Annotated in this window: 54 protein-coding genes, 2 tRNA genes and 1 pseudogene (2 of these 57 running past the window's edge); 19 read left to right on the top strand and 38 right to left on the bottom strand. The window is 67.0% G+C overall.

The genetic code is table 11. The annotated features are described in order from the left end of the window. From ACTJKY_RS07670 to ACTJKY_RS07660, 3 genes are all read right to left on the bottom strand, one after another. Window positions 1-1117: the 5' portion of a putative bifunctional diguanylate cyclase/phosphodiesterase gene (locus ACTJKY_RS07670; protein ID WP_440845150.1), read on the bottom strand. 647 nt of this gene lie to the left of the window's left edge; the window shows 1117 of its 1764 coding nt (coding positions 1-1117); its start codon is at window positions 1115-1117; its stop codon lies beyond the left edge, outside the window. 70 nt (window positions 1118-1187) lie between these two features. Continuing rightward, a complete protein-coding gene (locus ACTJKY_RS07665) occupies window positions 1188-2798 on the bottom strand; it encodes an NAD(P)/FAD-dependent oxidoreductase (RefSeq protein ID WP_440845149.1) in 1611 nt (536 codons plus the stop codon). A 91-nt stretch (window positions 2799-2889) separates the two neighbouring features. After that, on the bottom strand, window positions 2890-3321 hold the full coding sequence (locus ACTJKY_RS07660) for a MarR family winged helix-turn-helix transcriptional regulator (RefSeq protein WP_440845148.1): 432 nt from the start codon (window positions 3319-3321) through the stop codon (window positions 2890-2892). A 138-nt stretch (window positions 3322-3459) separates the two neighbouring features. On the opposite strand from ACTJKY_RS07660, the gene ACTJKY_RS07655 reads away from it, so the two are divergent. Next, on the top strand, window positions 3460-3885 hold the full coding sequence (locus ACTJKY_RS07655) for an organic hydroperoxide resistance protein (RefSeq protein ID WP_440845147.1): 426 nt from the start codon (window positions 3460-3462) through the stop codon (window positions 3883-3885). 100 nt (window positions 3886-3985) lie between these two features. Here the strand turns inward: ACTJKY_RS07655 and ACTJKY_RS07650 are convergent, their stop codons facing one another. The 4 genes from ACTJKY_RS07650 to ACTJKY_RS07635 form a co-directional block, all read right to left on the bottom strand. Then, window positions 3986-4402, bottom strand: a complete 417-nt coding sequence (locus ACTJKY_RS07650; protein ID WP_440845146.1) for a flagellar basal body rod protein FlgC — start codon at window positions 4400-4402, stop codon at window positions 3986-3988. 129 nt (window positions 4403-4531) lie between these two features. Beyond that, complete coding sequence (locus tag ACTJKY_RS07645) at window positions 4532-5362, bottom strand: alpha/beta fold hydrolase (protein ID WP_440845249.1); 831 nt, start codon at window positions 5360-5362, stop codon at window positions 4532-4534. A gap of 387 nt (window positions 5363-5749) precedes the next feature. Further along, window positions 5750-5825 (bottom strand) — tRNA-Ala (locus ACTJKY_RS07640). 82 nt (window positions 5826-5907) lie between these two features. Then, window positions 5908-6234 carry a TIGR02300 family protein gene (locus ACTJKY_RS07635; protein ID WP_313535569.1) on the bottom strand — a complete coding sequence of 109 codons (327 nt, stop codon included), beginning with the start codon at window positions 6232-6234 and terminating at the stop codon, window positions 5908-5910. A 104-nt stretch (window positions 6235-6338) separates the two neighbouring features. Here ACTJKY_RS07635 and aroA point away from each other — a divergent pair, with 104 nt between their 5' ends. The 5 genes from aroA to ACTJKY_RS07610 all read left to right on the top strand — a co-directional run bounded on the left by aroA (window position 6339) and on the right by ACTJKY_RS07610 (window position 10949). Next, a complete protein-coding gene (gene aroA / locus ACTJKY_RS07630) occupies window positions 6339-7667 on the top strand; it encodes a 3-phosphoshikimate 1-carboxyvinyltransferase (protein ID WP_440845144.1) in 1329 nt (442 codons plus the stop codon). 58 nt (window positions 7668-7725) lie between these two features. Continuing rightward, a complete protein-coding gene (locus ACTJKY_RS07625; RefSeq protein WP_440845143.1) occupies window positions 7726-8355 on the top strand; it encodes a (d)CMP kinase in 630 nt (209 codons plus the stop codon). Between the two features lie 283 nt (window positions 8356-8638). Beyond that, window positions 8639-10351 carry a 30S ribosomal protein S1 gene (gene rpsA, locus ACTJKY_RS07620; RefSeq protein WP_440845142.1) on the top strand — a complete coding sequence of 571 codons (1713 nt, stop codon included), beginning with the start codon at window positions 8639-8641 and terminating at the stop codon, window positions 10349-10351. 184 nt (window positions 10352-10535) lie between these two features. Then, window positions 10536-10814 carry an integration host factor subunit beta gene (locus ACTJKY_RS07615; RefSeq protein WP_141986357.1) on the top strand — a complete coding sequence of 93 codons (279 nt, stop codon included), beginning with the start codon at window positions 10536-10538 and terminating at the stop codon, window positions 10812-10814. A gap of 48 nt (window positions 10815-10862) precedes the next feature. Then, window positions 10863-10949 (top strand) — tRNA-Leu (locus tag ACTJKY_RS07610). A gap of 97 nt (window positions 10950-11046) precedes the next feature. Here the strand turns inward: ACTJKY_RS07610 and ACTJKY_RS07605 are convergent. Beyond that, on the bottom strand, window positions 11047-11550 hold the full coding sequence (locus tag ACTJKY_RS07605) for an NUDIX domain-containing protein (RefSeq protein ID WP_440845141.1): 504 nt from the start codon (window positions 11548-11550) through the stop codon (window positions 11047-11049). Between the two features lie 101 nt (window positions 11551-11651). Between ACTJKY_RS07605 and ACTJKY_RS07600 the strand changes: the two genes are divergently transcribed. Beyond that, window positions 11652-13112: an ABC transporter substrate-binding protein gene (locus tag ACTJKY_RS07600; RefSeq protein WP_440845139.1), complete on the top strand. Its 1461-nt coding sequence runs from the start codon at window positions 11652-11654 to the stop codon at window positions 13110-13112. A gap of 10 nt (window positions 13113-13122) precedes the next feature. Further along, a complete protein-coding gene (locus tag ACTJKY_RS07595) occupies window positions 13123-13548 on the top strand; it encodes a DUF4112 domain-containing protein (protein WP_440845137.1) in 426 nt (141 codons plus the stop codon). 103 nt (window positions 13549-13651) lie between these two features. Here the strand turns inward: ACTJKY_RS07595 and ACTJKY_RS07590 are convergent, their stop codons facing one another. The 3 genes from ACTJKY_RS07590 to ACTJKY_RS07580 are packed head-to-tail and all read right to left on the bottom strand — an operon-like array spanning window position 13652 to window position 16214. Continuing rightward, complete coding sequence (locus ACTJKY_RS07590; protein ID WP_440845136.1) at window positions 13652-14362, bottom strand: ribonuclease T2 family protein; 711 nt, start codon at window positions 14360-14362, stop codon at window positions 13652-13654. A gap of 11 nt (window positions 14363-14373) precedes the next feature. After that, window positions 14374-15219 (bottom strand): carboxylating nicotinate-nucleotide diphosphorylase, encoded by an 846-nt coding sequence (gene nadC, locus ACTJKY_RS07585; protein WP_440845134.1) that lies wholly within the window; start codon window positions 15217-15219, stop codon window positions 14374-14376. Between the two features lie 32 nt (window positions 15220-15251). Beyond that, on the bottom strand, window positions 15252-16214 hold the full coding sequence (locus ACTJKY_RS07580) for a helix-turn-helix domain-containing protein (RefSeq protein WP_440845133.1): 963 nt from the start codon (window positions 16212-16214) through the stop codon (window positions 15252-15254). Between the two features lie 145 nt (window positions 16215-16359). On the opposite strand from ACTJKY_RS07580, the pseudogene ACTJKY_RS07575 reads away from it, so the two are divergent. Beyond that, window positions 16360-16551, top strand: a pseudogene (locus ACTJKY_RS07575) (helix-turn-helix domain-containing protein); the annotation flags it as partial. A 215-nt stretch (window positions 16552-16766) separates the two neighbouring features. Here the strand turns inward: ACTJKY_RS07575 and nadA are convergent. The 14 genes from nadA to leuC all read right to left on the bottom strand — a co-directional run bounded on the left by nadA (window position 16767) and on the right by leuC (window position 27073). Next, complete coding sequence (gene nadA / locus ACTJKY_RS07570; RefSeq protein ID WP_440845132.1) at window positions 16767-17768, bottom strand: quinolinate synthase NadA; 1002 nt, start codon at window positions 17766-17768, stop codon at window positions 16767-16769. A gap of 50 nt (window positions 17769-17818) precedes the next feature. Then, window positions 17819-18577: a hypothetical protein gene (locus ACTJKY_RS07565; protein ID WP_440845131.1), complete on the bottom strand. Its 759-nt coding sequence runs from the start codon at window positions 18575-18577 to the stop codon at window positions 17819-17821. 87 nt (window positions 18578-18664) lie between these two features. Then, window positions 18665-19531: an MBL fold metallo-hydrolase gene (locus tag ACTJKY_RS07560; protein WP_440845130.1), complete on the bottom strand. Its 867-nt coding sequence runs from the start codon at window positions 19529-19531 to the stop codon at window positions 18665-18667. Between the two features lie 136 nt (window positions 19532-19667). Beyond that, window positions 19668-21323 carry a M56 family metallopeptidase gene (locus ACTJKY_RS07555; protein ID WP_440845129.1) on the bottom strand — a complete coding sequence of 552 codons (1656 nt, stop codon included), beginning with the start codon at window positions 21321-21323 and terminating at the stop codon, window positions 19668-19670. Further along, window positions 21320-21688, bottom strand: a complete 369-nt coding sequence (locus ACTJKY_RS07550) for a BlaI/MecI/CopY family transcriptional regulator (RefSeq protein ID WP_093293954.1) — start codon at window positions 21686-21688, stop codon at window positions 21320-21322. The genes ACTJKY_RS07555 and ACTJKY_RS07550 overlap by 4 nt, the downstream gene beginning before the upstream one ends. A 386-nt stretch (window positions 21689-22074) precedes the next feature. Then, complete coding sequence (gene grxD / locus ACTJKY_RS07545) at window positions 22075-22407, bottom strand: Grx4 family monothiol glutaredoxin (RefSeq protein WP_084582175.1); 333 nt, start codon at window positions 22405-22407, stop codon at window positions 22075-22077. Window positions 22408-22410: 3 nt separating this feature from the next. Beyond that, window positions 22411-22650 carry a BolA family protein gene (locus ACTJKY_RS07540; RefSeq protein WP_064313164.1) on the bottom strand — a complete coding sequence of 80 codons (240 nt, stop codon included), beginning with the start codon at window positions 22648-22650 and terminating at the stop codon, window positions 22411-22413. 1 nt (window position 22651) lies between these two features. After that, complete coding sequence (locus tag ACTJKY_RS07535; RefSeq protein ID WP_440845128.1) at window positions 22652-22975, bottom strand: DUF1476 domain-containing protein; 324 nt, start codon at window positions 22973-22975, stop codon at window positions 22652-22654. 323 nt (window positions 22976-23298) lie between these two features. Next, a complete protein-coding gene (locus ACTJKY_RS07530; RefSeq protein WP_440845127.1) occupies window positions 23299-23451 on the bottom strand; it encodes a hypothetical protein in 153 nt (50 codons plus the stop codon). Between the two features lie 46 nt (window positions 23452-23497). Continuing rightward, complete coding sequence (locus ACTJKY_RS07525; RefSeq protein WP_440845126.1) at window positions 23498-23710, bottom strand: hypothetical protein; 213 nt, start codon at window positions 23708-23710, stop codon at window positions 23498-23500. A gap of 66 nt (window positions 23711-23776) precedes the next feature. Continuing rightward, window positions 23777-24778, bottom strand: a complete 1002-nt coding sequence (locus tag ACTJKY_RS07520) for an NADPH:quinone oxidoreductase family protein (protein ID WP_440845125.1) — start codon at window positions 24776-24778, stop codon at window positions 23777-23779. Then, entirely contained in the window at window positions 24741-25370 is a 630-nt protein-coding gene (gene leuD, locus ACTJKY_RS07515; protein WP_440845123.1) for a 3-isopropylmalate dehydratase small subunit, read from the bottom strand. Before leuD ends, ACTJKY_RS07520 begins: the two co-directional genes overlap by 38 nt. Window positions 25371-25469: 99 nt before the next feature. Next, window positions 25470-25610, bottom strand: a complete 141-nt coding sequence (locus ACTJKY_RS07510; RefSeq protein WP_157105662.1) for a hypothetical protein — start codon at window positions 25608-25610, stop codon at window positions 25470-25472. Window positions 25611-25630: 20 nt separating this feature from the next. Next, entirely contained in the window at window positions 25631-27073 is a 1443-nt protein-coding gene (gene leuC / locus ACTJKY_RS07505; protein WP_440845122.1) for a 3-isopropylmalate dehydratase large subunit, read from the bottom strand. Window positions 27074-27537: 464 nt separating this feature from the next. Between leuC and ACTJKY_RS07500 the strand changes: the two genes are divergently transcribed. Beyond that, window positions 27538-28392, top strand: coding sequence for a flagellin (locus ACTJKY_RS07500; protein WP_440845120.1), 855 nt, complete (start codon window positions 27538-27540; stop codon window positions 28390-28392). 106 nt (window positions 28393-28498) lie between these two features. On the opposite strand, the gene ACTJKY_RS07495 is transcribed toward ACTJKY_RS07500, so the two are convergent. The 8 genes from ACTJKY_RS07495 to ACTJKY_RS07460 form a co-directional block, all read right to left on the bottom strand. Continuing rightward, window positions 28499-31453 carry a TonB-dependent receptor plug domain-containing protein gene (locus ACTJKY_RS07495; RefSeq protein ID WP_440845119.1) on the bottom strand — a complete coding sequence of 985 codons (2955 nt, stop codon included), beginning with the start codon at window positions 31451-31453 and terminating at the stop codon, window positions 28499-28501. Between the two features lie 362 nt (window positions 31454-31815). Next, complete coding sequence (locus ACTJKY_RS07490) at window positions 31816-32772, bottom strand: NAD-dependent epimerase/dehydratase family protein (protein WP_440845248.1); 957 nt, start codon at window positions 32770-32772, stop codon at window positions 31816-31818. Continuing rightward, window positions 32772-33734 carry a bile acid:sodium symporter family protein gene (locus ACTJKY_RS07485; protein ID WP_440845118.1) on the bottom strand — a complete coding sequence of 321 codons (963 nt, stop codon included), beginning with the start codon at window positions 33732-33734 and terminating at the stop codon, window positions 32772-32774. Before ACTJKY_RS07485 ends, ACTJKY_RS07490 begins: the two co-directional genes overlap by 1 nt. Window positions 33735-33798: 64 nt before the next feature. Beyond that, complete coding sequence (locus tag ACTJKY_RS07480; protein WP_440845117.1) at window positions 33799-34476, bottom strand: ferritin-like domain-containing protein; 678 nt, start codon at window positions 34474-34476, stop codon at window positions 33799-33801. A 31-nt stretch (window positions 34477-34507) separates the two neighbouring features. After that, complete coding sequence (locus ACTJKY_RS07475) at window positions 34508-34918, bottom strand: acyl-CoA thioesterase (protein ID WP_302847347.1); 411 nt, start codon at window positions 34916-34918, stop codon at window positions 34508-34510. Between the two features lie 106 nt (window positions 34919-35024). Next, window positions 35025-35795 (bottom strand): FadR/GntR family transcriptional regulator, encoded by a 771-nt coding sequence (locus ACTJKY_RS07470; protein WP_440845116.1) that lies wholly within the window; start codon window positions 35793-35795, stop codon window positions 35025-35027. A gap of 54 nt (window positions 35796-35849) precedes the next feature. Further along, on the bottom strand, window positions 35850-36923 hold the full coding sequence (locus tag ACTJKY_RS07465) for an NAD(P)/FAD-dependent oxidoreductase (RefSeq protein WP_440845114.1): 1074 nt from the start codon (window positions 36921-36923) through the stop codon (window positions 35850-35852). Then, entirely contained in the window at window positions 36920-37858 is a 939-nt protein-coding gene (locus tag ACTJKY_RS07460; protein ID WP_440845113.1) for an alpha/beta fold hydrolase, read from the bottom strand. The genes ACTJKY_RS07465 and ACTJKY_RS07460 overlap by 4 nt, the downstream gene beginning before the upstream one ends. 48 nt (window positions 37859-37906) lie before the next feature. On the opposite strand from ACTJKY_RS07460, the gene ACTJKY_RS07455 reads away from it, so the two are divergent. From ACTJKY_RS07455 to ACTJKY_RS07415, 9 genes are all read left to right on the top strand, one after another. After that, window positions 37907-38380, top strand: coding sequence for an A24 family peptidase (locus ACTJKY_RS07455; protein WP_440845112.1), 474 nt, complete (start codon window positions 37907-37909; stop codon window positions 38378-38380). A gap of 56 nt (window positions 38381-38436) precedes the next feature. Further along, a complete protein-coding gene (cpaB, locus tag ACTJKY_RS07450) occupies window positions 38437-39468 on the top strand; it encodes a Flp pilus assembly protein CpaB (protein ID WP_440845111.1) in 1032 nt (343 codons plus the stop codon). A 1-nt stretch (window position 39469) separates the two neighbouring features. Next, window positions 39470-41050 carry a type II and III secretion system protein family protein gene (locus ACTJKY_RS07445; RefSeq protein WP_440845110.1) on the top strand — a complete coding sequence of 527 codons (1581 nt, stop codon included), beginning with the start codon at window positions 39470-39472 and terminating at the stop codon, window positions 41048-41050. 26 nt (window positions 41051-41076) lie between these two features. Next, window positions 41077-41706, top strand: a complete 630-nt coding sequence (locus tag ACTJKY_RS07440; RefSeq protein WP_440845109.1) for a CpaD family pilus assembly lipoprotein — start codon at window positions 41077-41079, stop codon at window positions 41704-41706. Then, window positions 41703-42977: an AAA family ATPase gene (locus ACTJKY_RS07435; RefSeq protein ID WP_440845108.1), complete on the top strand. Its 1275-nt coding sequence runs from the start codon at window positions 41703-41705 to the stop codon at window positions 42975-42977. Before ACTJKY_RS07440 ends, ACTJKY_RS07435 begins: the two co-directional genes overlap by 4 nt. Before the next feature lie 7 nt (window positions 42978-42984). Further along, entirely contained in the window at window positions 42985-43965 is a 981-nt protein-coding gene (locus ACTJKY_RS07430; protein WP_440845106.1) for a type II secretion system F family protein, read from the top strand. A gap of 5 nt (window positions 43966-43970) precedes the next feature. Next, complete coding sequence (locus tag ACTJKY_RS07425) at window positions 43971-44963, top strand: type II secretion system F family protein (RefSeq protein ID WP_440845247.1); 993 nt, start codon at window positions 43971-43973, stop codon at window positions 44961-44963. A 59-nt stretch (window positions 44964-45022) separates the two neighbouring features. After that, a complete protein-coding gene (locus ACTJKY_RS07420; protein WP_440845104.1) occupies window positions 45023-45571 on the top strand; it encodes a hypothetical protein in 549 nt (182 codons plus the stop codon). A gap of 444 nt (window positions 45572-46015) precedes the next feature. Beyond that, window positions 46016-48664, top strand: coding sequence for a TonB-dependent receptor (locus tag ACTJKY_RS07415; RefSeq protein WP_440845102.1), 2649 nt, complete (start codon window positions 46016-46018; stop codon window positions 48662-48664). A 70-nt stretch (window positions 48665-48734) separates the two neighbouring features. Here the strand turns inward: ACTJKY_RS07415 and ACTJKY_RS07410 are convergent, their stop codons facing one another. The 5 genes from ACTJKY_RS07410 to ACTJKY_RS07390 all read right to left on the bottom strand — a co-directional run. Further along, a complete protein-coding gene (locus ACTJKY_RS07410; RefSeq protein WP_440845100.1) occupies window positions 48735-49553 on the bottom strand; it encodes a TonB family protein in 819 nt (272 codons plus the stop codon). 84 nt (window positions 49554-49637) lie between these two features. Continuing rightward, window positions 49638-50120, bottom strand: a complete 483-nt coding sequence (locus ACTJKY_RS07405; protein WP_440845099.1) for a chorismate--pyruvate lyase family protein — start codon at window positions 50118-50120, stop codon at window positions 49638-49640. Then, window positions 50120-52783 carry a pyruvate, phosphate dikinase gene (ppdK, locus tag ACTJKY_RS07400; RefSeq protein ID WP_440845097.1) on the bottom strand — a complete coding sequence of 888 codons (2664 nt, stop codon included), beginning with the start codon at window positions 52781-52783 and terminating at the stop codon, window positions 50120-50122. The genes ACTJKY_RS07405 and ppdK overlap by 1 nt, the downstream gene beginning before the upstream one ends. A gap of 161 nt (window positions 52784-52944) precedes the next feature. Further along, entirely contained in the window at window positions 52945-54948 is a 2004-nt protein-coding gene (glyS, locus tag ACTJKY_RS07395; RefSeq protein WP_440845095.1) for a glycine--tRNA ligase subunit beta, read from the bottom strand. A 114-nt stretch (window positions 54949-55062) separates the two neighbouring features. Next, window positions 55063-55627, bottom strand: partial view of a glycine--tRNA ligase subunit alpha gene (locus ACTJKY_RS07390; RefSeq protein ID WP_440845246.1) — the 3' portion only. The gene runs 302 nt beyond the window's last position; only the last 565 of its 867 coding nucleotides appear in the window; its start codon lies off the right edge, out of view — the gene reads right to left on this strand; the stop codon is at window positions 55063-55065.

The raw sequence follows: 55627 nt of genomic DNA, 5'->3' as shown, positions 1-55627 counted from the left end.
CGGGATGGCGCCAGCGCAGCAGCGTTTCCGCGCCGAGGCAGCGCCCGGTCGCCAGGTCGACGCGCGGCTGATAGACCAGCCGCAGCTGGTCGTCCGCTTCCAGTGCGGCACCGAAATCCTGCAGCAGGTCGTAATGGCGCCGCATCTCGGTATCCCGGGCGGCGGAATAGAGCGCGATGGCGCCGTCGTTACGGCGCGCATCCTGCGCCGCGCTGGCCGCGCCGCGCAGCACGTCCTCCGGCACCACTTCCCCAAGCCGGAACGGCCGCATGCCGATCGCGACATTGGTTACGAACCGCACGCTGGAGGTTGCGCGGATCGCCTGGAAGCCCTGCTCGAGCAGGGCGACATAGGCCTGCACGTCGACATCCGGCGGCGAGAGGAAGGCGAACTGGGTGGTGCCGACGTGATAGGCGGTGCGGTCCGCGCCCAGTGCGCCCTGGATCGCATGCGCCGCTTCGCGCACCATCTCGTCCAGCCGCGGCGCGCCCATCGCGCCGACAATCTTGGCGATCTGATCGTCGCGCGCGAGATCGGCAACTACCGCGATCCGCGCCTGGCCAGGGCAGTCTAGCGCGAGATCGGCCAGATCGTCGCGAAACTGCGCGCGCGTCGGCAGCCCGCTGATCGGGTCGATTCGACCGAAGGCGTGTTGCAGCTCGATCTGCTCCATCACCATCGCAGCGAGGTCGGTGAGCGCCGCCAATTCCTCCGGCGTGGCCACGCGCGGCTCGGTGCCCAGCACGCACAGCGCGCCGAGCCCATAGCCGTCCTTGGTCACGAGCGGCGCGCCCGCATAGAAACGCGTGCCATGCTCGGCGAGGGTGCTGTCGGCATAGCCGGGATCGGTCGCGAAATCCTCGATCACCACCACGTCTCGCGTCTCGGCCACTTGCGAACAGGGCGCCTTGTCGCGCGGGATGGCGCAATGCGACACGCCGACGCGCGACTTGAACCATTGCCGGTCCTTGTCCGTCAGCGACACGGCCGCGATCGGCAGCTGAAAGATCTGCGCCGCCATCCGCGTGATGCGGTCGAAATGCTCGCTCGGGGGCGTGTCGAGCAGCTTCAGCTGATGCAGCGCGTCGAGCCGCGCCGCTTCCCGGTAATCCTGCACAATCGTTCCCTTCGCCACCCATTATAGAGGTGGCGCGGTTACGATTTCTTATATCGGCAAAATGCTATGGTTAATCGGCAGTGATGCTTTTCGCGACCGCCTCGGCGACCTTGATGCCGTCGATCGCCGCCGAGAGAATGCCGCCGGCATAGCCCGCGCCCTCGCCCGCCGGGAACAGCCGCGGCGTGTTGAGGCTCTGCAGATCCGCCCCGCGGGTGATCCGCAGCGGCGAGGAGGTGCGAGTCTCCACCCCAGTCATCACCGCCTCGGGATGGTCGTAGCGGGCGATCTCGCGGCCGAATACCGGCAGCGCCTCGCGGAAGGCCTCGATCACGAAGTCCGGCAGGCAGGCGGAGAGATCGGTGGGCGTCACGCCGGGCTTGTAGCTCGGCACCACCTGACCCAGCGCGGTCGACGGACGACCGGCGAGCAGGTCGCCGACCAGCTGGCCGGGCGCATTGTAGTTGGAGCCGCCGGCGATGAAGGCCGCGTCCTCCCATTTCCGCTGCAGCTCGATGCCGGCGAGCGGACCTCCTGGATAGTCGCGCGCGGGGTCGATCGCCACGACCAGCCCCGAATTGGCGTTGAACTCGGCGCGCGAATACTGACTCATGCCGTTGGTGACGACGCGCCCTTCCTCGGAGGTCGCCGCCACCACGCGCCCGCCCGGGCACATGCAGAAGCTGTAGACGGTGCGGCCATTGGCACAGTGGTGCGACAGCGCATAGGCGGCCGCACCGAGGTCCGGATGCTTGGCGCAGTTGCCGAAGCGCGCCTGGTCGATCCAGCTCTGCGGATGCTCAATCCGCACGCCGATCGAGAAGGGCTTGGCCTCAAGGTGGACGCCCATGCGGTGGAGCATCTCGAAGGTCGGACGCGCGCTGTGGCCCACTGCGAGCACGACATGGTCGGCCTCCAGGAAGCTGCCGTCGTGCAGGTGCAGGCCGCGCATCTTGCGCTCGCCATCGAGTTCGATCGCATCGACACGGGTCTGCCAGCGATATTCGCCGCCCAGTTCCTCGATGGTGCGGCGCATGCTCTCCACCATCGTGACGAGGCGGAAGGTGCCGATATGCGGGTGCGCTTGCCAGAGGATGTCGTCCGGCGCGCCCGCCTTGACGAACTCGTCCAGCACCTTGCGGCCCAGGAAGCGCGGATCCTTCACCCGGCAATAGAGCTTGCCGTCCGAGAAGGTCCCTGCCCCGCCCTCGCCGAACTGGACGTTCGAATCCGGGTTGAGCTCGGAACGGCGCCACAGGCCCCAGGTGTCCTTGGTCCGCTCGCGCACGATCTTGCCGCGATCGACGATGATCGGGCGGAAGCCCATTTGCGCGAGGATCAGCCCGGCGAACAGACCGCACGGTCCCGCCCCAATTACCACCGGGCGCAGGCCCTGCCATCCGTCGGGCGCATGGACCGGCGGGCGGTAGGTCATGTCGGGCGTCGGACGCACGTCCTTGTCGCCGGCGAGGCGCGCCAGTACCTCGGCCTCGTCGGTCAGGTCGACGTCGACCGTGTAGACCAGCAGGATGGCATTGCGCCGCCGGGCATCGTTGCCGCGCTTGAACACGGTGAAGCCGCGCACCTCGGCCGGCGCCACGCCCAGCCGCGCCGCGATCGCCGGGGCCAGCGCATCGGCGGGATGGTCGAGAGGCAGGGAAAGTCCGGACAGGCGCAGCATCGAAACGTGGGTTCCAGCAGATGTGGGGGGCGGGATACTTCCCCTTAGCCGCATGGGCCCGCGCGGCAAACCGGGGATTGGTGCGTAGCGTTCAGTCGCGCGCCAGCGAGTCGCGCAGCGCCTGCGCCTCGCGGTTGAGTGCCGCCAGCCGCTCCAGCGTCAGGTCGGTCTTCTCCAGCACCGCTTCGCCCAGGCAGCCGCATTCCTCGCGGATCGCCTGGCCCTGGTCGGTGAGGAACACCTGCACCTGGCGCTCATCCTCCGGATTGCGCCTGCGCTGAACCAGCCCTGCCGCCTCCAGCCGCTTCACCAGCGGGGTGATCGTGCTCGATTCGAGCGCCAGCCGCTCGGCGACCCCGCCCACCGTGCGGCCGTCCTTTTCCCACAGCGCGTGGAGCACCAGATATTGCGGATAGGTGATCCCCAGCCGATCGAGGATCGGCTTGTAGATGCGCGTGATCGCCATGCTCGCGCTGTAGAGTGAGAAGCAGAGCTGGCCGTCGAGCGGAAGCGGGGCAGGCATGGGCAAAAACTCCTCCCCGCGGATAGCGGCGGGACAAAACATATATCGCGATAAAGAATTCTCTGGACAAGAGGTGCCAGCACGGCTACCTACTAATTATCGCGATAACGATTATCGCAGCACTGAAGGAGACACCCGATGTCGGTCGATGTGAAGTACACCACCAAGGCAACTGCAACCGGCGGCCGTGACGGCAGCGCGCTTTCGGAAGACGGCGTTCTCGACGTCAAGCTCTCGACTCCGAAGGCACTGGGCGGCGCCGGCGGCGATGGCACCAATCCGGAGCAGCTGTTCGCCGCAGGCTATTCGGCGTGCTTCATCGGCGCGCTGAAGGCAGTGGGTGCCGGCATGAAGATCAAGGTTCCGGCCGAGACGACGGTCACTGCGACGGTGGGCATCGGCCCGCGGTCGGAAGGCGGCTTCGGCATCACCGCCGATCTGCTGGTCAACCTGCCGGGCCTCGACCGCGAGGAAGCACAGAAGCTGGTCGACGCCGCGCACCAGGTGTGCCCGTACTCGAACGCGACCCGCGGCAACGTGAATGTCGGCCTGACGCTGGCGTAAAGAACGACGCCCTTCCCCTTTTCGGAGGGGAAGCAGGGCGTTCGATGAGAATGGCGTGAAGAACCCTCTTCCGGCTCGGAGGAGGGTTTTCGTTTGTGAGCTAGACCCGCATGTCCAGCAGCGAACCCATCATCTGGTCATCGGTCTTGATCACCGAGAGGTTCGCGCGGAACGAGAAAAGCGCCTTGCGCTGTTCGACATCCTCCGTCGCGTAATCGACGTCGGGCGCCTCGATGTTCCCATCTTCATCGGCATCCTGCGATTCGGGATCGTAGCGCTGACCGGTGCCCGGCACTTCCGACACCGGCTTGGCGTTGACGCCGCCCGCGGCCGCGGCCGCCTGGTAGATCGCGATCGGCTGATAGGCGTGATTGACCGTCTTGCCGATCGCCGTCGCCGCCGTCACCGCCTTGGCGGTCTCGCCGGTCGTATTGGCGTTGGCGACGTTCTGCGCGCTCGCGTTGATCCGCGCGACGCTGGCCTGCACCCCCGTAAGGGCAATGTTGGTGGCGATCATGGCGCTACTCCGATACGCCAGTGTCGCAGCCATCCGTAAACGAGCGGTTGCGAAACATGCCTAACCGCCCGCACACGCAAAAAGGGCCGCGTCTGCCGTCAACGCAGTCGCGGCCCTTTTGTCAGTGCATCACTTGCGGATGAATGCCAGCAGATCGGGGTTCAGCACGTCGGCGTGCGTGGTCAGCATGCCGTGCGGATAGCCCTTGTAGACCTTCAGCTCGCCATTCTTGACCAGCTTGACGCCCAGCATCGCCGAATCCGCGATCGGCACGATCTGATCGTCGTCACCGTGCATGAACAGCACCGGCACCTGGATCTTCTTCAGATCCTCGGTCTGGTCGGTCTCGGAAAAGGCCTTGATGCAGTCATACTGCGCCTTGGCACCGCCGATCATGCCCTGGCGCCACCAATTCTGGATGATGCCCTGCGAGACCTTCGCACCCGGACGGTTGAAGCCGTAAAACGGGCCAGACGGCACATCGAGGTAGAATTGCGCGCGGTTCGCGGCGAGCTCTGCACGGAAGCCGTCGAACACCTCGATCGGCAGGCCGCCGGGGTTGCTGGCGGTCTTGAGCATGATCGGCGGAATCGCACCGACCAGCACCGCCTTGGCGACACGGCCCGGCTTGGACCGCGCGACATAGGCCGCAACTTCGCCGCCCCCGGTCGAGTGGCCGATATGCACGGCATTCTTCAGGTCCAGCGCCTCAGCCAGTTCCAGCACGTCCGACGCATAGGTCGCCATGTCGTTGCCGGTATCGGTCTGCGTCGAGCGGCCATGGCCGCGGCGATCGTGCGCGATCACGCGGAACCCGTTCTCGAGGAAGTACAGCATCTGCGCGTCCCAGTCGTCCGACGAGAGCGGCCAGCCATGGTGGAACACGATCGGCTGGGCGGTCTTGAGCCCCCAGTCCTTGTAGAAGATCGTCGTGCCGTCCCTGAGCGTGATGCTAGCCATGTTCGCTTCTCCGTGATGTGCATGGCCCTGGGCCGTCGCCTGCGCCACCGGGGCAAGCGCTGCGACGGCACCCACCGCCAGCGCGCCCTCGAGCAATTCGCGGCGCGTTACGTGCGCCACGTCTCCGAACCTGCTCATCCCTGCGCTCCTGTCTTTTTGAAGTCCGTGCCGATCCAGCAAGGGCGCGTGAGCCACGCTCGATCGGCTGCGATGGCCATGGCAGCAGTGTAGCGGCGGCGAAATCGAACGGTGGTATAGGGGGAACCACCCCCGCGGGTGGAGGTGCGCGCAGAGCGCAGACGCGAAAAAGGGCGCACGGCAGCGCGGGGAAAAACCCCGCGGAGCCCTACGCCGCGATCACAAACAAGGATGTCGCGAAGGGGGAAATGGTGGAGCCGAGGGGGATCGAACCCCTGACCTTTCGCATGCCATGCGAACGCTCTCCCAGCTGAGCTACGGCCCCATTCCCCGGGAAGGCGGCCCCTCTATAAGGGCCTCGCGGGGTTGGCAAGCGCCTTTTTCGCGCCTGCCAAATTTTTTCGAACTTACTGCTCGTCGTCGTCCTTGCCGGTCTCGACGCCCAGGTCGTCGTCGCCGCCCAGATCGACGTCGTCGTCCGGCGAGGGCTCCTCGTCGTCCGCGCCGATATCCAGATCGTCGTCACCCACCAGATCGGAATCTTCCGCTTCCGGCTTGTCGGTATTGGCCTTCACTGCCTCGAACGGCAGCGGCTGCTTCGACTTCAGGATGGGCTCGGGCTCCCAGGCGAAACCGCAATTGATGCAGGTGACCGGCTCGTCCTTGGTCAGATCGTAGAAGCGCGTACCGCACTTCGGGCAGCTGCGCTTGGTGCCCCATTCCGGCTTCACCATGTGTTGCCTCTTCGCCTTTCGCTGTGTTCGGAGATTTCGGGATGTGATCCCGGAAAGTGGGGGGCGCCTTGCCATGCTGCAAGCCGCCTGTCAAAGCCGCGCCCATGTCGAACACCGATCCCCGCCCTCTCACCCTCGCCGCGCGCGGTCCGTTGCGTGGCACCGTTACCGTTCCCGGCGACAAGTCGATCAGCCACCGCGCGATCATGTTTTCCGCGCTTGCCGTCGGCGAAAGCCGCATCGAAGGCCTGCTCGAAGGCGAGGACGTGCTCGCCACCGCCGCGGCGATGCGGGCGATGGGCGCGCAGGTGGAACGCGGCGAGGACGGCACCTGGCGGGTCCACGGCGTGGGCGTCGGGGGTCTGCAGCAGCCCGCCCAGGCACTCGACATGGGCAATAGCGGCACCTCGACCCGCCTGCTGATGGGTCTGGTCGCCAGCCATGGCATCACCGCGACCTTCACCGGCGACGCGTCGCTTTCGGGCCGCCCGATGGGCCGGGTGATCGAGCCGCTGAGCCAGATGGGCGCCGAGATCACCGCCAGCCCCGGCGGCCGCCTGCCGCTGATGCTGCGGGGCATGTGCCCGGCGGTGCCGATCGAATACACCCTGCCCGTCGCCTCGGCACAGGTGAAGTCGGCGGTGCTGCTCGCCGGCCTCAACACGCCCGGCATCACCCGCGTGATCGAGCCCGTACCTACCCGCGACCATAGCGAGCGGATGCTGCGCGGCTTCGGCGCCGAACTGACCGTCGAGGACGGCCCCGACGGCAAGATCATCTCGATCACCGGCGAGGCCGAGCTCAAGCCTCAGCACATCGTCGTGCCGGGCGATCCTTCGTCGGCCGGTTTCTGGATGGTCGCGGCGTCGATCGTGCCGGGCTCGGAGATCACCATCGCCAATGTCTGCATGAACCCGACGCGCACCGGGCTGATCACCGCGCTGCGGATGATGGGCGCCGACATTTCCGAGACCAACGCCCGCACCGTCGGCGGCGAGCCGGTCGCCGATCTCGTCGTCCGCCACGCGCCGCTCAAGGCGATCGAGGTGCCCGCCGATCTCGCGCCGAGCATGATCGACGAATATCCGGTGCTGTTCGTGGCCGCCTCGCTGGCCGAGGGCCGCACCGTCGCCCGCGGCGCGCACGAATTGCGCGTGAAGGAATCGGACCGGATCGCCGCGATGCATACCGCGCTGGAAGCCTGCGGCGTGGTGACAGAGGAGTATGAGGACGGCCTCGCCATCCAGGGCTCGGCCGGCGCGCCGCTGGCCGGCGGCGGCAAGGTCGCGACGCTGCTCGATCACCGCATCGCGATGAGCATGACCGTCGCCGCACTCGCTGCCGAACAGCCGATCGCGATCGACGATGTCGCCCCGGTGGCGACCAGCTATCCGAACTTCTTCGCTACGCTGGACGCGCTGACTGCCGGCTAATGCAACAAGTTCACGGCAACTCCCTTGACGCGCGGCGCCGACCTCGCAAGGGAACCGCATGATTATCGCAGTCGACGGCCCGGCAGCTTCGGGCAAGGGCACCATCGCGCGCGCCCTCGCCCGCCAGTACAACTTGCCGCACCTTGATACCGGCCTGCTCTATCGTGCCGTTGCCGCAACGGTACTGCGCGAGGGGCTGGATCCGAGCAAGGAAGCCGACGCGGTTGCCGCCTGCGGCTTCGACGATTCGCTGCTCGCGGATCCGTTCCTGCGCACCGACGAAGTCGGCCAGACCGCGTCGATCGTCTCGGCGCACCCGCTGGTGCGCGCGGCGCTGCTCGCCCGCCAGAAGCGCTTCGCCCAACAGTCTGGCGGCGCGCTGCTCGACGGCCGCGACATCGGTACGGTGATCGCGCCCGAGGCCGAGGTGAAGCTGTTCGTGAAGGCGACGCCGATGATCCGCGCCCAGCGCCGGCACCTCGAGCTGCGCAAGAACGGCATCAACGTCAGCCTCGACAAGGTGCTGGCCGACATCCGCGCCCGCGACGAGCGCGACTCGCAGCGCAGCGAGGCGCCGCTGGTGCAGGCCCCTGACGCGGTGACGCTGGATACCAGCTTCCTGTCGATCGACGCGGCCGTGCAGCGCGCGATCGAGATCGTCGAGAAGAAGCGGGTAGCGAACTGCTAACTCCTCCCCTGCTCCGGGAGGAGCTGGAGCCCCCGAAAACCTTGCTTTCCCGCCCCATCCGCAGTAAGGCGCGCGCATCCTGCGGACGGGTGCTCGTGGGGGATGGCGCTGGAGCTTCGCTTCCACGCGCCCTTTTCGCGTTTAGACGCGTCTGGCCGTCCCCCGCCTGAACCCGTGCGAAGGATGTCGCGACCGGCATTCGGCCGCCGCGGCGATTCTGGCCCTCAAGACCGCCGGATCCAACCGGCTGGCCGGAAAAACGAACGTTAGGAACCTCTTTTTTATGGCCACTACGGCAACCCCATCCCGCGACGATTTCGCGGCACTGCTCGACGAAACCTTCGGTCAGGCGGACGGCTTTGAAGGCCGCGTCGTGATCGGCACCGTCACCGGCATCGAGAACGACCTCGCCGTCATCGACGTGGGCCTCAAGTCCGAAGGCCGCGTGCCGCTGCGCGAATTCGCAGCGCCGGGCCAGAAGGCTGACCTCAAGGTCGGCGACGAAGTCGAAGTCTATGTCGACCGCGTCGAAAACGCGAACGGCGAAGCAATGCTCAGCCGCGACCGCGCCCGCCGCGAAGCCGCCTGGGACAAGCTCGAGGCAGAATTCGCCCAGAACACCCGCGTCGAAGGCGTCATCTTCGGCCGCGTCAAGGGCGGCTTCACCGTCGACCTCAACGGCGCCGTGGCCTTCCTGCCGGGCAGCCAGGTCGACATCCGTCCGGTGCGCGACGTCACGCCGCTGATGGACATCGCCCAGCCCTTCCAGATCCTCAAGATGGACCGCAAGCGCGGCAACATCGTCGTGTCGCGTCGCGCGGTGCTCGAGGAAACCCGCGCCGAGCAGCGCTCGGGCCTGATCCAGAGCCTCGCCGAGGGCCAGGTGATCGACGGCGTCGTCAAGAACATCACCGATTACGGTGCGTTCGTCGACCTGGGCGGCATCGACGGCCTGCTGCACGTCACCGACCTGAGCTACAAGCGCGTCAACCACCCGTCGGAAGTCCTGAACATCGGCGACACCGTCCGCGTTCAGATCATCCGCATCAACCGTGACACGCAGCGCATCTCGCTGGGCATGAAGCAGCTCGAGAGCGATCCGTGGGATGGCGCGAGCGCGAAGTACCCGGTCGGCGCCAAGCTGTCGGGCCGCGTCACGAACATCACCGAGTACGGTGCGTTCGTCGAGCTGGAAGCCGGCATCGAGGGCCTGGTCCACGTTTCGGAAATGAGCTGGACCAAGAAGAACGTCCATCCGGGCAAGATCGTCTCGACCTCGCAGGAAGTCGAAGTCGTCGTGCTCGAGGTCGATCAGGAAAAGCGCCGCATCTCGCTCGGCCTCAAGCAGGCCCAGCAGAACCCGTGGGAGCGCTTCGCCGAAGAGCACCCGGTCGGTTCGACCGTCGAGGGCGAAGTCAAGAACGCTACCGAGTTCGGCCTGTTCATCGGCCTGGACAACGACGTCGACGGCATGGTCCACATGTCCGACATCGCCTGGGGCATCTCGGGTGAAGACGCGCTGGCCCTGCACCGCAAGGGTGAGACCGTCACCGCGATCGTTCTGGCCGTCGAAGCCGACAAGGAGCGCATCTCGCTCGGCATGAAGCAGCTCGAGCGTGGCGGCGTCGCCGCTGCCGGTTCGACCGGTGGTGCCGATCGTCTGGGCAAGAACTCGGTCGTCACCGTCACCGTCCTCGAAGTCCGCGACGCGGGCCTCGAAGTGCAGGTTGGCGACGACGGCGCGACCGGCTTCATCAAGCGCACCGATCTCGGCCGCGACCGCGACGAGCAGCGTCCGGAGCGTTTCCAGGTCGGCCAGAAGTTCGACGCGATGGTCACCGGCTTCGATCGTTCGAAGAAGCCGACCTTCTCGGTCAAGGCGATGCAGATCGCCGAAGAGAAGCAGGCCGTGCAGCAGTATGGCTCGTCCGACTCGGGCGCGTCGCTGGGCGACATTCTGGGTGAGGCCCTCAAGGCCCGCAGCCAGAACAACTAATTTTGCGACCTGAAGAGGGGCTCGGGCACCGCGAAAGCGGTTCCCGGGCCCTTCTTTTTTGATTTTAGGATCCCGTCAACCACATCTTCTGGTTGATGCAGATTGGAAAAAAGCGCTAAGGTTTCCTTGGGGATAGCCGTTGCGCGGCCATTGGGGGGCGCGTTTCGCCAAGGGAGGGGCCCGGATGATCCGGTCTGAGTTGGTTCAATTGCTGGTACAGGAAAACCCGGGACTTTCGGTCCGGGAAGTCGAAAAGATCGTCTCGATCTTCTTCGACGAGATTGTCGGCCGGCTGAGTGAAGATGGGCGCGTGGAGCTTCGCGGCTTCGGCGCATTCTCGACGCGGGCGCGCGATGCGCGCACGGGTCGCAATCCGCGGACCGGCGAATCCGTGGAAGTGGACGCCAAGCGCGTCCCCTATTTCAAGCCGGGCAAGGAGATGCGCATCCGCCTCAACATGTGATGTGCGCTTGACACGCGGCGTGCGGCAGCGTCTTGCCTGCCGTCCATCGCGGACGTGGCGGAACCGGTAGACGCCGGAGACTTAAAATCTTCTGCCTTTCGAGGCTTGCGGGTTCGAGTCCCGCCGTCCGCACCAGCATCGTGCTGATTCGACGCTGAAAAGGCCCGGGGTCGGCATCGCAGCCGATTCCCGGGCCTTGTCGTATCCGGGCCCCGCTGTCGGGCGCCTGCGCTTACCAGTCCTTGGCCACAGCGCGCCCCTCCCGCCATTCGGCGAGGCGACGGACGGTGCCGGCGGTGACCTCCACGGGCAGCGCATCGAGATCGAAGGCACCTGCCTCGACGATCTCCAGCGAGGGGCGAAAGGCGAACTCGACCTGCTCGACCAGCGCGATCGTCACCGTATCGCGGCGGAAATTCGGCCGGTGCTGCAGCGTGCCGCGCACGTGCACCGCGCCGTGGGATACCATGCCGGCTTCCTCGCGAAGTTCGCGCAGCACCGCCTGCTCGGCGGTTTCGCCGGCTTCCTGGCCGCCGCCCGGCAAGTGCCAGCCCGGGATATAGCTGTGGCGGACGAGGATCACCTGGCCCGCCGGTGTCAGCGCGATAGCCCGCACCCCGCGCGTCTGCGGCCGAGTGACGAACCATCCCACCGTCCGCACCGCCAGATAGCCGCGCAGCGCCAGCGTGATCGCCAGCGCGGTTACCGGATGCGAATGGAGCCGATTCGATGCCATAACCGCGTGATAGGCCTCAGAACCCCCGCGCGGAACCCACCGGGGTTGGCAGCACGGGCGCGCTCCCATAGAGCTTGGGTTTCGCCGCCAGGGACCCGCCGATGCCACGCCTGCGCCTGCCCGTGATCGCCCTGCTGCTCACCGCCACTGCGTGCGGCGGGCCGGCGGGGCAGCGCAAGGACACGACGCCGGTGGTGGTCAGCGCGATCGGCAGCGACGCGCTGCTCGTCGACCCCAGCACCACCGCGATCGACACCGCGCAGGCCGTCGCGCTCGCCGCGACGGCGCAGGGGCTGGTACGCTTCGACCGCACCGGCCAAATTGAACCCGCCTTGGCCGAGCGCTGGGCGGTGTTCGACGATGCCCGCAGCTATATCTTCCGCCTGGGCGAGGCGACCTGGCCGGATGGCCAGCCGGTGACCGCCGGCGAGATCGTCCGCGTGCTGCGCCGCGCGGTCGCGGCCAATACGAAGAGCCGGCTCGCACCCTATCTCGCTGTAATCGACGAGATCGTCGAGATGACGCCGCAGGTGATCGAGGTGCGGCTGAAGAGCCCCCGCCCCGATCTGCTTAACCTGTTCGCCCAGCCCGAAATGGCGGTATTTCGCGGGCGCAGCTTCGCCGGATCCGGCCCCTTCCGCATCGTCGCAGGCAAGCGCGAGGGGCTGCTGCTGCGCCCCGCCGAGGAGCCCGGCGACGATCCCAAGGCGGCACCGTCGCCGCAGGACTATGTGCGGCTGCGCGGCGAACGTGCGGCGGCCGCCGTCGCCCGGTTCCGGGCAGGCGCCTCCGACCTGGTGCTGGGCGGGTCGCTGGTCGACTGGCCGATCATCGACGCGGCCGGGATTGCGCCGGAGAATGTTCGGGTGGACGCCGCCACCGGGCTGTTCGGGCTGGCGGTGCTGCACCGCGACGGCTTCCTCTCCACCCCGCAGAACCGTGCAGCCATCGCCATGGCGATCGATCGCAGCGCGCTCACCAAAGCGATCGCCTCCGATTGGGCCCCCGCGGAAACGATCCTGCCCGCGCAGATGGACTCTGCCGCCCCCCCTGCCCCCGGCAGCTGGATGACGGTCGCGCCCGACCAGCGCCGCGCGCTCGCCAGCCAGCGCGTGCGCGAATGGCAGGCCGTGCATCGCGGGCCGATCGACATCACCCTCGCCTTGCCCTCCGGCGCCGGCGCGACGCTGCTCTGGGGCCATCTCGCCGCCTCGCTGATCGCCATCGGGATCACGCCCCACCGGGTGGGCCTGGGCGATCCGCAGGCCGATCTCGTGCTGGTCGACGAAGTGGCGCCCTATGACAGCGGCCGCTGGTATCTGGCGAACGCCTGTCGCGCCTGTTCGGACGACACCGCGACGCTGATCGCCGCAGCCCGCGACGCGCCCGATCTCTACAACCGCACCCACCGCATTGCGGAGGCCGACGCGATGCTGGCGAGCGACGTTGCCTTCATCCCGCTCGCACAGCCGCTGCGCTGGTCGATCGTCGCGCTGCGCCTCTCCAACTGGCAGGGGAACGCGCGCGCCTGGCACCCGTTGAACCACCTGCGCAAGCAGTGAGGGTCAGGGAATGGCACGGGCGACAAGGCTGAATGAGGGATTCGCACAGCGGCTGCCGATCGGCACCGATGCCGTGGCAGTGCGCCAGCGGATCGAAGCGATGGAGCATCTGCTGGAAGGCATGGTGACCATCCCCGGCACCCGCCGCAAGGTGGGGCTGGACGTGCTGCTCGATTTCGTGCCGGCGGTAGGCCCCAGCATCGCCGCGGCGATGGGCGCCTATCTGGCCTGGGAAGCCCGCAACCTGGGTATGCCCAAGCGGACGATCGCACGCATGGCGGGCAATATCGGCGTCGACTGGGCGCTGGGGATGATCCCGTTCGTCGGCGCGGTGCCCGACTTCTTCTTCCGATCGAACACCCGCAACGTGCGGCTGATCAAGCGCTATCTGGACAAGCACCACCCGGCGAGCGTGGTGATCGACGCATCTTCCTAAGCCCCTCCTCCTCGGAGGAGGGGTTGGGGTGGAGGGATGCCAGAACAGGGGTTGGTCTCCTTGAGCCCCCCCCCCCTGAAGGGGAGGGGCTTAGCGGTATCGTCTACCGCCCGCGCCAGATCTTCAGCGTCGCATCGTCCGCGGCACCGCCCGTCCCGGCCTCACATCGCCGGTAGCGGAAACGCGTGTCCAGGCAGAGCCACAGCTCGTCCAGCCAGCCTTCGCGCGTGGTCGTCACGCGGATGGCGTTCGCCGGAATCGCGCGGTTCTTCGCGGCGAAGGCCTGCTTGAACGCGCCCACCGTCAGCGTTCCCTGCGACAGGGCCTCCATGTCCGGGGTGCGGATCGCCCGGTACAGGCTGGTCGAGCGCCGGAAATAGCCATCGGGCGTCGTCTGCATGCAGGTGCCGTGCTTGGCCCATTCGTGCTGGATCAGCTGCTCGGAGGGAGTCGCGCACATCGTCTTGCGGATCAGGGCGGGCGGCAGGATCGGGGTCGCCTTGCAATATTGCGGCCACAGCTTGCCGCGTCCGTCCGGCCACAGCCCGTGCAGGGTGAAGCCGAAGCGGTTCTGGCCGCCGCACTGGAAGGCCTTGCCCGGCTCGTCGCCATGCGCGCGGCAGAAGCCCGGCGCCCAGGTGAGCGCCAGCGTATAGCTGCCGATCGGCAGGACGCGCTGCGGCTCCTTGGCGCTCGGCAGTTCGGGCAACGGGCGCTCGACCTTGTTCGGCGCCATGCACATCTGCGCCTGCGCCAGCGCCGCCCCCGGCAACAGCGCCGCAATCACGCCCAGGCCTCCCACAATCGCCTTCATGCCCATCTCCATCACACGTTCCCGAAATCGAGGCCGATATCAGCCGCCGGCGCCGACTGGGTCAGCCGGCCGACGCTGACATAGGTGACGCCGCTCTGGGCAATCGCCCGGATCGTATCGAGCCGCACCCCGCCCGAGGCCTCGGTCGGCACCCGGCCGGCGACCAGCGCCACCGCCTCGCGCAGCATGGCCGGGTCCATATTGTCGAGCAGCAGATGCGTCGCGCCAGCGCCGAGCGCGGGCTCGATCTGGTCCAGCCGGTCGACCTCGACGATGATCCGCGCGATCCCCGCCGCGACCGCGCGCGCCACCGCCGCTTCGACCGAGCCGGCGACCGCGACATGGTTGTCCTTGATCATCGCCGCGTCCCACAGGCCCATGCGATGGTTGGTCGCGCCACCCATGCGAGTCGCGTATTTCTCCAGCACGCGCAGCCCCGGCAGGGTCTTGCGGGTGTCGAGCAGCGTCGCGCCGGTGCCGGCGATCGCATCGACATAGGTGCGCGTCATCGTCGCGATGCCGCTGAGATGCTGGACGGTGTTGAGTGCCGAGCGCTCGGCGGTGAGCATCGCCCGCGCCTTGCCGCGCAGCCGCAGCAGCGCCGTACCCGGCGCCACCTGCGCGCCGTCTTCGACCAGGCGTTCGAGTTCGACCCCGGGATCGAGCGCGCGGAAGAATGCCTCGGCAATGGGCAGCCCGGCGACGGTGATCGGATCCCGGCTGTCCATCACGCCCGCGAAGCGTGCCTCTGCGGGGATCACCGCCGCGGCAGTGATGTCGCCGCCGCTGCCGAGATCCTCGGCCAGCGTGGCGCGGACGAACGAGTCGCAATCGAAACCGGGGAGCACGAAGGTCATGCCGGGGCTGTAGAATCCCCGGCCGCGCGCGTCTACGCGATCTGCAGCGGCGCCGGGCGACCGTCGAGATAATTGGCCGCGGGCTCGTCGAAACGGAAGCCGCCGGCAGCAAGGCGGATCAGGATCTGGCGGACGTGGAGCATGCTCGTCCGGCTCTCCTCGATCCGCTCGGGATCGGTCAGCGCCTTTTCGGTGAGCACCACGCCGCGCGCCCGGCGGGCAAGGCAGCCGCTTTCGATCATCGCGGCGACACGGCGGTGCGCGGTCGACGGCGGCAGGCCCAGCGACCGCGCGACCGATCCCGTCGAAACCGGCTGGCACAGGGCGTCGGGCGGCAATGCGCTGAATTCGGTATAGGCGAATGCCAGGTCGCGATTTTCGGTGAATGGGCGTGCATTGGCGCACAGGATCGCGTTGGCCAGCACCAGATCGGTCCAGGACTGAAAGCGGTGGGCGTGAAACTCGATGCCGGTCAGCAGCACGTCATGCGCGGCGGCGAGCCCGGTGTGCCAGTCATAGCCGAGATGCGCGCGCGTCTCCGGCAGCGCCACGCCGAAGCTGCGCATGTCCTCGATCATCGCGACCAGCGCATCGTGGTTGCCGCGGAACAGCGCGATGATCTCGGGGCGCGCGTGCACCGCCTCGGGCACCGTCACCCCCGCGGGGCCGCGCTCGCACAGGCCCGCCGCGCACAGTGCATGGATATGCCGCCGCATCGTCTCGAAGGGGCGGCCCAGCGAGGCGGCGAGCGCGTTGATGCTGATCGCCTTGGCGCCGCGCCCATCGCCGCGGGCATGGCCAGCGCCGTGCGGCGACAGCATCTCGCTCGCGCGTGCCACCACCATGAAGATGATCGCCCGATCCAGATCGCCGTCCAGCGCGCGCACGCCCGCTGCGACCATCGTCGTCTCCAGCGCCGCGATCAGCCGCACGATCAGCCGGCCGTGCGGCATCGGCACGTGCTTGCGATCGACCACTGGCGCGGATCGGATCATATCCTGCATCGACAACATCGGCCCCAGAGGAGAAAATAACACAAGTCCTCATTCGTCCCGCCCAGAATGAGTGCCCCTAAAGTAGCGAATCGTTACTAGCCCAGATCAATGCGCTGGTCGACGTAGCTGAGGTCGCTGTATCAAAATGAAACAGGGAATGCTGCCGGAAAATGGGCCTGGAAACTGGCCGGAAAGCTGGACTGCCGCCGCAGCCGCGCTGCAGGATCGGCGCGAGGCCTTGGGCTTGTCACTGGAACACCTCGCCGACTGCACCTGTATTGGCCGCACGCATCTGATCGCACTCGAAGCCGCCCGGTTCGATCGCCGCGGCGCCCTGGTCCATGCGATCGGCTTTGCCCGCTCGGTGGCGCGGGCGACGGACCTGGCGGAGGCCCCGATCCTCGTCGCCATCCGAAACAGCCACGCCGAACGCCGGCCCGCCGCCGCCGCGCCGATTACCAAGGGGGAGGCGCCGCCGGATCCCCAACCTCGGCATTGCCACCACCGCGGCGCGCCATGGCGCGCTGCTCTCCGACGGACGCAGCCAGGCGATCAGGCGCGCACCGGCCCCAGATCGCCCTGCCCCACCGTGCCGCTTGCCAGGTCGAGCATGCGGTCGAGGCTCTTCTTCGCCTGCACCCGCAGCCCCTCTTCGATCTCGATCCTGGGGCTGAGGTCGCGCAGCGCGAGGTAGAGCTTCTCCATCGTATTGAGCGCCATGTACGGGCAGATATTGCAGTTGCAGTTGCCGTCGGCACCCGGCGCACCGATGAAATTCTTCTCCGGCATCGCCTTCTGCATCTGGTGGATGATATGCGGCTCGGTGGCGACGATCAGCGTGGCGCCTGGCATCGTCTTGGAGAAATCGAGGATGCCCTTGGTCGAGCCGACATAATCGGCGTGATCGAGGATATAAGCCGGGCATTCGGGGTGCGCGGCGATCGGGGCGCCGGGATGCTCGGCTTTGAGCTTCAGCAGCTCGGTCTCGCTGAACGCCTCATGGACGATGCACACGCCCGGCCACAGCAGAAGCTCGCGCCCGGTCTTGCGCTGGAGATAGCCGCCCAGATTGCGGTCCGGACCGAAGATGATCTTCTGGTCCGCCGGGATCTGCGCGAGGATCTTTTCGGCCGAACTGCTGGTGACGATGATGTCGCTCAGCGCCTTCACCTCGGTCGAGCAGTTGATATAGGTCAGCGCGATATGGTCCGGGTGCTTGGCGCGGAAGGCGGCGAACTGGTCGGGCGGGCAGCTGTCTTCCAGGCTGCAGCCGGCGTCCATGTCGGGCAGCACGACGATCTTGTCGGGCGAGAGGATCTTGGCGGTCTCCGCCATGAAGCGCACGCCGCAGAACGCGATCACGTCCGCATCGGTCTCCGCGGCCTTGCGGCTGAGGTCGAGGCTGTCACCGACGAAATCCGCGAGATCCTGCAGCTCGGGCTTCTGGTAGTAGTGCGCGAGGATTACCGCATTCCGCTCCTTGCGGAGCCGCTCGATCTCGGCGCGGAGATCCAGTCCGTTGAGGCTGCCGCCGATGCCGTTGCGCGCGTCCATTCCCAAACTCCCGTGGTTCGCCCGCCACATGGCCCGGTCGGGCCGCAGGATCAAGGGAAGGCAGGCGTGATCGGACGATGGCTGCCGGCGGTACCCGCCGCGATGCTGCGGGCAAGGGCGGTGCCTGCCGGGCTGAACGCGATCGCGTCGGCGGCCAGCTGCACTGCCAGCGTCATCCCGATTCCCCAGAGCCAGGCGGGATGGACGCGGCCCGCGCGGCGCTGGTCGGCGATCGCGCCGATCACCGGCAGCACCAGCACCGCAGCGACCGTCACCCACCAGGCATAGGGCATGAACAGGGGCATCGGCAGCAGCCGCCCGAGGCCGGGGCCGCAGAGAATGGCCATGCCGCAATACATCAAGCGGCGGTGCCAGCTGGTCTGCCGCCGCTTCACCAGCGCGGCGCCGACGAAACCGCCGAACAACAGCAATTGCAGCGGATTGCTGATCAGAAACTCACGGACGTCGAAGAAAAAGGGCGCGCCATGCTGGACCGACAGCACGGTCATCAGCGTGCCGAGAAATATCATCAGCGGCACCCAGAACAGCGCCACCCAGCCCAGCCGGCGATGCAGCGCCACCGATCCGCCGTCGACCAGCAGAGTCTGCGCGATGTACAGCGCGATCCAGCTGAAAAAGACGAAGGCGTGGACGTGGAAGATCAGCGGCACCGCGAAGCTCGACCGCCCCGCCGCGAGATTGAGGGAGAAGCCCGCAACGTCGATGGCGCCCATCACGAACGCCATCACCAGAAAGAAACGCGTGTCTCCGGCGCGCACGCGTAGCGGCGCCTGCACAATCGTTGCCATTTCCCACCCCTCCAATTTGGGCAGGGTATACCTCTACTTTGGAGATTCTACAATCACAGGCACTTCTACTATACCCGTTTCGGAGGGTTACTCGGGGAGCAGCCGCCAGCTGTCGCCTGCAGCCTCTACCCGGCCGCGCGCCTGAAGATCGAGCAGATGGGCGAGCACCGATCGCCCCGCCGCGCCGTGCAGCTGCGGATCGAGCCCGACATACATGCGCGCCACCATCGCCGGCACCGCGCCGATTCCTTCCGCCAGCAGCCGCAGGATCTGTCCCTCTCGCTGCTTGCGGTGCCCCGCCAGCCCGCGCACGAAGCGCTGCGGCCGCTCGATCGGATCGCCATGCGCCGGATAGTAGATGCGGTCCTGCTCGCGGGCCAACAGCCTCTCGAGGCTGGCCATATATGCCGCCATATTGCCGTCGGGGGGCCCCACCACCGTGGTCGACCAGCCCATCACATGGTCGCCGGTGAACAGCGCGCCGCTTTCCTCCAGCGCGAAGCAGAGATGGTTGGAGGTGTGCCCCGGCGTCGCCACCGCGGTGAGCGTCCAGCCCTGCCCGGCCACCTGCTCCCCATCGGCGAGCACGGCATCCGGCGCATAGCCGGTATCGAACGACGCGTCCGCCCGCGGACCGGCATCGTCGAGCACCAGCGGCGCACAGCCGATGATCGGCGCACCCGTCGCCGCCTTGAGCGCGGGCGCGGCGGGGCTGTGGTCGCGGTGGGTATGGGTGCACAGGATCGCCCGCACCGGCCGCCCGTCGATCGCCGTCAGCAGCGCGGCAAGATGCTCGGCATTGTCGGGGCCGGGATCGATCACCGCGAGATCGGCAGTGCCGACCAGATAGGTCTGGGTGCCGGTATTGGTGAAGGGCGAGGGATTGTTCGCCAGCACCCGCGTCACCAGCGGTTCGAGCGTCATCGCGAGGCCCGTGGGCGCGTCATCGGTCATGCCCCCGCATTTGGGCATTCGCCGGCCAAGAGCAAGGCGCCGATGGCAAGGTGAGGGGGAGCGGGACCGGCCCCGAAGGAGTAGGCCGGCCCCGCCGAGCACGCCGCTGCGGGGCAATTGCCGCGGCGCGCTACACTCAGTCGTTGTCCGTGGCGTCGCTGCGCAGTTCGGCGAGCGCCTCGTCGATGCCGGCGAGCGCGTCCGCGCGCTGCTCGGCGCTGAGATTGCGCTGCATCTCGATCGTGCGGCGGGCGTGCTGCAGGCTCGTCAGCGCGCTGCGCATCGCCACCTGCTTGTTCATCGCCGCCATCTGTTCGGCATGCGCGGCGCCGGCACTCGCACTAGCAGCGCTGGCGCTCATCGCAGCGATGCGGTCGCTGCAGACGATCATGATCTGCTTGTTGCCTTCGCGGCGATGCTCGACGGTGGACGTGTTGCCCTTGCCGCAGGTGCCGTTGCGGATTTCCGGAATGCTCGCCTGGATCGCCACCATGTCGGGCATGGTGATTTCCTGCCGCTCACCGTCGCGCTGGACGATGACCATCTTCTGGATGGCGTGCCCGTCGGTCACCGAGCGGTCGATGCGGACGACACGGGGCTTGCCGGCCGGACCTTCGCGGACCGCTGGTGCAGCCGGCGCCGGCGGCACGACCGGTGCGCGCGGCGCAGCGGCAGCGGCAGGCGCGATCGGCTCCACGGGTGCAACCGGGGCGATGGGCGCGACAGGTGCCACCGGCATGTTCTGCGCCTGGATGGCCCCGCTCACCTTGTCGCGGATTCGTTCGGCGGCTTGGCTGCCCGAAGCGGTCAGCGCCAGCGCGGCGAGCGAAACGGTGGTGATCCCGGCCAGCCCCGCGCCGATGCGGATGGGGGAAAGCTTCCGGTGGATCGAGAGCATGCGTAATCTCCCTTTGACGTCGTTTATGGTGTGGAGGTGACAAGCCGCCGAGACCGCGCCCCCATGCGCGGACTTGACGATTGCACGGCCATAAGCATGGCGCAGTGCCTGAGCGCGGCCGGCGAGCACCAAGGCGTCGCAGGCCATTTCCTGGTCGGCACGGAAGGCGCGAAACGCCCGCCATGCGACCGGATTGAACCAATGGGCGGCCAGCACGATCAGCGCGACCCAATTGGCGATCAGGTCGCCGCGCAGATGGTGGCCGAGTTCGTGGGCCAGCGCGAGATCGCGTTCGACCTCGTCGTAGCGCTCGGAAAAATCGCGCGGGAAGGCGACATATTTGCGGAAGATGCCGAAGGCGAGCGGCCCGTGCGCGGCATCGGTCTCGATCACCCGCACCCGGCCCTGCGCCACCGTCCGATCAACCCGCGCCCGCGACAGCAGGTGCCGGCAGAAGCGGCGATGCGCGATCAGGTGATAGGCGAGGAACAGCAGCGCGCCGATCACCCAGAGGCCAAGCAGCAGCATGGCGACACTGGGCCCACCGGGTGCGTGGGTCGGGGCCACCAGCGCGGCCGGCACATGATGCCCCGCCGCGCTCAGGTCGATCTCGATCACCGCGCTCTTGTCGATCGTCGTCGGCAGCACGTCCGGGTTCATCACCCCCATCACCACGCCCTGCCCCTGCTCTGCCGAGCGGGTGAGCGGCGCGAGCCACTGGCTCAGATGCCACTGTCCCGGCAACGGCGGCAGCAGCATCCGCACCACGGGAAGCACCCACAGCGCATAGGCGAGCTGCGGCCCGAACGCCTTGCGCACCGGTCCGCGCAGCGCGAGCGCGAGCAGCATCAGCAGCGTGCTTGCGAGCACGGTCTCGATCCACCAGCTGGTCATTGCTTCAGCTCCTTCAGGAGAGCCTCGATTTCGGCGATGTCCTGGTCGGTGATGGCATCGCGCTCGGCGAGATGCGCCACCAGCGGCGTCAGCCGGCCGCCGAACAGCCGGTCGATCAGCTTGCGCGATTCGCCCACGACATAATCGCCGCGCGCGACGAGCGGGCGATAGCGATAGCGCCGCCCCTCTTCCTCATGCGCGATCACGTTCTTGGCGAGCAGCCGCCCGAGCAACGTCTTGACCGTGTTGGCGCTCCAGTCGCGATCGACGGGTACGCGCTCGGCCACCTCCTGCGCAGTGAGCGGCGACTCTTCCCAGAGCACTTCCATCACTGCATGTTCGGCTTCGCTGATTCGTTCGGTCATACACCCTCACTGACTACGTATGTAATCGCTCCGATTACGTCTGTAGTCAAGGCAATGAATACCGGATGAACCGGATATCGCGCCGGCAAAGCGTCGGGGGAATTTACACTCGGGCGCGGTGGTTAACGGCGCTTCACCATCGGACCCCGCGGAACACCGTGCATCCCGAAAACTGGCACGCGCCCTGCAACGTGATAGGCACCCGGAGCATTCCCCAAAAATGCTCCAGCGTCCCCCAAAGACGCTTCAGGGCGGGCCGATGGTTCACCGGCATGGCCATCGACCCGCCCGCACCGGGGCCGAACCGGTGAAGACTGTATACCGACAAACGAAAAGGGCCCCCGCCATCGGCGAGAGCCCTTCCCTTGTACCCGTACGAAACCGCGTCAGGCCGAAGCCGCGACGCCCTTGTCGGCCATCAGCTGGGTCAGCTCGCCGCTCTCGTACATTTCCATCATGATGTCCGAACCGCCGACGAACTCGCCCTTCACATAGAGCTGGGGGATGGTCGGCCAGTCGGAAAACGCCTTGATGCCCTGGCGGACGCCCTGGTCCTGCAACACGTCGACGCTGTCGAACTCGACGCCGAGATGGTTGAGGATCGCCACGGCACGGCTGGAAAAGCCGCACTGCGGAAACAGGGGGCTGCCCTTCATGAACAGCAGCACGTCGCTGCCGTCGACCAGCTGCTGGATGCGGGCCTGGGTATCGTCGGTCATTGCTTACTCCTCGGGCGTCGCTTCGGTGGTCAGCTGGAGCGCGTGGAGCACGCCGCCCATCCGTCCACCCAGCGCCGCATAGACGGCCTGATGCTGCCGCACGCGCGGCATGCCCCGGAACATGGGGGCGACGACGCGCGCTGCATAGTGGTCGCCATCCCCGGCCAAATCGGTGATCTCGATCTGGGCGTCGGGGATCCCGGCGCGGATCAGCGCCTCGATCTCGGCAGCGGGCATCGGCATGTTACTTGGATTCCATCAGCTGGCGGCGCGCCTCGACGGTCTGCTGCTCGATCGCGCGACGCACGGTGGCGTCGTCGATCTCGATATTGGCGGCGAGCATGTCGCCGAGCAGCTTGCGGATCACGTCCTCGTCGCCGGCTTCCTCGAAATCGGCCTGGACGACGGCCTTGGCATAGGCGTCGGTCTCTTCGGGCGTGAGGCCCATCTTGGCGGCGGCCCACTGGCCGAGCAGCTTGTTGCGGCGCGCGGTGATGCGGAACGCCATATCCTCGTCGCGCGCGAACTTCGCCTCGAACGCCCGTTCGCGATCGTCGAATGCGGTCATCATATGCCCCTTACCTAAACTCGGGCCCGAGATAGGAGGGCCGGGCCGCGCTGGCAACGGGGGTGGTTCCGGATGGTGGGGTTGTCGTGTCTCCGTCCTCTCCCGCCATCGCAGGGCGACCGCACCGGACACCAAGGTACTGCGGTATCTCAAAAACCTTCGTCATTCCCGCGAAGGCGGGAATCCATTGCCCTGTGCGCTGGGGGAAAGAACCTCGACATCCGCGCCAATGGATCCCCGCCTTCGCGGGGATGACGCTGTAGGCGCGGGTTCGAGCGCGCCGAGTTTTGGCAGTAGAATAGAGGCGTGGATGCTCGCGGAAGTCAGATGTTCAGCGCGATCGCGATCACCCCAGCAGAAATCAGAAACGGCGCGAGGAACGCCGCAACGCCGCCGAACCAGCCCCATTTCCGGTAGGCCCACTCGATCCCGAACTCCCAGCAGAATTCAAAAGCGGCTCCAACGACCTCTGCCATGCCCACGCCCTGCACCGGAATGAGTCGAACCCCAGCCCCGACTACTTTAACCGAATACAATCATAGCAACGCCGAACAGCGCAAGCCCGCTCCAAAACACGCTAGCAACCCAGAAGGCAATTGGAGCCGATTGCCTTCTGGTGTCGATCGCCGGCCCTGCTCCATTGCTGAGATACATGTTACCGGACAAAAATCCGGCTGCCAAAATCATCGCGGAGAGAAGGAGAATTGCGGCACCAGCGATGGCGGACATAGACATGCCGGATCATCGCGCGCCCATGTTATGCTGGCAAGCTGGCGGCTGAAAATTGGGCGCTGATACGCCCTACCCTCCTACCCGCACCACCACCTTCCCGATGACCGCCCGCGCTGCCATCTTGGCGATCGCCGCGCCTCCCTCGGCAAAGGGAAACACCTCGGTCACCCGCGGCGCGATCTTGCCTTCGCTCCACAGCCGGAACAGCGTGTCGACATGCGCGCGATTGGCCTGCGGATCGCGCGCGGCGAAGGCGCCCCAGAACACGCCGCACACGTCGCAGCTCTTGAGCAGCGTCAGGTTCAGCGGCAGCTTCGGGATGCCCGCCGGGAAGCCCACCACCAGATAGCGCCCTTCCCAGCCGATCGCGCGCAGCGCCGACTCGGCATAGTCGCCGCCTACGGGGTCGTAGATCACGTCCGCGCCCTTGGGGCCGACCGCCGCCTTGAACGCCTCGGCCAGCGCCTTCGACGCTTCCTTGTCGAGCGGCCCACGCGGATAGACCAGGGTCGCATCCGCCCCCGCCGCGCGCGCGGCCTCGGCCTTTTCCTCGGAGGAGACTGCCGCCACCACCGTCGCGCCGTATGCCTTGCCCAGCTCGATCGCCGCGAGCCCTACGCCCCCGGCCGCACCCAGCACCAGCAGCGTCTGGCCGGCGCTCAACCGGCCGCGATCGAGCAGCGCATGGAGCGTCGTCGCATAGGTGAGCAGCAGCGCCGCGCCGTCCTCGAAGCTGCGACCTTCGGGCAGGCGGTAGAGCTGCGCCGGGCTCAGCACCAGCTTCTCGACCAGCCCGCCATGGCCCGGCACCGCGATCACCCGGTCGCCCGGCGCCCAGTCGGTGACGCCCTCGCCTACCGCTTCGACCACGCCTGCGATCTCGCCGCCCGGCGCGAACGGCCGGGGCGGCTTGAACTGGTAGCGGTCCTCGATGATCAGCACGTCGGGATAGTTGATCGCGCAGGCGTGCACCGCGACCAGCACCTGGCCCTTCGCCACTACGGGATCGGGCAGTTCTTCCAGGCTTAGAGTATCAGGTCCGCCCGATGCCTTCGACAGCAACGCCTTCATGTCCGCCTCCTACAGCGATCCACGGGCGTTCGTGCGCAGCCGCGGATTCGAATTTCGAAATCGCGGTATCTTGTGCCAGCGTCATGCCGATCTCGTCCAGCCCCTGCATCAGGCAGTCGCGGCGGAACGGGTCGAGCTCGAAGGCGAAGCGGTCCTGGAAGTCCGTCGTGACGGTCATCGTCTCCAGGTCGACGGTGATGTTGTTGGCGGTCGCCACCTGCACCAGCCGGTCGATCGCTTCCTGCGGCAGCACCACGGTGACGATGCCGTTCTTGAAGGCGTTGCCCGAGAAGATGTCCGAAAAGCTCGGCGCGATCACCGCCTTGATACCCATATCGGCCAGCGCCCAGGCGGCATGCTCACGGCTGGAGCCGCAGCCGAAATTCTCGCCCGCGACCAGGATCGGTGCCCCTGCATAGCGGGGATCGTCGAACAGATTGCCCGGCTCTGCGCGCACGCTCTCGAAGGCACCTTTGCCCAGCCCCTCGCGCGTCGTGGTCTTCAGCCAGTGCGCGGGGATGATGATATCCGTATCGATGTTCTTGGCGCCCCAAGGATAGGCCCGGCCCGAAACCTGCTGGATCGGCTCCATCAGCGGCGCTCCGCCGATACGGTGTTCAGATGCATGGACACAGCTTTCCTAACGAATGGCCGGCGGCCATCCCGAATTTCCGGCAATCGGCCGCCCGCGTCAGCGCGGTGCGACGACAGTCCGCTCGAGCGCCGGTATGGTCTTGATCGGCGTCTCCGGCCGCGGATAGGCACCCGCATAGGCAGCGGCGACACCGCTCAGGATCGTTCCGGCAATCAATGCGACGAGCGCCTTTTTCACGGCGTCTCTCCCCTTAACTATTACGCCTGGTTCGCCATCAACTCGCGAACGTCCGTCAGGTGCCCGGTCACCGCCGCCGCCGCCGCCATTGCGGGCGAGACGAGGTGCGTGCGCGAGCCCGGACCCTGCCGCCCTACGAAATTGCGATTCGAAGTGGAAGCACAACGTTCTCCGGCGGGAACCTTGTCCGGGTTCATCGCCAGGCACATCGAGCAGCCCGGCTCGCGCCACTGGAAGCCCGCCTCCAGGAAGATGCGGTCGAGCCCCTCTTCCTCGGCCTGGCGCTTGACCAGCCCCGAGCCCGGCACGATCAGCGCCTGGCGGATGCGGTCGGCGACCTTGCGGCCCTGCACCACAGCTGCGGCGGCGCGCAGATCCTCGATGCGGCTGTTGGTGCACGATCCGATGAAGATGTGCTCCACCGGGATGTCCTGCATGGCGGTGCCGGGGGTGAGCCCCATATAGTCGAGCCAGCGCTGCGCGGCGGCGCGCTTCGAGGGATCGGCGAAGCTCTCCGGATCGGGCACGACGCCGGTGATCGGCACCACGTCCTCGGGGCTGGTGCCCCAGGTGAGCGACGGCGCGATGTCCGCCGCGTCCAGCGTCACCACCTTGTCGTACACCGCGCCCTTGTCGGTCGGCAGCGTCTTCCAATAGGCGACGGCGCGGTCCCACGCCTCGCCGGTGGGGGCCATCGGACGGCCCTTGAGATAGGCGAAGGTCTTCTCGTCCGGCGCGATCAGGCCCGAGCGTGCGCCGCCCTCGATCGACATGTTGGAGATCGTGAGCCGCCCCTCGATCGAGAGGTCGCGGATCACCTCGCCGGTGAACTCGATGACATAGCCGGTCCCGCCGGCCGCGCCGATCTTGCCGATGATCGCCAGCACCACATCCTTGGCGCTGACCCCGTGACCAAGCTTGCCGTCGACGCGGACTTCCATCGTCTTCGACTGCTTGAGCAGTAGCGTTTGCGTGGCGAGCACATGCTCGACCTCGCTGGTGCCGATGCCGAAGGCCAGCGCCCCCAGCGCGCCATGCGCCGAGGTGTGGCTGTCGCCGCAGACTAATGTGGTGCCAGGCAGTGTGAAGCCCTGTTCGGGCCCGACGACGTGCACGATCCCCTGCCGCGCATCGAGTGCGTCGATATAGGGCACGCCGAACTCGGCGACGTTGCCGCGGAGCGCCGAGAGTTGGCCGGCGCTGGCCGGGTCGGCGATCGGCAGCGGGTTGCCGGCGGTGTCGACGCGCGGGGTGGTCGGCAGATTGTGATCGGGCACCGCGAGGGTAAGGTCGGGACGGCGCACCTTGCGGTCGGCGGCGCGAAGGCCGGCAAAGGCCTGCGGGCTGGTGACTTCGTGGACGAGGTGCCGATCGATATAGATCAGGCAGGTGCCATCGTCCCGGCGCTCGACGACATGGTCGGCCCAGATCTTCTCGTACAGGGTGCGCGGTTCACTCGACATGCGCGCGCTTTAATCGAATCGTGCGCGGATGCAAGGTTGAGAGACATTTTCTGCCGCGCAGATCATCGCATGCCCATGCGGTGGCAGGGCGAACCCGGCAGCCAGCACCGCGCAATTTCGGTCCTTTGCCCGGTTCCAGGCCAAAAAATATAACTTTAATTTCCGTCAAATTCTCACTTAATTATCTCAGCGGTTCAAATCTGTTAACCACCGCTGTTCAGCAAAGCAGCGATCAGCAGTAGTAAACGACAAGTTAGAATTTCAGCTCCGGCACAATACTAATTTCATGATCACCGATTCATGAACCTGCATATTATGATATTCTTTGAAATATTTTGCAACTTGTTCGTTTTGCTGATTTTCTTTCCACAATGAGCTTGCCGGACGCAGGGACGCCCGGTCGCGGGTCGGCGTTTCCGACCCAAGGCCGCAGAAGCGGCTGCAGTACCTAGAAGGAAATCATCATGGCTTTTTCGGTTAACACCAATGTCGGCGCAATGGCGGCTCTCCAGAGCCTGACTGCGACCCAGAAGGACCTGGCCACCACCCAGAGCCGCATCAACACCGGCCTGGACGTGTCCTCGACCAAGGACGACTCGGCTTCCTACACGATCGCGCAGGGCCTCCGTGGTGACCTGGGCGGCCTGAAGGCGGTTTCGTCGTCGCTCAGCCGTGCAAAGAGTGTGACGGATGTGGCCGTTGCCGGTGCCGAGCAGATCTCCGACATCGTCAACGACATGAAGTCGAAGGCCACCCAGGCGGCGGACGCCGGCATCGACAGCTCGACCCGTGACGCCCTGAACAAGGACTTCACCGCGCTTCGTGACCAGATCACCACGATCGTGAACGGTTCGGACTTCAACGGCACGAACCTGCTCAAGGCTTCGGGTGGTCAGGTGACCGCGCTGCAGTCTCTGCAGGACTCGAACACGTCGACCAGCCAGTGGAACCCGGACTCGCTCACCGTGGCGAACCAGGGTCTCGACCTCGGCGGCTCGACGATCACCGTCGCGTCGACCGGCCAGATCGACACCCAGGCAAATGCCCAGGCGATGGTCGACACGCTGACCACCACCCAGAACAACCTGAAGACCACGCTCAGCACGCTTGGTGCCGCTTCGCGCAAGATCGACGCGCAGCAGACCTTCACCAGCAAGCTGTCGGACGTGATCGACGCCGGCATCGGCAACCTCGTCGACGCCGATCTGGCGAAGGAATCGGCGAAGCTGCAGGCGCTGCAGGTCAAGCAGCAGCTCGGTGTGCAGGCGCTGTCGATCGCCAACCAGGCGCCGCAGACGATCACCTCGCTGTTCCGCTAACAGCCCGACGCCCCACGTCCCGCGGGGCCGAAGGGTTGCAGGGGCCGGGATGGTTCGCCATCCCGGCCCTTGTTCCTTGGGCGCCAGGCGTGTGTGCCAGCCTTGCTCAGAACTTGAACCGCATGCCGGCGCGATACACCCGGCCGATCTGATCATAGAGCGCCGGGTTGTTGAAGATGGTCGAGCGGGCCGGATCCCGGTCCAGCAGATTGTCGACCTTGCCGTACAGCGTCACGTCCTTCACCACGTCGAAGGTGGCGCCGACGTCGAGATAGAAGGATCCCGGCATATAGGCGTTGTCGATCGTCGGGCGCGCTGCGGTCGAGGCCGGACAGTTGCTCTGGCAGACGACATATTGGTTGCCGATCGTCCCCGAGCTGAACCAGCGCTCCTGCACCAGCAGCGAGAAACGGCCGCTGTCATAGGTCTGCACCGCCAGCCACTTCCAGTGCGGCGTGGCGCCCAGATTGTTGCCGGCATTGTCGACCGAGATCGTGCCCGGCAGCCCGGTATCGGTGATGTTGTTGATCACATGCGTCGCCAGCGCACGCAGCGTGAAATTGCCGGGCAACCCCAGCGGCCGGGCCCAGCGATAGCTCGCCTCAATGTCGAAGCCCTCGGTGCGGATCGACGCCAGGTTGAACGCCTGGACGTTGATGAAATTGGGCCCTGCGGTGTTGGCCAGGTTGAACGCGCCGCAGGTCTCCGGCAGCACCTTCTGGTAGCAGAGCTGGACGATGTCGGTCGCCGCGAGGCTGGAGATCACTTCGTCGACCTTGATCTTGTACCAGTCGAACGAGAGGTTGAGCCCCGGCGCCCAGCCCGGATTGGCAAGCGTGATGCCGGCGGTGGTGTTGCGCGCGATCTCCGGCTTGAGCGCGGTGTTGCCGATCGCATTCTGGATCACCAGCACGTTGGTGTTGGTGAAGGGGTCGAAGAAATTGGGCAGCGTCGTCGTCACCGGTGCCGCGAACAGTTCGGACAGGTTGGGCGCCCGCACGTCGCGCGAGGTGACGCCGCGGATGCGGAAGCCGTCGATCGGCAGGTCCCAGGTGCCGCCGATCTTCCACGCCCAGACCGTGCCCGAGGTGCTGTAGTCGGTGACGCGCACCGCGCCGTTGAGGTTGGCGCGGCCCAGCTTCTCCGAATTGAGGAAGGGCAGGTTCGCCTCGAAAAACGCTTCCTTGACGCTGTAGGCGCCCTGCCCGTTCTTGTAGTTGCCGGCATACCAGTTGTTGCCGCTCGCCAGCAGCACCGGATCGTTGGGATAGTCGCCGCCCGGCGCGGTGGCGTCGAAGCCGGCACCATAGGCGTCGGCAGTCACCTTGTAATATTCGTGGCGATACTCGCCACCGAATGCGATCGACAGCGGTCCGGCCCAGAGATCGACCGGCGAACCGGAGATGTTGATGCTCGCCACATCCTGGGTCTGGCGAGTGCGCTGGAACGGCCCGTGCTCGGGCATGATGTAGGACAGCGCCGCCGCCGACGGATTGCCGCCGATGATGTTGAGCGGCTGGCAGCCGTTCGCCCGCGCGGTGGCATCCCGGCAGACGATCGTGCCGTTCAGCGTCGTCGCGTCGATCGCCTGGTTGAAGCGGCGCGACAGCAGGATGTTGCGCACGTCGATATCGGTATAGTTGGTGCCGTGCTCGCCATAGACGTCATAGGTCCAGGGCGTACCGGCGACGTCCAGCTTGCCCTTGCCACCCACCACGAAGCGATATTGGCGGCGATCGGTGTAGACGCGGGTGTTGCCCAGCGCCGCGTTGCTGGTGCCGTACTGGAAGCTGGTGATGCCCGCGGTCGCGCAAGCCTGCTGGATCAGCGCGGGCACATAGGGGTTGGCGCATTGCAGCGTCAGGCCGGGCCGGTTCTGGCCGTTGACCGGCTGGTTGTTGGTCTTCACCTGGCCGATATTGACGCTGAAATAGAGCTCGTTGTCGGGCGCGATGTCGAAGCCCGCCCGGCCATAGCCATTGATCCGCTCGATCGCCGACTTGAGCGAGCGCCCGGCATCGACATTGCCCGAAAGATCCCCGCCCTCGCAGAAGCCGGGATAGCAGCCGAGGATGGTGCCGGCGGCATTCTTCGCAGGCACGCCGTTCGAGCCATACTGGAACTGGAAGGGCTGGCCGCTCTGATCGAAGGCGATGCCCTGCAGCGGTCCGGCGGTGATCAGGCCATATTTGGTGAAGGTGGTCGATTGCGCCCAATCGCGCACCAGATATTGCGGCTGCCCATCATTGAGCACGCCGCGATTGACCAAGGTGCGCTGGGTGAACCAGGTGCGGCCGTTCGCCAGCTTGGTGCCGAACTCGCCCCCGCCGATGCCCTCTTCCTTGTCATATTCGGCGCTGCCAACCAGGTGGAGCCGGTCGCCCAGCGCGCTGGTGCCCGCCGCGAGCTGGAACAGCCCCGTCGCGTCGTCGCCATAGGTGGTGATGCCGCCCTGGATGTTGCCGCGAATGCCCTTGAAGTGGGTGTCCGTGATGAAGTTCACCACGCCGCCCACCGCGTCCGAGCCATAGGAGGCCGAGGCACCGCCGTTGACGATGTCGACGCGCTTGACCAGCAGCTGCGGGAACAGGCTGACGTCCGGCACGCCGGTGACGTTGGCGCCGACCACACGCTGGCCGTCGAGCAGCGTCAGCGTGCGGATCGTACCCAGGCCGCGCAGCGAGAAGGAGCTGAGCCCCTGCTGCCCGCTCGAGGTGCTGAAGGTGTTGACCTGGGTGCCCGACGAGCCCTGGAGCGACGGCAGCTGCGATATGGTAGTGAAGACGTTGGGCTGGGCATTGGCGGCGATCTGTTCTTCGCCGAGCACTGTGGTCGGCGTGGGCGCGTTGAAGCCGCTCACCGCGATGCGCGAGCCGGTGACGATGATCTCGCTATCCTGCGAGTCCGTCCGCGTCTGCGGGACGCTATCCTCGCTCGGCTGCGACTGCGGCGCGGTCTGCGCCAGCGCCGACAGCGGCGCGAGTCCAAGCCCAGCGGCGATCAGCCCCAGCGACGTGGTGCGCAGCAACGCGCGGCGGCGATCCCTCTTCTCGTAGAACATCCTCACCTCCCTGTTTCGGCGTCCGTTGTTCGGACCAGCGGGGAGGCGGCGGCAAATGCGCGGCGCGACGCGCCGAACATGCCGACAACGCCAAGACGCACCACTCCTGTCGCGGTGCAACAAGTGCATCGCGGCTGCCGTCCTCTCCAGTCCAACGCCTTGGTTATCTTACAATGCGCGCGAAAGAGCTGCTCGAGACACGCTAGTGCGCGCCACGAGACCGCCCCTTTCGAGCGATGTTCACGTTAACATAGGCACGCTATTGTTGGCCGGAGACGAAGTCAATAGTCCGTGTACATGGGGTTGCCCCGTTTGGGTGGCGGCGAAAACTCAGACCAGCAGCGCGCCATCTTCGCGGGCGTTCAGCCGCGCACTTCCTTCGGCGAGACGTAGCCGGGGTCGTGCGCGAAGGGCAGCGGCGCGCCCTCGCGCAGTGCCGCCAGCACCGCGGCGAAGTCGGTCTCGCAGCGGAAGCCCAGCACTCGTTCGGCGAGGCTCGAATCATAGACGCGGCCGATGGTGGCGGGCGGCGTCCAGCCGCGCGCCGCGTAGAGCGCCGAGGCATGCGGGAAGGCGCGCGCGATGACCGCAGCGGCATCCTGCTTGAGCGCGACACAATCGGCGCGGACGAAGGGCGTCGGCGCGGAGATCACGAACACGCCATGGCCGATAGCCGGCGCGCGCTCCAGCGCCACCAGATGCGCGCGCGCCGCGTCCTCCACCGTCAGTCGGCGGTGGAGCAGTTCGTTGGCCTTGAGATTCTCGCCCGAAGGCGTCGCGTGGGTGTCGTCGTCCTCGGGGAAGAAACGGCTGGTGCGCAGCACGATCGTGGCGAGGCCCTGCTCTGCCCAGGCGATCCGGCACAGCCCTTCGGCCGCGAGCTTGGTGACGCCGTAGATGTTGCGCGGCGCGATCGGGCCGCTCGCCTCGTCGAGCCACACTGCCGACCCACCCGCCTCGTCGCGGATCGCCTGGCTGATCATCAGCGACGTCGTGGAGGTAAAGACGAACCGGTCGTGTCCCGCCGCCGCCGCGCATTCGAGCAGGTTGAGCGTGCCCGCGACGTTGACGTCGATGAACACCTGGGCCGGGTACCGCACGATGTCCGGCTTGTGCAGCCCGCCGGCATGGATCACCGCCTCGATGCCGTGCTCGGCAAAGACCTGCTCGACCAGCGCGCGATCGGCGACCGAACCCAGCACGTCGGTATCCGTACCGGGCGCAACGTCGAGCCCGACGACCTGATGCCCTGCCCCCCGCAACATCGGCGCCAGGAAGCGCCCCAGCCAGCCCGATGATCCGGTGAGCAGGATCCGCATCATTCGCGCGCTCCATATTTGCGTGCCAGCACCGCACAGACGAACAGCTGGAGTTGGTGGAAGATCATCAGCGGCAGCACGATCAGGCTCACCGCCCCGCCGGGAAACAGGATCGTCGCCATCGGGATGCCGCTGGCCATGCTCTTCTTCGATCCGCAGAAGACGATGGCGATCTCGTCCTCCTTGCTGAAGCCGAGCTTGCGGCTGCCGAACATCGTCGTCGCGATGACGATACCGAGCAGTACCGCGTTAAACGCCAGCACCAGCGCCAGGTCGGCGAGCGACACCCGGCCCCACACGCCCGCGACCATGCCCTCGCTGAACGCGGTGTAGACGACCAGCAGGATCGAGCCGCGATCGACCACCATGGTGAGCACGCGATGCTTGAGGATGAAGCCGCCGATCAGCGGCCGCGCCGCCTGCCCCGCCGCGAAGGGCAGCAGGATCTGCATCGCGATCGACTCCAGCTGCGAGAGCGAGAATCCGGCACCGCTGTTGCTAGGCAATAGCAACGCCACGAGCAGCGGGGTGATAATCACGCCGATGAGATTGGAGAGCGATGCGCTGCACAAGGCGGCGGGCACATTGCCGCGCGCGATCGACGTGAAGGCGATCGACGACTGCACGGTGGAGGGCAGCAGGCAGAGGAACAGCAGCCCCAGCGCGATCCCGCCCGGCAGCATATGCCCGGCAACCGCATAAACACCCAGCCCGAGGATCGGGAAGAACAGGAAGGTGCTGAGGAACACGGTCAGCTGCAGCCGCCAGTTGGTCAGCCCCGCCCAGATCGCCGCGGGCGCCAGTCGCGCGCCGTAAAGGAAGAACAGCAGCGCCACCGCGATCGTCACCGCTTCGTCGGCGATGCTCGCCCACATGCCCCGCGCGGGGAACAGCGCGGCAAGGCCGACCGTGCCGAGCAGCATCAACAGATAAGGATCGATCCAGCGACGAAGGGCAGCCATGCGGGTACTCGCACCATGGAAACTGCCGCGCCCCATGCGCGCGCCTGCACGCTGGCGCAAGCGCTCAGGCGGCCGCTGGCACCTGCACCGGATGCAAGCGTTCGCCCGCATCCGCCCAGTCGGTGCGGCGCCGCACGAACGGGTTGAGGAACAGGAAGGGCAGCTTCACGAACAGCAGCTCGGAGTGGATGAAGGTGTCGACCGCCCGCTCCCACCAACGGGGCTCGCGCTTGCCATGCGCGCGCAGCCAGCCGTCATACGGCGCCCAGTGGCTCGGCTCGTCCTTCTCGATGATGCGGAAAATGCGGGTCAGCACCTTGTCGCTCAGCACCGCGGGATGGTTGAGCAGGATGTGGACCTGGCGATGGCCGCGCTGTTCGGTGAGCGAGATCACCCGGCACAGCTTCTCGAACTGGGCGTCGTCCTCGATCAGCTTCTGTGTATCGAGCGCATCGATGGGCCGACGGAACATGATCTCGACGAAGCGATCGATATGCCCGCAGGTGCGATCGACCGTAAGCGGCATCCGCCCCTGCAGCTCGAACCAGCGCTTGAACATCTGATAATGCTTGCGCTCGTCGGCGCGGTGCTTTTCGACCGCGGCGATCAGCGCATGGTCGTGCGGGGCGCGCGCCCGTACCGCCTCGAGCACCCGGTCGATGCTCGTATAGCCGCGATGCTCGTTGTAGATGTAGATCGACCCCAGCAGGTCTAGATAGCGGCGGCGGAACGCGGACAACATCGCCGGACGCTATGCGTCCGCCATGTTTCCGTCAATCGGCGCCTTTGACGAAGAAATGGTCGATCACGTCCTTGGCGAGCCGGGCGGGACGCTTGGTCTCGGCATCGAGGCAGCACCAGCTGGATTTCACCTCGGCCAGCACCTCGGACCCGCGGCGGATGATGGTCTCGTAGAACGCGCGGGCGCCCTGCACTTTTTCCAGCAGAACGGTCGCGACGACGTCGTCCTCCAGGAAGGCCGGGCGGCGATAGGTAATCTCGTGCTTGAGCGCGACCCAGAGGTGCTCGGCGACCGCCTCGACCGGCGCCAGCGCCTGCCAATGGCTCACCACCGCCGCCTGCACCCACTTCAGGTAGGACGCGTTGTTCACATGTCCCATGAAGTCGATGTCGTCCTGTTCGACGTCGACCCGGAATTCGAAAGGAATCGCAGCGTTGCTCACCCGAGCATCATAGACCAAAGGTGCCCGACAAGCGACCCGGCAGACGCGGAAATTCCTCCGAAGGGCACCGGCGTGCGCCGAACGCGCTTGCCGTAGCGGCAGTCGGTCAGGCCGGGCCGATTTCCAGCCGCTTCGCCAGCGTGTCGCGGCGCGCGTCGAGTTCGTGGCGGGCGCGCTCGAGCAGCTCCAGCTCGGTCGCCTCGAGCAGGTCGTCGACCACGCCGCGCAGGTGTCGGCGCATCGCCGCGCGGGCGCCGTGCGGATCGCGGGCATGGAGCGCGTCGAGGATCGGGCGATGCTCGTCATAGCGCGGGTTGACGCCGTTGCGGCGCGCGCGATCGAACATGTTGGCGCAGAGCGGCGAGCGGGTGCGCAGCTCCCACAGATATTCCACCACGCTGCGGATCGCCGCATTGCCCGTCGCATTGGCCACCGCGATATGGAAGCGGTGATCGGCGTCGAACAACGTCGCGTTGCCGGTAGCGGGATCGGCCATTTCCTGCGCGATGTGATCGAGTTCGGCCAGCTGCTCGGCGGTGATCGACACCGCCGCCAGCGCCGCCGCCTCGCCCTCGAACAGGATCCGCGCCTCCGTCAGGTCGAACGCGCCGATATCGAGGTTGAGCGCATCCTCGCGCAGCCCGCCCGAGCTGTCGCGATGGGTGACGTAGAGGCCCGAGCCGTGGCGCGCCTCGATCCAGCCCTTCATCTCCAGCGCGATCATCGCTTCGCGGATCGTCGGACGGCTGACCTTATACTCTTCCGCCAGGTCACGTTCGCCCGGCAGGCGGGTGCCGGGGGCCCAGCGCCCGCCTTCGATACCGTCGGCGATCGACGCGGCCACGCGCTGGTAGAGCTTGGTTCGGTTCAGTTTCATCACCGACTCTCATAGGCGAGCGATGGATTTTCGCAAAGCCTTTGGCCTTACCAATCAATCCCGAAAACGATCGGGCAAGTAACGTTCTGGATCGAGCGTGGGGATCTCGCCCAGCAGCAGCTGGCAGGCCAATCGGCTCGCCGCGGGCGCGGTCTGGATGCCGAAGCCCCCCTGCCCCGCACACCAGAACAGGCCGGGCAATGATGGATCGAAGCCATAGACCGGCCGCCGATCGGGCGCAAAGCTGCGCAGGCCCGCCCAGCGATGCTCCAGCGCGGCGACGCGCCAGTCGACCACTTGCTCGAAGCGATGGATCGCCGTCGCGATGTCGATCTCCTCGGGCGCGGCATCGCAAGGTGGGCTGTCCACTTCGTCATGCGGCGTCAGCCACAGGCGCCCCCCCGCCTCGGGCTTGAAGTAGAAACTTCCGCCAAGATCGCTGACCAGGGGGCAGCCCATGGGCGGCGCCGGATCGGTGCGCAGCTGGACCATGGTCCGGCGATAGGCGCGGATGCCGATCGGTGCCGCGCCTGCCAGCGCGGCGACTTCGTCCGCCCAGGCGCCGGCGGCGTTGACCAGCAGATCGGCGGCGAAGGCTCCGGCTTGCGTCTCCAGCCGCCAGGCGTTGCCCTCGCGTGCCGCACCGGTCAGCCCGGCTGAGCAGTGCAGCACCGCCCCCGCCGCCCTTGCGCGCGACAGAAAATGCTGATGCAGCGCGGCCACGTCGATATATGCGCAGCCCGGTTCATGGACGCCGAGCGCCCAGTCGTCGCGCAGGCCGGACACGATGCTGCGCGGATCGACCGCATGGAGCGCCACGCCGCTGCCCTCGAACGACGCGAGGAAGGCATCGACTCGCTCCTGGCCGCCGGCCTGCGCCAGATGGAGTTCGCCGAGTGGATCGAGGAAGCCGCCCTCGCGCAGCATCGCCCCCGAGGCGGTGGTGAGCGGCTGGATATCCGGCCCGCCATAGGTTTCGGACCAGAAGGCAGCAGAGCGCCCGGTCGCGTGATAGCCGGGCCGCTCCTCCGCTTCGAGCAGCAGCACCCGCGCGTGGGGGGCGAGTTCGGCGGCGAGGCTCGCGCCCGCAATGCCTGCCCCAACGATCGCGACGTCGAACTTGGTCATCGGCGCGGCGCCCGCGCATCGAGAAAGCCATCGATCGTCGCCAGCGCGCGGTCGCGCACCGTATCGGCTTCGCGCAGGATCTCATGTGCGCTTTCCCGCCCGAAGCGCAGCAGCTCGGCATCCGGCAGCCGCGGCGCGATCCGCAGCGCCGCGCGGGCGTCGACCAGCCCGTCCGCCTCGGCGATGACGAACAGCAGGGGCGTGCGCACCGACTCCAGCGGCGCAGCCTCCAGCGCCGCCATCGAGCGGAACGCTGCGACCAGCCATTGCCAGCTCGGCGCGCCGGTCAGCAGCGTGCGATCCTTCGCCTGCCACCAGAGCTCGTCGGCATAACGGGCGGGGTCGTGGGTGAGCAGGTTCGCGCGGGTCTCGGTGGTATAGGGCTTCTCGTTGCCCTTCCACGCCGGCCGCCGCGGATCGCCGAGCCGTGCCAGCACCCGCGCAAGCGGCGGCGCCAGCTTGCCCAAGGCACTGCGCACCCCCAGCATCGGCGCCACCAGCACCGCGGCGTCGGGCGCGATGGCGCCCTCGGCCACCCCGCGCAGCACGAGATGCCCGCCCATGGAATGGCCCATCACCGCATGCGGCCCCGGCGTCTCCGCTTGCCACTGCCCCGCGAAGGCGCGGAGATCGTCGATATAGGTCGCGAAATCGTCGATATGGCCGCAATCAGCCTTGGGGGTCAGTCGCCCCGATCCGCCCTGCCCGCGCCAGTCGAAGGCGGTGATCGTCCAGCCCTGCCCGTGCCAATGCGCGAAGCTTTCCAGATACTTCTCGAACACATCGCCGCGGCCGGTCTGGAACAGGATGCTGCCGCGCGGGGTGCCCTCGGCCGGCCAGTGGAAGCGGCGGAGCGACCAGCCATCGGGGGCTTGCCAGCGATCCACCACCGCACCTTCGGGTATTGTACGCGCCACATTCCGGGAAACTGCCATGCGCCGTGGTTACGGTTTCGTAAGCCGGTCCGTCTACCCATTTGGGCCATGGGGGCGATCATCCAGGCCTGTCTGCTCGGCGCGCTGGCGCTGCTCCTGCTCTCCGCAGGGGTGGAGGACGTGCGCTTCCGCACCATCGCCAACGCCAAGAACGCCGCCATCGCGCTCGCCGCGCCGCTCTGGTGGTGGGCGAGCGGCATGGCGTTCTGGCCGGACATCGTCGTCCAGATCGGATGCGCCGCGATCGTCTTCGCGCTGTTCATCGGCGTGTTCGCCGCGGGCGCGATGGGCGGCGGCGACGTCAAGCTGATCGGTGCGCTCGCGCTGTGGCTGCCGCTGGTGCCGCTGCTGCGGATGCTCGTCCTGATGTCGCTGCTCGGCGGCGCGCTGACCCTGGCGATGCTGCTGTACCAGAGATTCCGCCGTCGCAGCATCGGCGCGATCGAGGTGCCGTACGGCGTGGCGATCACGCTGGGCGCCGGGATTGTCCTCTACGAACCGATTCTTAACCGGATTGGGTGATGCTTAACGCCGCCACAACCGGGTCGGCCAAAGAATACGAAAAGGCGTAGTTCAACATGGACGCACGTAGGCTATTGCTGCTCGTCGGCGCGTTGCTGGTCGCCGGCATCACCGCGTTCATGGCGCGCACGCTGGTGCTCGGCTCCGCCGCACCCGCTGCCGGGGCGATGGCGCCGGGAGCGCCTGCAGCCGCTGCCGCGCCGGTCAACACCACCGAAGTGCTGGTCGCCAAGCGCGCGCTGCCGGTGGGCACGATCCTCGATGCCACTGCGCTGGAATTCCGCCCCTGGCCCAAGGACCTCGTCGAGGGTGCCTATTATGTCCGCGGCCAGAGCGAGCCCGCCAAGCTGCAGGGCGCCGTCGTCCGCTTCGCGGTGCCCGCCGGCCAGCCGGTCACGCAGGGCGCGCTGGTCAAGCCCGGCGATCGCGGCTTCCTCGCCGCAGCCCTCGGCCCCGGCATGCGCGCCGTCACCGTCCCCGTCTCCGCCCAGAGCGCGGTTGCCGGATTCGTCTTCCCGGGCGACCATATCGACCTGATCCTCACCCAGACGGTGAGCGGCGACGGCCCGCCGCTGCGCGCCTCCGAAACCGTCCTGCGCAACCTGCGCGTGCTCGCCACCGACCAGCGCACCGACAAGCAGACCGACGACAAGGGCAAGACCGTGGTCACCGCCTATTCGACTGTCACCGTCGAGGCGACGCCCAAGATCGCCGAGAAGATCGCCGTGGCGCAGACCGTCGGCACGTTGTCGCTGTCGCTGCGCTCGCTCGCCGACACGCAGACCGATCTCGACGAGGCGATCGCCAGCGGCGCGGTGAACGTGCCCGACGATCCCAAGAAGGAAAAGGCGTTCCTCGCCCGCGCGACCAGCCGGCCGCAGGACGATGGCGATTCCTATGTCACCGGCGCCGACGTGTCGCGCTTCCAGCGCCGCACCGTGCCGGCCACGCAAGGCCCCTCGGGCGGCATGGCCGCGCCCGCACCCACCACCCCGGGCGCGCCGGTCGCGGTACCATCGGTCGGGCCGGTGGTACGCGTCGTGCGCGGCAGCGATGCCAGCCTTGTCCCCGTTAGCGGAAAGAACTGAGATGCGGCGTTCCTTCCCCCTTTGCGCCGCGACCGTCGCGGTCCTGTTCGCCGGCCAGCCTGCGCTGGCGCAGAACCGTGCCGCCAAGCCGGTCGCCCGGATGGCGCAGCTGCCCGCCGGCAGCCAGCGCCCCACGCGGGATGTGGTGCTGTCGATCGGTGAAGGCGAGTTGGTCACGCTACCCGCCGCCGCCGCCAATGTCTGGACCTCGAACCCCGGGGTCGCCGACGTCTATGTCGCGAGCGCGCGGCAGATCCATCTCTATGGCAAGGCGTTCGGCGAGGCGACGGTGTTCGCCACCAATGCGGCCGGAGCGGTGGTCTATTCGGCGAACATCCGCGTCAGCCAGAACATCAGCAGCATCGATGCGATGATGAGGGCGGCGATGCCCGATGCGGACATCACCGTCACCACCGTCGGCCAGATCGCCGTGCTCAACGGCACCGTTCGCTCGCCGCAGGATAGCGAGCAGGCGCAGCGGCTGGTCACCGGCCTGCTCAATCCGGGCGTGAAGCTCGACGACGCCAATGCGTCGCTCAAGATCGGCGTGGTCAACCGGCTGCGCACCGCGACGCCGCTGCAGGTGCAGTTGCAGGTCCGCTTCGCCGAAGTGAGCCGCAGCTTCGTCAAGAACCTCAACGTCAACCTGACCAACCGCGACCGCGGCAGCTTCCTGTTCGGCATCAGCCAGGGCAAGGCTGGCACGATCACCACCAATACCGGCACGACAGTGGACCCGGCAACCGGGGCCCCACCGGGCGCCAACATCTTCACCTTCCCCGCGCCCAGCACCGGCAACACCATGCTTGGCGCGGCCGGCCGCTTCCTCGGCACCGATCTGCTCGCCAGCCTCGATTTCGGCGAGACGATCGGCCAGGTCTCCACCCTCGCCTCGCCCAGCCTCGTCGCGCTGTCGGGCGAGACCGCGAACTTCCTGGCGGGCGGCGAGATCCCGATCCCGATCGCGCAGGCGCTCGGCACGACGACGGTGGAATATAAGCAATACGGCGTCAGCCTCGCCTTCACGCCGACGGTGCTGGCGGACGGGCGCATCTCGCTCCACGTCCGCCCCGAAGTGTCGCAGCTCTCCTCCTCGGGCGCAGTTACGCTGGCCAACACCACCATCCCCGCGCTCACCACCCGCCGCAGCGAAACGACGGTGGAGATGGGTTCGGGCGAGAGCATGGTGATCGGCGGGCTGCTCCAGAACAGCCACAACAACTCGATCACCAAAACGCCGGGCCTCGGCGACATGCCGATACTGGGTGCGCTGTTCCGCTCCAACGCCTTCCAGCGCAACGAGACCGAGCTGGTGATCGTGATCACGCCGTACCTCGTCCGCCCGGTCAACGCGAACCAGATCCGCCTGCCGACCGACGGCTACAAGGCGCCGAACGATTTCGACCGCATCTTCATGGGCTCGCTGGCCGAGGGCACGTCGGGCGGCGAACGGCCGATGCCGAGCATGGCGCCGCCAAGCGCTGCACCTGCCACCGGTGCGCTCACTCCCGCCCCGGTCGCGCCCGCCAGTGCGTCCCGCAAATCCAAGAACGCCGCCGCTGCGCCGGGCTTCGGCCTGTGATGCGCCCGCCGAGGAGAACCGCCTTGTTGCCGCGTCCCGCTCTCGCTTTGCTCGCCCCTGGGCTGCTGCTCGCCGGTTGCGCGGGCTATAATGGCAGCCTTGATTCGGTCCATCAGCCGATCGTCAGCCGCCAGGATCTGACCCTCGACCTCCAGGCAGACGGCGGCCGGCTCGCCCCCGGCGAAGACCGCCGCCTCGCCGAATGGATGGGCGCGATGAACCTGCGCTATGGCGACCGCATCGCGATCGACGACGGCGCGGACGGCAGCACCGGCCGCAGCGACATCGCCGCCGCCGCCGGGCGCTACGGCCTGTTGCTCGCCGACCGCGCCCCCGCCACCGGCCGACCGGATTCGCCGGGCACGGTCCGCGTGGTGATCACCCGCACCAGTGCCGCGGTGCCGGGCTGCCCCGACTATCGCCACTGGAGCGCCGCGACCGCGGATGCCAGCACCAGCTCGAACTTCGGCTGCGCGACCGCCTCCAATCTCGCTGCGATGGTCGCGGATCCGGCCGATCTGGTCCGCGGCGCCCCCGGCGCGCCCACCGCCGATCCGATGACCGTCAGCAAGGCGATCGGCGCCTATCGCGCGGCCGCGCCCAGCGGCGGCGGCGGTGCGACGGTGAAGGCGGAATCGAGCGGGGCCCCGAAGTGAACGCGCCTTTCAACCCAGGCCGCGCGACGAGCCGCGATCCGTTTACCGCCTTTGTCTGCGACGAGGCCACGGCAGAGCTCATGCGCCCGATCGCCGTCGAGCTCGGATGGTCGCCGGAGAAGGTCAACAAGGGCGGGCTGCGCAATGCGGTGCAGACGCTGGCCGTCTCCGCCAGCCCGCACGTGCTGTTCGTCGACCTGTCCGAATCGGGCGACCCGCTCAACGACATAAACGCGCTCGCCGAAGTGTGCGAGCCGGGCACGATCGTGCTCACCGCCGGCGCGGTGAACGACGTGCGGCTGTACCGCGACCTGATCGCCAGCGGCATCCACGATTATCTGCTCAAACCCATCAACCCGGACATGCTGCGCGACGCCTTCCTCCAGGCGCAGACCGCGCTGGCGGCGCCCAAGCAGAGCGATGCGAGCGCCGGCCGGCCGCACTCCGCCACCGCGGTGATCGGCACCCGCGGCGGCTGCGGCGCGACCAGCATTGCGACCTCGATCGCCTGGCTGATGGGCGAACGGCAGGGCCGCACCACCGCGCTGCTCGACCTCGACGTCCATTTCGGCACCGGCGCACTGGCGCTCGACCTGGAGCCCGGCCGCGGCCTGACCGATGCGATCGAGAATCCCAGCCGCATCGACGGGCTGTTCATCGAACGCGCGATGGTCCGCGCCTCCGAACGGCTCGCGGTGCTCTCCGCCGAGGCGCCGATCAACGCGCCGATGACCGGCGACGGCGCCGCCTTCTACCAGCTGCAGGAAGAGATTCGCGGCGCGTTCGAATGCACCATCACCGATCTGCCGCGGCAGATGCTGGTGCAGCACCCGCATCTGATCGCCGACATGCAGGTGGCGGTGCTGGTGACCGAGCTGACCTTGGCCGCCGCCCGCGATACGATCCGCATCCTCAGCTGGTTCAAGTCGAACGCGCCGCAGACCCAGATCTTCCTCCTCGCCAACAAGATGCCGCAGCCTGCGCTGCTCGAGATCAGCCGCAAGGAATTCGAAGGCTCGATCGAGCGTCCGATCGATTTCGTCGTGCCGTTCGAACCCAAGCTCGCCGCCCAGGCCGCCAAGCTCGGCAAGCCGATGGCAGAGGTGGGCCGCAGCAATCGCGCCATGGCCCCGATCGGCGAGCTCGCCGGCCGCATCCTCGAGATTACCGATGCCGGCGCCGAAGGCGAGCGCAAGCAAGCGGCCAAGGGCGGCTCGCTGCTCAGCAAGCTCGGCGACCTCAAGGCGCTGATGGCGAGCAAGAAGAAGTAAGCCGCCGATGCCGCTGCTGCCGCTCCTGATGCTGGGCCTGGGTGCCGCCGCGGTGCTGGTGCTGCTGGTGCTGGCGCTGTCCGGCCCCTCGGCGCAGCGGGCGAGCGCGCGGCGGCTGACCTCGCTGCGCGACCGGCACATGGTGAGCGCCACCGGCGCCAATGCGATGGAAGCGCAGCTCCGCCGCATCTCGACGACGCAGGCGAGCGGCGTCGACCTCACCTTCGCGCGGCTGCTGCCCAACCAGGAGCAGCTCGAAAAGCGGCTGGCGATGACCGGCAAGAGCTGGACGCTCGGCCAATACGGTCTCGCCACGCTGGGGCTTGCGGTGACGGTGGCGCTGCTGCTGTTCCTCAAGGGCGCGCCGCTGCTGCTCTCGATCGGGTTCGGGCTGTTCGTCGGGCTCGGTCTCCCCCACTTCGTCGTCGGCTTCCTGATCAAGCGCCGCGTCGCCAAGTTCACCACCACCTTCCCCGATGCGATCGACCTGCTGGTGCGCGGCCTGCGCTCGGGCCTGCCGATCACCGAGACGATCGGCGTGGTCGGCTTCGAGATGCCCGGGCCGGTGGGCGAGGAATTCCGCGCGATCAGCGACAAGATGAAGATCGGCCGCACGCTGGACTCGGCGCTGCAGGAAACCGCCGACCGGCTCGGCACGCCGGAGTTCCAGTTCTTCACCATCACCATCCAGATCCAGCGCGAGACCGGCGGCAACCTGGCCGAGACGCTGAGCAACCTGTCCGAGGTGCTGCGCAAGCGCGCGCAGATGAAGCTGAAGATCAAGGCGATGTCGTCCGAAGCGAAGGCCTCGGCGATCATCGTCGGCGCGCTGCCCTTCATCGTGTTCGGGCTGATATGGTCGATCAACAACGAATATATGATGCACTTCTTCACCGATCAGCGGCTGATCGTGACCGGCGGCGGCGGGCTGATCTGGATGGCGCTGGGCGCCTTCATCATGGCCAAAATGGTCAATTTCGAGATCTGATGGCGATGGAACCCAGCCAAGGCCCCACCCTGCTCGGCATCGACGTTCTCTGGGTCGCGACGATCCTGTCGGCGGTTGCCGCCGTCGCGGTGCTCGTCGCCATCTATGCCGCCACCACCGTACGCAACCCGATGGCGCGCCGGGTGAAGATGCTCAACGAACGCCGCGAGCAGCTGAAGGCCGGCATCGTCACCACGCCCTCCAAGCGCCGCGCCAAGCTGGTCCAGCGCAGCGACACCACCGATCGAATCCGCAGCTTCCTCAGCTCGCTCAAGGTGCTGCAGGACGAGCAGGTCAAGGTAGCGCAGGTCAAGCTGCTCCAGGCCGGCATCCGCAGGCGGGAATGGGCCGTGGGGGTGATCCTCGGCCGGCTGGTGCTGCCGATCCTGTTCGGCGGGCCGATGCTCTATTTCGTGTACGGCACCGACATGTTCGCCGACTGGAGCCCGCTCAAGGCCTATGGCCTGGTCGCCGGCAGTTTCGTGCTCAGCTACAAGGCGCCCGATCTCTACCTCAAGAATCGCATCCAGAAGCGCACCGACGCGATCCGCAAGGGTCTGCCCGATGCACTCGACCTGCTGGTGATCTGCGCCGAGGCCGGCCTGACCGTCGACGCCGCTTTCGGTCGTGTCGCCAAGGAGCTTGGCCGCGCCTATCCGGAACTGGGCGAGGAATTCTCGCTGACCGCGATCGAGCTCGGCTTCCTTACCGATCGTCGCTCCGCGTTCGAAAACATGGCAATGCGCATCAATCTGGAGGCCATCCGCGGGGTCGTCACCACGATGATCCAGACCGAGAAATATGGCACGCCGCTCGCGTCTGCGCTCCGCGTGCTTTCCGCAGAATTTCGGAACGAGCGCATGATGCGCGCCGAAGAAAAAGCCGCGCGGCTACCGGCGATCATGACCGTTCCATTGATCCTCTTCATTCTGCCGGTACTGTTCATCGTCATTCTCGGGCCCGCCGCATGTTCGATCAACGACTCGCTGATGCATTGACGCTTACGGAACCGAACGCCGAATGACAGGTTATTGGCGGGTTGCCGGGAGCCCGACTGATGACCGACCTGCCCTATACCACCCCCTTGCAGTTCATCGGGCTCGCGCTCGCGCTGGTCGCGGGCTGGCTACTGGGGCTGGCGAGCAGCAGCAGCGGACGCCGCTGGCGCGAACGCTATGAGGCCGAACGCGATGCCCACCAGGCATTGCGCGACGAACTCGCCACCGCCAACACCCGCACTCGGGATCTGGAAGCGGCCAATTCGCGCCTGGAGCGCACCATCGCGGACAGCCGCCCCGCCGTTCCGCTCGCGGACCCCACACCCACCAAACGCGACTCCGCCGTGCGCAGCTGGTTCTACGGCGGCACCGACGTGCTCGCCCGCATTCACGGCATCGACGACCATCGCGAGCGCCAGCTCAACCAGCTCGGCATCCAGCATTTCCGCGACATCGAGGAACTGCCCCGCGGCGACGAGCTGCCGCTGGAAGAGCGACTCGGTCTGCCCCAGGGCACCATCGTCGACGAGCGCTGGCGCGAACAGGCCGCCTTGCTGCGGGCCGGCGAGACCGACGAACATGCCCGCAGGTTCGGCCACCCCGCCTGAACTTGTCTTACAATAAAAATTGACTGTCGCCCGGGCGCCACGCTCGGGCGTTTATTTTTGCGCGCCTTCTGGGCGTTAGGGCCCTGCTGCGAGATTGGCGGAGCGGCGCGATAATGCCTGCTTTTCCGTCCTTTAGCACCGCCGCTTTGCAAGAATGAAAAGAGGCGGGCACCAATAAAATCGGCTCAAAAACCAGGACCGATGCCCTACCTTTCAACATAACGTCTCAAATAGGTCATGCTTGTGTCGGCGACTGGCTTGACAACTGGTCAGGCCTCTAGGACATTTATCGGACCACGAGCAGCAAGCTCGGGATTGAAAAACAGAGCACCGCAGCAGGGTTCGCCAGTTCAGATGAGGGGTGGTTTGATGTTGAGTCCTTCGACGACCGAGGCGCGTCGCGCCTTTTCCGGTACCAAGTTGGTATTGCTTTCCGCAGGTTGTGTGGCAGCGTTGGCGCTCGGCGATCCCGCCTTCGCCCAGACCGATACCGCGCCCGCCGCCCAGGGCCAGGACGATACCGGCGGCGACATCGTCGTTACCGGCTTCCGCTCCAGCCTCGCCTCCGCGCTCGACGCGAAGCGCAAGGACATCCGCATCACCGACGGCATCTCGGCCGAGGATATCGGCAAGTTCCCGGCGCAGAACATCACCGAGGCAATCCAGCGCATCGCCGGCGTCCAGATGTCCAATATCAACGGCCGCGGCTCGACGATCAGCATCCGTGGCCTCGGTGCGCAGTACGCCCGCACCACGATCAACGGCCAGACCTTCGCCAGCGCCGACTTCAAGGACGGCTTCCGCTACGACATCATCCAGACCGATCTCGCCAGCGCGATCCAGGTGGTGAAGTCGCCCACCGCGGACATGGACACCGGCGGTCTGTCGGGCACCGTCAACATCGATACGGTCAAGCCACTTGCCTATAAGGGCCCACGCTTCATCGTCGGCGTGAAGGGCTACAACTCCGAATATCGCGGCAAGGAAGTCACGCCCAAGGTCAGCGGCGCCTATATCGACAGCTTCGCCGGCGGCACGCTCGGCGTGATGGCGAACGTCAGCTACCAGAAGCTGAAGGATCGTGGCGATTACGTCTTCATCAAGAACTGGTACAATGCCGGGGTGATCGATCCCGATGTGCGGGTGCCGGGCAATTTCCGCTACCGCCGCATCGATCGCGATACCGAGCAGCTGATGGCCAGCGGCGCGATCCAGTGGAAGCCGAGCGACAATTTCGAGGCGCTGCTCCAGGGCGAATATTCGCGCGACCACACCCGCTACACTACGCGCCAATATGTGTTCGGCCGCTGGGATTCGAGCGCGGTGACGGTGAACGGCAAGGCGAACGGCATCGCCAACAACATCAGCATCAGCAACTTTAACGTCGACAACAACACCCAGCCCGAACTGCGCAACCTGAAGACCCAGGCCTATACCGGCACGATCAACTGGCAGCCGGGCGACACCTGGAAGGTGCACGCCGTCGCGCACTACACCAAGGGTGACGCGGCGCTGTATGAATGGGCGTCGATCGACGAGGTCAAGTTCGCCCAGGGCGGCACGCTGGACATCTCGAACCCGAACAACATCAAGTGGACAACGCAGAGCCTCACCGATGGCTCGGTGTGGAACAACGCCAACCGCACCTGGTTCGCGTTTGTCGATGGCGCGACGCATATCCAGACCGCTAAGGACAAGGCCGCGCAGGTCGACGTGACCAAGGATCTGGGCTGGCACGGCCTCCAGTCGCTGGTGCTCGGCGCCAAATTCCACCACGAAAGCTTCGCCACCAACGCCTACCGCCACGATCGTGACGGCGACGTTACCGATCCGGTGAAGTATCCCGAGTTCAACTACATCCCGAACCTCGGCACCACCGGCCAGCTGGTGACCAACTTCCTCGACGGCGCGATGTCGATCCCGCATGCGTTCCTGTCTACCAATGCAGACGTGTGGCAGAGCCTGCTCGCATCGAAGGGCATCACCGTGCCCGACGTGCCCGACTGGCCCAGCACCTATCGCGTCGATCGCTACGTCCCCGCGGTCTATGCGATGGCCAATGTCGACACGACCGTGGGCGGCATGACGCTGCGCGGCAACCTGGGCGTGCGCTACGAGCATACCCACCAGAACGTCACCGCCAGCCTGACCGACGGCACCGGCAGCGATGCCGCACTGCTCGGCCAGCAGCACATCATCCAGGACTACGGCAACGTCCTGCCGAGCGCGAGCTTCGCCCTCGACCTGACGCCGAAACTGGTTGCCCGCTTCGCCGCGGCCAAGGTGCTGGTGCGGCCGCTGCTCAACAGCCAGACGCAGATGGCGGACACGATCAGCACCGGCATCTCGCAGCAGAAGCGTGCCTTCACCAGCGTTGCCGCAGGCGAATCGCGCCTCAAGCCGCTGACCGCGAACCAGCTCGACATCAGCCTGGAATTCTACCATGGCCGCGGCAACTCGATCAGCGTTGCCGGCTTCTACAAGGCGGTGAAGAACGGCACCTTCACCCAGTTCTACTGCCCGACCTCGTACAACGGCGTGGCGCTGAACGGCGTCACCACGGACTGCCAGTCGGCGGACCTGAAGAGCGACTACAGCTTCAGCCGCGTGCTGAACGACAACCGCACCATCAACATCAAGGGTGTGGAATTCGCCGCTTCCGAGAACTTCGACGGCATCCTGCCGATCAAGGGCTTCGGCGCGACGGGCAACATCACGCTGGTCGATACCGATGCCAGCGCGCTGGGCACCGGCTTCAACCTACGCGATCTGTCGAAGTTCACCGCCAACATCACGCCCTATTGGGAAAACGAGATGTTCAGCGTGCGCTTCTCGGTCAACCACCGCAGCTCGTACAAGCAGGACGCCGCCAGCAGCTTCTTCGTCAACGGCGGCGAGATCCACACGGTGCGCGCGCGCACCCAGATGGACCTGGCGCTGGGCTTCACGCCGAACAAGTGGCTGAGCTTCACGGGCGGCATCATCAACCTGAACAACACCCACGAAGACGCCTACCAGACCACCGCGGACACCTTCCAGATGGCCAGCCGCACCGGTCGCACCTTTTATCTGTCGGCCACGACCAAGTTCTGACCGACGGACACCGGGCTATCCCCGGAAGCGCCCCTCTTCCGCAAGGAAGGGGGCGTTTCTCGTTTGGGGCTCAGCGGAGGTTGGTGGCCGGCGCCCCGGCCGCGCCCGCAGCCGGGGCGGGGCGGTTCAGATCGTGGATCTCCCACCGAAAGGGCTTACGGGATTCCGCCTGTGTCGGACGCCCGGACGCGTCCTGTGCCGGCACAAAGACTGCGCGACGAACCGCGAGCGCGCACGACGTTCGATCCAGCGCATCGCTACCGCTGGAAACCTCCACGTCACAGCGGCTCACCTTGCCCGCAGCAGAAACCATCATCACCATTTGCGTCACACCGACCTCGCCATTGCGCGCCGCAATGGCCGGATAGTCATCGTCGCTGATCGGCAGGGAGATCAGCTTGGGCGCTTCGACGGCGGGCTCGCCCGACCCGGGTGCGACCTGCTGCCGCTCTATCTGGCATTGCCGCACGAATGCGGTTCCGCTGCCGATGGCATCCCTGCGGATCGCGGCCACCGGCGCCTGGGAGCCCGCGACGAAAAAGGAGACGAGCCTATATTCGTAGGAGGCCGTTTGACCCAATGCCTCCGGATCGACCTGGAAGCCCGATTTGTCCCCCCCGATAGGCTGCACCGGGATCACCGCCTTCTTCTCGGGCAGTGCATAGGTCCGGTTCCAGACCACTTGCAGGGTCGCGGGCACAGCCGCAGGCTGCCACTGCGCCGGTTCGACGACCAGTATCGGCTTGGCAGTGCCCGCTGCGACGAGGGCGAAGCGCGTCGTGCCGGCGGTGAGCATGGCGCTGCACGTGCCTTCGCCACGGACGAGCGACCAAGGCCCGTCGACCGGCTCGGCGGTAGAAAGCAGAAGCGGTACGAAGATCACGCGCATTCCCCCATGCAATGAATCAGATGGAGCGCGTAGGTAGACCTCGGAAACTTAAGCAGATGCTACGAGCGCGAAGAAGCGTCCCGCTTAGCGCAACACCGCCGCAGTATAATTCTCCACCACTTCCGCCAGCGCCCGCCCCTCGCCATCCAGCACCAGCGCGCGGTGGCGGAGCACGTACGGTGCGACGCCTGCCAGCACCTGCTCCAGTGGCTTGCGGTGCGGCTTGAGCGGCCGGATCACCGCGCCGAACGGGGTATCCCCCTGCTCCAGCGCGGCGTTCATTTCCGGGGAGAGGCGCGACGGCACGTACCAGTTCTCGGCGACCGACAAGGCGACGCCCGCGCAGCTGAGCACCACGCTGCGATATACGACGCGCTCGTCCGGCCCGATGCCCAGCCGCTTGCGCTGCTCCGGCGTCGGATCCTTGTGCGCCGCACGGTCCACCTCCGCCCGGATCGGGCCGCCGCAGCGGCGTTCCAGCACGGCGGTGGCGGTAGGGCTGGCGAGAAGGTCACGGCTGAGTGCCGTCGCATCGTCCGTCGCTACCGCTACCGCCACTACCAGCATCACTTTCCTCGAATTGCCGCCTGCGCTGCCGCAAGCCGCGCGATCGGCACGCGATAGGGCGAAGCCGAGACATAATCGAGCCCCGTCTTCTCGCAGAACGCGATCGACGCCGGATCGCCGCCATGTTCGCCGCAGATGCCGAGCTTGATGTCGGGCCGGGTCACACGGCCGCGCTCGGCGGCGAGCGCGATCAGCTGGCCGACACCCTCCACGTCGAGGCTCACGAACGGATCCTTGGCGTAGATGCCCTTCTCGACATAAGTCGTCAGGAAGCGCGAGGCGTCATCGCGGCTCACGCCCAGCGTAGTCTGGGTGAGGTCGTTGGTGCCGAACGAGAAGAAGGCACCCACCTCGGCGATCTCGCCCGCCATCAGCGCCGCGCGCGGCAGCTCGATCATCGTGCCGACCAGATAGTCGATCGTGCGCCCCTTCTCGGCGAACACCGCCTGTGCGGCCTTGTCGACCACCGCCTTCATCAGCTCCAGCTCGCGCCGGGTGCCGACCAGCGGGATCATCACTTCGGGTACCGGCGCGGCGCCGGACTTCTCCGCAACCGCAATCGCCGCCTCAAAGATGGCGCGCGCCTGCATCTCGTAGATTTCGGGATAGGTCACACCCAGACGACAGCCGCGATGGCCGAGCATCGGGTTGAACTCGTGCAGCTCGGCCGCGCGGCGCTTGAGCGTGTCGACGTCCACGCCCGCCGCGGTCGCGACTTCGGCGAACTCCGCCTCTTCGTGCGGCAGGAACTCGTGCAGCGGCGGATCGAGCAGGCGGATCGTCACCGGCAGGCCCGCCATCACCTCGAAGATCTCGAGAAAGTCGCTGCGCTGTTCGGGCAGCAGCTTCTCCAGCGCGGCGCGACGGCCGGCCTCGTTCTCGGCGAGGATCATCTGGCGCACCGCGGTGATGCGCGCCGAATCGAAGAACATATGCTCGGTGCGGCACAGGCCAACGCCCTCGGCGCCGAACTCGCGCGCGGTGCGGCAGTCGAGCGGCGTCTCGGCATTGGCGCGCACCTTGAGGCGGCGGACTTCGTCGGCCCAGGTCATCAGCGTGCCGAAATCGCCCGACAGCTCGGGCTGCACGGTCGGCACCTGGCCGGCCATCACTTCGCCGGTGGCGCCGTCGATCGTCACCATGTCGCCCTCGCGGACCTCACGGCTGCCGACGCGCATCACCTTCTCGCGCGCGTTGATCGAGAGGCTGCCTGCGCCAGAGACGCAAGGCCGGCCCATGCCGCGCGCGACGACCGCCGCGTGGCTGGTCATGCCGCCGCGCGCCGTCAGGATGCCGCGCGCCGCGTGCATGCCGTGAATGTCCTCGGGGCTGGTCTCGACGCGGATCAGGATTACCGAGTCACCGGCATTGGCGCGCTTTTCGGCGGTGTCGCTGTCGAACACCGCGAGGCCCGAAGCCGCGCCTGGCGAGGCCGGCAGCCCCTTGGTCAGCACGTCGCGCGGGGCCTTGGGGTCGAGCGTCGGGTGGAGCAACTGGTCCAGCGCCTGCGGATCGACGCGAAGGATCGCCTCTTCGCGGGTGATCAGGCCTTCATTGGCCATGTCGACCGCGATCTTGAGCGCCGCCTTGGCGGTGCGCTTGCCGCTGCGGGTCTGCAGCATCCACAGCTTGGCGCGCTCGACGGTGAACTCGATGTCCTGCATGTCGCGGTAATGGGTCTCGAGCCGGTCGAACACCGCCGCCAGCTCGCCATAGACCTCGGGCATCGCCTCTTCCATCGAGGCGGGCTTGGCGCCTGCCGTCTCGCGCGCGGTCCGGGTCAGATACTGCGGTGTGCGGATACCTGCGACGACGTCCTCGCCCTGCGCGTTGATCAGGAACTCGCCATAATAAGCGCGCTCGCCGGTGGAAGGGTCGCGGGTGAAGGCCACGCCCGTCGCCGAGGTGTCGCCCATGTTGCCGAACACCATCGCCTGCACGTTCACCGCCGTGCCCCAATCGGCCGGAATGTCGTTGAGCCGGCGATAGACCTTGGCGCGCTCCGACTGCCACGAGCCGAACACCGCGCCGATCGCACCCCAGAGCTGGTCGTGCACGTCCTGCGGGAACGGCTTGTTCCACAGCTCCTCGACGATGCTCTTATACTCGGCGACCAGCGCCTGGAGATCGGTGGCCGACAGCTCGGTATCGAGCGTGAAGCCGCGATCTTCCTTGGCGATCTCCAGCGCTTCCTCGAACCGGCCATGGTCGAGGCCCAGCACCACATCCGCATACATCTGGATGAAGCGGCGATAGCTGTCCCAGGCGAAGCGATCGTCGCCGCTGGTCGCGGCCAGGCCCTGCACCGTCTGGTCGTTGAGGCCGAGGTTGAGGACCGTGTCCATCATCCCCGGCATCGACACGCGCGCGCCCGAGCGGACAGAGACGAGCAGCGGATCGCCCGCATCGCCGAACTGCTTGCCGGTGATCGCGGCGATATGCGCGATGCCGCCCGCGACTTCGGCCTTCACGCTCTCGGGGAAGGTCTCGCCTTCCTCATAATAACGCGTGCACATCGCCGTGGAGATGGTGAAGCCCGGCGGCACCGGCAGTCCGATCGAGGCCATCTCGGCGAGGTTCGCACCCTTGCCGCCGAGCAGATTCTTGTCGCCCGCACCACCGTCCGAAACACCACCGCCGAAGCGGTACACATATTGCGTCATTCTGATCCCCTTCCGATCGAAGCGCCCTATCAAGACAGAAAGGGCGCTACCGCAGGTGCGAAGAAGGCGGAACCGCTGACTACGTTGTCGGTATCCGATTATTTCGGGACCGTGGCAGTTTCAGGCCAATTTACGGGATATTAATCGTACAATTAAGCCCCTCAACCTTCGATCTTGGCGAAGTCCGCCACCTTGTGCACTGCATCACGCATCCGTGCGAGCAGGCCGAGGCGTGCGGCGCGCTTGGCCGGATCGGCGTCGTTGACCGTCACCTGGTCGAAGAACGCGTCGATCGGCGCGCGCAGGATGGCGAGCGCGGCCATGGCATCCTCGAACTGCTCGGCTTCGATCGCGGCCGTCGCCTTGGGCTCGGCGGCGTCGAGGGTTGCGGCGAGTGCGGCCTCGGCGGGTTCGGGCGAAGGGTTGGTGGCGCCGGCTTCCCACTCCTCCTTCTTGAGGATGTTCGCCGCGCGCTTGTAGCCGGCGAGCAGGTTGGCGCCGTCCTCGGTGGTAACGAACGCCTGCAGCGCCTTCACCCGCGCGAGCAGGCGGACGAGATCGTCCTCGCCGCCGAGCGCGAACACCGCATCGATCAGGTCATGGCGAACACCCGCTTCGCGCTGCTGGACCTTGAGGCGGTCCGCGAAGAAGTCGAGCACGTCCTGGCTCACCGAGCGGAGCAGCGGGAAGCGCAGGCCATTGTCGAGCAGAATCGCCAGCACGCCCAGTGCCGAGCGCCGCAATGCGAACGGGTCCTTGGAGCCGCTCGGCTTGAGGTCGACGCCAAAAAACTGGGTGATGCCGTCCAGCTTATCCGCCAGCGCAACCGCCACCGTCACCGGATCGGTCGGGACGTCATCGCCCTGCCCGACCGGCTTGTAGTGGTCGCGGATCGCCGCGGCGACCGCCGGGTCTTCGCCCTGCGCGGCGGCGTAATAGCCGCCCATCAGGCCCTGCAGCTCGGGGAACTCGCCGACCATGCCGGTGACGAGGTCCGCCTTGGCGAGCTCGGCCGCGCGGCGCGCCAGCGCCGGATCGCAGTTCGGCACGATCTTCTCGGTCGCCAGCCACTCCGCCAGCTTGGCGACGCGCTCGACCTTGTCGGCCACCGTGCCCAGCTTCTCGTGGAAGACGATCTTCTCGAGCTTCCCCGCCTGATCGGCGAGCGGCACCTTGAGATCGGTCTCGTAGAAGAAGCGCGCGTCGCTCAGCCGGGCCGCCAGCACCTTCTGGTTGCCCGCGACGATCTTTTCGCCGCCATCGGCCGCGTCGATGTTTGCCACACAGACGAACGCATTGGCCAGCTTGCCCTCGGAATCGCGGCAGACGAAATATTTCTGGTTCACCCGCGCGGTGAGCTGGATCACCTCGGGCGGCACCGCCAGGAAAGCCTCGTCGAAGCGGCCGAGCAGCGGCATCGGCCATTCGGTCAGCCCGGCATTCTCGAACAGCAGCCCCTCGTCCTCGATCAGGCTGAGCCCGGCCTTCTGCGCTGCCATCTTCGCGCCCAGCGCGATGATGTTGCGCCGCTCGGCGCCGTCGACGATGACATGGCAGGCGCGCAGCTTCTCGACATAATCGTCCGCCGAGCCGATGGTGATCACGCCGGGATGGTGGAAGCGATGCCCCACCGTCGCCGCGCCGCTGGTGACGCCGGCGATCTCGCACGGCACCACGTCGCTGCCGAACAGCGCGACGATGCCCTGCAGCGGGCGCACCCAGCGCGGGCTTTCGGTGGAGAGTGATGGCGCACCCCAGCGCATCGACTTGGGCCAGGGGAAGGCGCGGATCACCGCGGGAATTGCGGCGGCGAGCACCTCGGCCGTCGCGCGACCGGGCTTGTCGACGATCGCGAACAGCACGCCATCCCGCTCGACCAACTGATCGGCGGTGAGGCCGGTTTTGCGCAGAAAGCCTTCCAGCGCCTGGGGCGGCGCGCCGACACGCGGGCCCTTGGTCTCTTCGGAGACGGTGGCGGTCTCGGCGGGCAGGCCCTTGAGGATCAGCGTCAGCCGGCGCGGCGTCGCGTAGGACACCACCTCGGCGGCCTTCAGCCCGGCCTTGTCCAACTCGGCGGCGAACAAACGGGCGAGATCCTCCCGCGCCTTTTCCTGCATGCGCGCCGGGATTTCCTCCGAGCGGAGTTCGAGAAGAAAGTCAGTCATGGGCAATTCCAAGTGCACCTGCGAAAGCATGTGCCCAGTGTTGGAGAGCGAGTCGCTTAGGGCTCTGGGCTCCTGCTTCCGCAGGAGCACGAAGGGGGAAGCGGCGGCTACGCATCACGCCGTCCAGCCGGGGTACGCGGCTTCCCATTCGGGGCTCTTCTTCTCGATCCATGCCGCACACGCCCCCTTCGCCAGATCGCGCACCCGGCCGATATAGGCCTGGCGCTCCGCCACCGAGATCACGCCGCGCGCGTTCAGCAGGTTGAAGATGTGGCTCGCCTCGATCGCCTGCTCATAGGCCGGGATCGGCAGCTTGGCCTCCAGCGACCGCTCGCACTCGGCCGCGGCCTTGCGGAACAGGTCGAACAGCGCGTCGGTATCGGCGATCTCGAAGTTCCACTTCGACATCTCGCGTTCGTTCTCCAGGAACACGTCGCCATAGGTCACGCCCGCGTCGTTGAAGGCGAGATCGTAGACGCTGTCCTTGTTCTGGATGTACATGGCGAGGCGCTCGAGCCCGTAGGTGAGCTCGCCAGCCACCGGCTTGCAGTCATAGCCGCCCATCTGCTGGAAATAGGTGAACTGGGTGACTTCCATCCCGTCGCACCACACTTCCCAGCCCAGCCCCCAGGCGCCGAGCGTCGGCGATTCCCAGTCGTCCTCGACGAAGCGGATGTCG

Origin of the sequence: Sphingomonas sp. 22176, from assembly GCF_052045505.1 — a bacterium.
In the GTDB taxonomy this organism is placed as follows: Bacteria; Pseudomonadota; Alphaproteobacteria; order Sphingomonadales; family Sphingomonadaceae; genus Sphingomonas.
The sequence above is the reverse complement of the archived record's forward strand: the minus strand, read 5'-3'. Positions and strand labels throughout refer to the sequence as shown.

Coding starts and splice junctions, on each gene's coding strand:
- ACTJKY_RS07420 (WP_440845104.1), top strand. CDS start 45,023: ATGACCGACCTGCCCTATACCACCCCCTTGCAGTTCATCGGGCTCGCG.
- glyS (WP_440845095.1), bottom strand. CDS start 54,948: ATGACTGACTTTCTTCTCGAACTCCGCTCGGAGGAAATCCCGGCGCGC.
- ACTJKY_RS07405 (WP_440845099.1), bottom strand. CDS start 50,120: ATGCTGGTAGTGGCGGTAGCGGTAGCGACGGACGATGCGACGGCACTC.
- ACTJKY_RS07530 (WP_440845127.1), bottom strand. CDS start 23,451: ATGGCAGAGGTCGTTGGAGCCGCTTTTGAATTCTGCTGGGAGTTCGGG.
- nadC (WP_440845134.1), bottom strand. CDS start 15,219: ATGACCTTCGTGCTCCCCGGTTTCGATTGCGACTCGTTCGTCCGCGCC.
- ACTJKY_RS07560 (WP_440845130.1), bottom strand. CDS start 19,531: ATGACCGATGACGCGCCCACGGGCCTCGCGATGACGCTCGAACCGCTG.
- ACTJKY_RS07540 (WP_064313164.1), bottom strand. CDS start 22,650: ATGCCGATGCCCGCTGCCGAGATCGAGGCGCTGATCCGCGCCGGGATC.
- ACTJKY_RS07550 (WP_093293954.1), bottom strand. CDS start 21,688: ATGACCGAACGAATCAGCGAAGCCGAACATGCAGTGATGGAAGTGCTC.
- ACTJKY_RS07600 (WP_440845139.1), top strand. CDS start 11,652: ATGCCACGCCTGCGCCTGCCCGTGATCGCCCTGCTGCTCACCGCCACT.
- ACTJKY_RS07595 (WP_440845137.1), top strand. CDS start 13,123: ATGGCACGGGCGACAAGGCTGAATGAGGGATTCGCACAGCGGCTGCCG.
- ACTJKY_RS07615 (WP_141986357.1), top strand. CDS start 10,536: ATGATCCGGTCTGAGTTGGTTCAATTGCTGGTACAGGAAAACCCGGGA.
- ACTJKY_RS07445 (WP_440845110.1), top strand. CDS start 39,470: ATGCGGCGTTCCTTCCCCCTTTGCGCCGCGACCGTCGCGGTCCTGTTC.
- ACTJKY_RS07635 (WP_313535569.1), bottom strand. CDS start 6,234: ATGGTGAAGCCGGAATGGGGCACCAAGCGCAGCTGCCCGAAGTGCGGT.
- nadA (WP_440845132.1), bottom strand. CDS start 17,768: ATGGACGCGCGCAACGGCATCGGCGGCAGCCTCAACGGACTGGATCTC.
- ACTJKY_RS07650 (WP_440845146.1), bottom strand. CDS start 4,402: ATGATCGCCACCAACATTGCCCTTACGGGGGTGCAGGCCAGCGTCGCG.
- ppdK (WP_440845097.1), bottom strand. CDS start 52,783: ATGACGCAATATGTGTACCGCTTCGGCGGTGGTGTTTCGGACGGTGGT.
- ACTJKY_RS07525 (WP_440845126.1), bottom strand. CDS start 23,710: ATGTCTATGTCCGCCATCGCTGGTGCCGCAATTCTCCTTCTCTCCGCG.
- ACTJKY_RS07480 (WP_440845117.1), bottom strand. CDS start 34,476: ATGTTGTCCGCGTTCCGCCGCCGCTATCTAGACCTGCTGGGGTCGATC.
- ACTJKY_RS07535 (WP_440845128.1), bottom strand. CDS start 22,975: ATGACCGCATTCGACGATCGCGAACGGGCGTTCGAGGCGAAGTTCGCG.
- ACTJKY_RS07425 (WP_440845247.1), top strand. CDS start 43,971: ATGGAACCCAGCCAAGGCCCCACCCTGCTCGGCATCGACGTTCTCTGG.
- leuC (WP_440845122.1), bottom strand. CDS start 27,073: ATGTCGAGTGAACCGCGCACCCTGTACGAGAAGATCTGGGCCGACCAT.
- grxD (WP_084582175.1), bottom strand. CDS start 22,407: ATGACCGACGATACCCAGGCCCGCATCCAGCAGCTGGTCGACGGCAGC.
- ACTJKY_RS07460 (WP_440845113.1), bottom strand. CDS start 37,858: ATGGCAGTTTCCCGGAATGTGGCGCGTACAATACCCGAAGGTGCGGTG.
- ACTJKY_RS07655 (WP_440845147.1), top strand. CDS start 3,460: ATGTCGGTCGATGTGAAGTACACCACCAAGGCAACTGCAACCGGCGGC.
- ACTJKY_RS07470 (WP_440845116.1), bottom strand. CDS start 35,795: ATGAAACTGAACCGAACCAAGCTCTACCAGCGCGTGGCCGCGTCGATC.
- ACTJKY_RS07500 (WP_440845120.1), top strand. CDS start 27,538: ATGGCTTTTTCGGTTAACACCAATGTCGGCGCAATGGCGGCTCTCCAG.
- ACTJKY_RS07625 (WP_440845143.1), top strand. CDS start 7,726: ATGATTATCGCAGTCGACGGCCCGGCAGCTTCGGGCAAGGGCACCATC.
- ACTJKY_RS07590 (WP_440845136.1), bottom strand. CDS start 14,362: ATGAAGGCGATTGTGGGAGGCCTGGGCGTGATTGCGGCGCTGTTGCCG.
- ACTJKY_RS07490 (WP_440845248.1), bottom strand. CDS start 32,772: ATGCGGATCCTGCTCACCGGATCATCGGGCTGGCTGGGGCGCTTCCTG.
- ACTJKY_RS07410 (WP_440845100.1), bottom strand. CDS start 49,553: ATGCGCGTGATCTTCGTACCGCTTCTGCTTTCTACCGCCGAGCCGGTC.
- aroA (WP_440845144.1), top strand. CDS start 6,339: ATGTCGAACACCGATCCCCGCCCTCTCACCCTCGCCGCGCGCGGTCCG.
- leuD (WP_440845123.1), bottom strand. CDS start 25,370: ATGGAGCCGATCCAGCAGGTTTCGGGCCGGGCCTATCCTTGGGGCGCC.
- ACTJKY_RS07465 (WP_440845114.1), bottom strand. CDS start 36,923: ATGACCAAGTTCGACGTCGCGATCGTTGGGGCAGGCATTGCGGGCGCG.
- ACTJKY_RS07485 (WP_440845118.1), bottom strand. CDS start 33,734: ATGGCTGCCCTTCGTCGCTGGATCGATCCTTATCTGTTGATGCTGCTC.
- rpsA (WP_440845142.1), top strand. CDS start 8,639: ATGGCCACTACGGCAACCCCATCCCGCGACGATTTCGCGGCACTGCTC.
- ACTJKY_RS07580 (WP_440845133.1), bottom strand. CDS start 16,214: ATGATCCGATCCGCGCCAGTGGTCGATCGCAAGCACGTGCCGATGCCG.
- ACTJKY_RS07645 (WP_440845249.1), bottom strand. CDS start 5,362: ATGGCTAGCATCACGCTCAGGGACGGCACGACGATCTTCTACAAGGAC.
- ACTJKY_RS07520 (WP_440845125.1), bottom strand. CDS start 24,778: ATGAAGGCGTTGCTGTCGAAGGCATCGGGCGGACCTGATACTCTAAGC.
- ACTJKY_RS07605 (WP_440845141.1), bottom strand. CDS start 11,550: ATGGCATCGAATCGGCTCCATTCGCATCCGGTAACCGCGCTGGCGATC.
- ACTJKY_RS07455 (WP_440845112.1), top strand. CDS start 37,907: ATGGGGGCGATCATCCAGGCCTGTCTGCTCGGCGCGCTGGCGCTGCTC.
- ACTJKY_RS07660 (WP_440845148.1), bottom strand. CDS start 3,321: ATGCCTGCCCCGCTTCCGCTCGACGGCCAGCTCTGCTTCTCACTCTAC.
- ACTJKY_RS07555 (WP_440845129.1), bottom strand. CDS start 21,323: ATGACCAGCTGGTGGATCGAGACCGTGCTCGCAAGCACGCTGCTGATG.
- ACTJKY_RS07665 (WP_440845149.1), bottom strand. CDS start 2,798: ATGCTGCGCCTGTCCGGACTTTCCCTGCCTCTCGACCATCCCGCCGAT.
- ACTJKY_RS07565 (WP_440845131.1), bottom strand. CDS start 18,577: ATGGCAACGATTGTGCAGGCGCCGCTACGCGTGCGCGCCGGAGACACG.
- ACTJKY_RS07495 (WP_440845119.1), bottom strand. CDS start 31,453: ATGTTCTACGAGAAGAGGGATCGCCGCCGCGCGTTGCTGCGCACCACG.
- cpaB (WP_440845111.1), top strand. CDS start 38,437: ATGGACGCACGTAGGCTATTGCTGCTCGTCGGCGCGTTGCTGGTCGCC.
- ACTJKY_RS07430 (WP_440845106.1), top strand. CDS start 42,985: ATGCCGCTGCTGCCGCTCCTGATGCTGGGCCTGGGTGCCGCCGCGGTG.